This window comes from Streptomyces sp. NPDC029164 (assembly GCF_055563995.1).
The window spans coordinates 193,530-248,536 of sequence record NZ_JBVHWW010000003.1 but is presented as its reverse complement, the minus strand read 5'-3'; the positions used below and the strand labels follow the sequence as shown (position 1 = coordinate 248,536).

The window sequence follows — 55,007 nt, the reverse complement described above, 5'->3', positions numbered from 1 at the left end:
GGCTGACCGTCTCCCGCGGCCGGGTCCGCTGCCCGTCCGGCAGGGTGCCCGCCAGCCGGAACAGGTGGTCGCGTGCCTCGTGGTCCATGCACAGGGCGGCGCTGATCGCTTCGAGGATCTGTGGCGAGGGGCTTTGCTCGCGGCCTTGTTCCAGGCGGGCGTAGTAGTCGGAGTTCATGCCGGCGAGGACGGCGACCTCCTCCCGCCGCAGCCCGGCCACCCGGCGCGGGCCGTAGGAGGCCAGTCCCACGTCGTCGGGCCGCAGCCGTGCACGGTGCGCGCGAAGGAAGTCCCCGAGGGGGTTGCCTGTCATCACGCCAGGCTAGACCGGCCCCCCACCGCGTGCCTGGGTGCGCCGTACCCAGGCACGGCCCGTCCTGGTCCCTCCTTCCGCCGACGCCCAGACTCCGGAGGACGAGGCGGCCGAGAGCCGTCCACAAGGAGGCCGTCCGCTAAGGCCGTTCACGAGAAGGGACAGACATGAAGCAGACCGCCATCACCGGGACGAGGACCGTCGCCGTCACCGGTGCGAGCAGCGGCATCGGGGAGGCCACAGCACGCCGTCTGGCGGCGGACGGGCACCGGGTCCTGCTCGGCGCGCGCCGTACCGGCCGGCTGGAGCGACTGGTCGAGGAGATCACCGCGGCGGGCGGCACCGCCGCCTTCCGGACGCTGGACGTCACCGACGCCGCGGACATGCGCGCGTTCGTCGACGCGACGGTCCGCGAGTACGGCCGCATCGACGCCCTCGTGAACAACGCGGGCGTGATGCCCCTGTCGCCGCTGGCAGCGCTCAGGACCGAGGCGTGGGACCGCATGATCGACGTGAACGTGCGGGGCGTCCTGCACGGGATCGCCGCGGCCCTGCCCGTGATGCGCGCCCAGGGCGACGGGCACTTCGTCAACGTCGCCTCCATCGGCGCGTACGAGGTCTCCCCCACCGCCGCCGTCTACTGCGCCACCAAGTACGCCGTCCGCGCGATCTCCGAAGGCCTGCGCCAGGAGTCCGCGGGGGACATCCGGGTCACCCTCGTCTCCCCCGGCGTGACCGAGTCCGAACTCGCGGACGGCATCTCCGATCCGGAGGCGAGGGAGGCGATGAAGGCCTACCGCTCCGTGGCACTGCCGGCTTCTGCCATCGCGGACGCGATCGCCTACGCCATCTCCCAGCCACCCCAGGTCGACGTGAACGAGATCGTCGTCCGCCCGGTCGCGAGCGCCCGGTGACCCCCGCCGCGAGGGAGGGCGCCGAGGTCGTGCTCACGGCCTCCGCCCACGACAGCCTGGTCCGGAGACTGCGGAAACTGGAGGACAAGGAGGCTCTGCGCACCCTTCTCGTCCGCGGCTGGCGGGCGCTGGACCGCAAGGACTGGCAGACCTGGATCGACTGCTGGGCCGAGGACGCGGTGCTGGAGTTCGCGCCGTGGGGAGAGACCCGCGGGAGGGGGGCGATCCGGGCGAAGGTGGAGGAGGCGGAAGCGCCCTACCCGGGCATGCAACACCACATCCTCAACGTGCAGTTCGAGGTGGAGGAGGACCGGGCGAGCGGCATCGGCTACATGTGGTTCGTCGCGGCCACCACACCCGGAACGACCTCCGCGACGTACTCCATGGGCGGCGCGTACGCATGGGACTTCCGCCGCGGCCCGGACGGCTGGCTCCTGGTCCGCCAACGGCTCGACGTCCGGTGGACCGGCGGCGAGGACTCCCTCAAGGCCTTCGAACCGGAAACTCCGTTGCCCGCCGGGGAGCCGAGCGGTCATGCTCGCCCTCATGTCTGAGAGCACCGCACACGAGCAACAGACCGCCCCGCGCAAGGAGCGACGGGACGTCGGCGACCTCTTCTCGGGCGGGCGGCTCCTCGCGATCCCACGCAAGGCCGCCCGGCGCGAGCAGCTGCTCGTCCACCTCGCGGAGACCCTCTTCACGGTGGACCGTGAGTACACGGAGCCCGAGGTGAACGACGCGCTGCGCACCGTGCACGAGGACTGCTCGGCGCTGCGGCGGTATCTGATCACCTCGGGCCTGCTGACGCGGACCCGTGACGGACGCAGCTACCGGCGGTCGACGACCACCCGGTAGTGGGTCGTCAGCCGCCCGTCGTCGCCGATCAAGTGGAAGGCGACGGCGGGCGGTTCGTCGAGGTGGACGTGCTCGGAGGCGGCCGAGGGGTGTTCCCACGGGAGCCGCAGGGTGGAGACCACGCCCGGCGCCACCAGCACGGGCCGCCCCGCGAAGGTGGTGGTGGCCGCGGTGTGGGCGTGCCCGCACAGGAACGCGGTGAGGTGCGGGTGCCGTTCGGCGAGGGAGGCGAGCCGCTCCTCCCCGAACTGGCGGATCTCGTCGACGTACGGGGTGTGCAGCGGGACGGGCGGGTGGTGGAAGGCGACGAGGACCGGGGTCTCCGGCGGAGTGTCGGTCAGTACGCCGTCCAGCCAGGCCAGGGTGGACTCCTCCAGGAGACCGTGGTCGGCGCCGGGAACGGAGGAGTCGCACACGGCGAGCACGAAGCCCGGGCCGCGGAGCACCTGGTCGACCGGCGCCGCCGACGACGGGGCCTGCTCACCCAGCAGGCCCTGCCGGAAGGCGGTCCGGTCGTCGTGGTTGCCGGGGCAGACCACCAGCGGGTGCCGCGAGCGCAGCAGCGTGGCGGCCTCCTCGTACTCGGCCGGGGCGGCGTGGTCGGCTATGTCCCCGCTCACGAGCACGGCGTCCAGGTCGTGGGGCAGACCGTCGAGGTAGTCCATGACGGCGCGGGTGCGGTCGGCCGCCCGCGGACCGCCGTCGAGATGGATGTCGCTGAGGTGGGCGATCACGATCACGAGCGGTGTCTCCTTCGCCTCTGGTCGAGAGATGCGTTCGGCACACATTCAACAGGGCGGCCCGCGATGGTAATCAGGCGCTCTTGCGGGGGCGGGTGCGGCGTAGCTCCCAGCCGCCCGCCGTGAGGACGCGCGCACCCGCGGCGAGGGAGGCCACGGTGGCTCCGGTGGACGCGAGCGCACCGCCGGTGGGGGTGGCGCCCGTACCGCCGCCCGTACCGCCGACGGCGCCGCCCGAGACGCCGCCGGAGACGCCGCCTGAGCCACCCGTGGAGCCTCCGCCGGTGCTGCCGCCAGTACTGCTGTCCGCACCTCCGCCCGAGCCTCCGGCGTGCCTCCCGCCGTACTCGCCTCACGGACGTGCCGGAGGCGTCGCCCGTGCCTCCGGTGGACGGGCCGCCACCGGTCGCGGTGCCCGCGGCCGGCGGCAGCCGGACCCCGCCGTGGCACCGATGATGAGCGCCCCGGCGGGGTGGCGCGCCGACCGCCACTCCCTCCGGTTCCTGTCGGGTCAGGCCGACGGGCTCGCCCCCCTTCGTGATGCGCGCGGCCCCGGGCGTGGGAACACTGGGGCCATGACGAACAAGGCAGCCTTGGAGGGTGGCCCGGACGATCTCCCGGACCGGATCGTCCCGACCGCCCCGCCCGGAGAAGACCTGAAGGTTCCGCACCGCGGCGGATACGAGCACTTCAAGCCGACCTCACGGCAGCAGGACGGCCCGCAGGGGCCGCTCCCGGTCTACGAGTGGTGGGAACGCACCGAGATCGCCGAATGAACGCCGAATGACCGGCCGGGGGCGGGGCCCGACCCCGGTCTCATCCCCGGTAGGTCTCCAGCAGCCGAAGCCAGATCTCGCTGATGGTCGGGAAGGCCGGAACGGCGTGCCACAGCCGCTCGATCGGCACCTCCCCCGCGACCGCGATGGTGGCCGCGTGGACCAGCTCGGCCGCGCCCGGGCCGACGAAGGTGGCTCCGAGGAGGACCTCGCGGTCGAGGTCGACGACCATCCGGGCGCGGCCGCGGTAGCCGTCGGCGTACAGGCCGGCGCCGGAGACCTTGGACATGTCGTAGTCGACGGCGCGCACCCGGTGGCCCGCCCGCTCGGCCTCGGCCAGGGTCAGGCCGACCGCGGCGGCCTCCGGATCGGTGAAGACGGCCTGTGGGAGGGCGCGGGTGTCGGCGGCGGCCGTGTGGGCGCCCCAGGGGCCGGTGTCCGGCGGAGCGCCGGCCGCGCGGGCGGCGATCGCGGCGCCCGCGATCCGGCCCTGGTACTTGCCCTGGTGGGTGAGGAGCGCCCGGTGGTTGACGTCCCCGACCGCGTACAGCCAGTCGTGGCCCGGCACCCGGCAGCTGTCGTCGACGTCGATCCACTTCCCGGCGGGCAGACCCACGGTCTCCAGCCCGATGTCGTCGGTCCGCGGCGCCCGGCCCGTCGCCATCAGCAGTTCGTCGCCCTCCAGGCTCTCGCCGCCCTCCAGCACCACCCGGACGGGCCCCGTCGAGCCGTCCCGTACGACCGCCTCGACGGCCACGTCCGTACGGATCACCGCCCCGGCCTCGCGCAGCGCGTCGGCGACCAGCTCCCCCGCGAAGTCCTCCATGCGCGGCAGCAGCCCGGAGCCGCGCACCAGCATGGTGACCTGCGATCCGAGTCCCTGCCAGGCGGTGGCCATCTCGGCGGCCACCACCGAACCGCCCACGATCAGCAGCCGGCCGGGGACGCCCTGCGCCGAGGTCGCCTCGCGGCTGGTCCACGGGCGGGCGCCGGCGATGCCGGGCACGTCCGGGACGACGGCCCGGGTGCCGGTGGCGACGACCACGGCGTGCCGGGCTGACAGCACGTGATGCTCGCCCTCGGGGCTGGTGACGGCGACCTTGCGGACCCCGTAGAGGCGGCCGTGGCCCCGGTAGAGGTCGGCGCCGATGGAGTCGAGCCAGTCGATCTGGCCCTGGTCCTTCCAGTCACCGGTCCAGTAGTCGCGGTGCGCGAGCACCGCCGGCGTGTCCAGGGGACCTTCGGCGGCGTCCGCCAGCCCCGGCACCCGGCGCGCGTCGGCCCGGGCCAGCACCGGGCGCAGCAGCGCCTTGCTGGGCACGCAGGCCCAGTACGAGCACTCGCCGCCCACCAGTTCGCTCTCCACGAGAGCGGTGCTCAGCCCGGCGGCGCAGGTCCGGTCGACGATGTTCTCGCCGGCCGGTCCCCCGCCGAGGACCACGACGTCGTACTCCACGGCTTGCGACATAGACACCTTCCAAGGGTTCCAGAGGGTCCGCCAGGACCCACAGGAATCCCGGTCAGGGGCTCATAGCCCGCCACTGTACGTGTGGTCCGCGGGACTTGCCCGAGTTGCCGGGCAGCCTCGGCGTGGTGCGGCAACAGCCCGCCGAAGCCTTGATCCAGACCCTTCTGTGTCAAGGAGACCAAACCCGTGTCAGAGCGCGAACGCCTGCCCGACGCGGATACCCGCACTCTGCTTCGGCGGATCACCTGACCCTGGACGGCCTCACGGTCCGCCCGTGACGAACACCCGCACCCGCCCGGGCACGCCCCGCACGGCCTCAACGCACCGCCGGGGGTCGGAAGCGATGCCTCCGACCCCCGGTGCGGGACGTGTGAGACGTGTGGGACGCGGCGGATGCGCGTGGCACGGGGGGGCCGTCCGGCGGAGCCCCGGACCGCCCCCGCCTCCTCAGGCCTCCGACGTGCCGGGGCCTTCGGCGCCGGGGGCCTGCGCGCCGCCCTGCTGCGCGGCGATCTTGGCGCGGACCTCCTCCATGTCCAGCCCGCGGGCCTGCTGGATGAGGTCGGTCAGCGCCGCCTCCGGCAGGGCGCCGGGCTGGGCGAAGATGGCCACCTGGTCCCTGACGATCATCAGGGTCGGGATCGAGGTGATCTGGAAGGCACCCGCCAGCTCCTGCTGCGCCTCGGTGTCCACCTTGGCGAAGAGCAGGTCGGGGTGGGCCTCCGAGGCCCGCTCGTAGACCGGCGCGAACTGCAGGCACGGCCGGCACCAGCCCGCCCAGAAGTCGATCAGCACGAACGGGTTCTCGCTGACCGTCTGGTCGAAGTTTTCCTTGGTGAGCTCGACTGTAGCCACGGTGTCCAGACCTCCTGATGTGAGCCGACTGCTCCTAGAACGAACGACCCGCCCCGAGCATTCCGCCCCGCCCGGGACATCCCCTAGAAGGGGTGGGTGGCCGGGGTGCTGCGAGCCGTGATCCAGCGCAGTTCCGTGAAGGCGTCCAGGTTGGCCTCGCCGCCGAAGCGGGCACCGGTGCCGGAGGCGCCGACTCCGCCGAACGGGGCGACGGCCTCGTCATTGACCGTCTGGTCGTTGACGTGCGCGATCCCGGTGGGGATCCGCTCGGCCAGGTCGAGCCCGCGCGCCGCGTCCCGCGTCACGATCCCGAGGGAGAGGCCGTAGGGGCCCGCCGAGGCCAGTGCCACCGCCTCGTCCTCCGTCGCGAAGGAGCGTACGGGCGCCACCGGGCCGAAGACCTCCTCGGTATAGGCGGGGGTGTCCTCGCCGACGCCCGCCAGTACGGTCGGCCGGTAGAAGAGGTCCCGGTGGGTGCCGCCGGCGACGAGCTTGGCCCCCGCCTCGGTACTGGCCTCCACGAGGGCGTGTACGCGCTCCACCTGGGCGCGGTCGATCAGCGGGCCGAGGTGAACCTGCTCGCGGTACGGGTCCCCCACGGCCAGTTCCTCGGCGCGCGCGGCGAGCCGCTCGACGTACTCGTCGTAGAGCGAGGCGTGCACGAGGTGCCGCCCGGCGGTCATGCAGATCTGGCCCTGGTGGAAGAAGGTGCCCCAGGTGGCCTGGGCGACGGCGGCCTCGACGTCCGCGTCGCGCAGCACGACCAGAGCGGAGTTGCCGCCCAACTCCAGGTGCGCGCGCTTGAGGTGACGGCCCGCCAGCTCCCCGACGGCGCGGCCGGCCGCCGTCGATCCGGTGAAGGACACCACCCGGACCCGCGGGTCGGCGACCACGGCGGCGCCCGTCTCCGCGCCCCCGGGCAGGACGTGCAGCAGCCCGGCCGGCAGCCCGGCGGCGGCGAACACGGCGGCGAGGGCGAGGCCGCCGCAGACGGCGGTCCGCCGGTCCGGCTTGAGCAGCACAGCGTTGCCGAGCGCCAGGGCCGGCGCGACCGAGCGGATCGCCAGGATCAGCGGGGCGTTGAACGGGGCCACGACCCCGACCACCCCGGCCGGGACCCGCCGGGTGAAGGACAGCCGCGGCGCCTCGCTCGGCAGCACCTGCCCGACCGGGCGCGAGGCCAGCGCGGCGGCCTCGTGGCACTCCTGCGCGGCGACGTGCAGCTCGAAGCCGGCCTTGCCGGGTATCGAGCCCGATTCGCGGACCAGCCATTCCCGCAGCTCGTCGGCGTGCGCGGCGAACAGGTCCCCGGCGCGGCGCAGCACGGCCGCCCGCTCGAGGTGGGTGGCGCGCGCCCAGTCGTGCTGCGCGGCCCGGGCCCGTACGGCGGCCTCCGCCACGTCGGCGGGCGCGGCGAGGTCGAGGGTGGCGAGGGTGCGGCCGGTGGCGGGTTCGACGACCGGGGCGGCGCCGCCGGTGAAGGTGGGTCCGTCCTGCCAGAGCGTCGGGTCGAGGAGCGGCATGGCGCGGGGCCTCCGGGTGGGGATGGGCGGGGTGCCGGGCGGGGGGGCGGCAGCACGCGTCATCGTGCCAGACGGGAGGCTCCACTTCTGTTCAGTTATTGGGCAGTTGACGGCGGGCGCTGACCGGAAATGGTCGACGCCCTGGTGGGGCGGGTGCACCACCAGGGCCGTGCCCGGGCTGGCTCAGCGCTCCAGGACGAGCGCGATGCCCTGCCCGACGCCGATGCACAGCGCCGCCATGCCGGTGCCGGAGCCCGCCGCCGCCAGCTGGTGGGCGACCGAACCGGCCAGCCGGGCGCCCGAGGCACCGAGCGGGTGGCCGATCGCGATGGCGCCGCCACGCGGGTTGACCACGGCCGGGTCCAGCTCCGGCCAGGCCGCCAGGCAGCCCAACGCCTGCGCCGCGAAAGCCTCGTTGAGTTCGAGGACGGTGAGGTCGGTCAGCGCGCGGCCCGCCTTGCCGAGGGCCCGCTGCACCGCGTCCACCGGGCCCAGCCCGAACAGCTGGGGTTCGATCCCCGTCACGGCGGAGGCGCTGATCCGGGCGAGCGGCTCCCGGCCGGTGGCCGCCAGGCCCGCCTCGTCGGTCAACAGCAGGGCGGCGGCGCCGTCGTTGAGCGGGGAGGCGTTGCCGGCCGTGACCGTACCCCGGCCGTCCGTCCGGAAGGCCGGCTTCAGCCGGGCCAGCGCCTCGGGGGTGGAACCCTCGCGGATGCACTCGTCCCGTACGAGGTCCACGCCCTCGTACGGCACGACCTCGCCGTCGTACAGCCCGGCCGCCCAGGCGGCCGCGGCCTTGCGGTGGCTCTCCAGGGCGAAGGCGTCCTGCGCCTCGCGGGTGACGGCGTACTTGTCGGCGACGAGTTCGGCGCCCTCGCCGAGCGAGCCGGTCCACTCGGCGGGCATCCGCGGGTTGGTCATCCGCCACCCGAGCGTGGTGGACCACATCTGCTGGTGCCCGGCGGGGAAGGCCCGTTCGGGCTTCTGGACCACCCAGGGGGCGCGGCTCATCGACTCGACGCCGCCCGCGATGGCCACGGAGGCGTCGCCCAGCGCGATGGCGCGGGCGGCCTGGATCACGGCTTCGAGGCCGGACCCGCACAGCCGGTTGACGGTGACCCCGGGGACGCTCACCGGGAGGCCGGCCAGCAGGACGGCCATCCGGGCCACGTCGCGGTTGTCCTCGCCCGCGCCGTTGGCATCGCCGAAGACGACGTCGTCGATACGGGCCGGATCGAGGTCGGGCGTACGGTCCACCAGCGCGCGCACCACGTGCGCGGCCAGGTCGTCCGGGCGGACCCCGGCGAGGGCCCCGCCGAACTTGCCGATCGGGGTGCGGACGGCGTCGACGACGTAGACGTCGCGGACGGTGCGGATGCTCATGGGGTCTCTCCTGGGCGGATCCGTACGGGCGGTGGCGCACCGGCGCCGTGTGGGCACCGATGCCGGTGTGGGCACGACGCCGGTGTGGGCATCGCGACACGCCGCCGGGCACGCCCGGTGGGGCGCGCCCGCAGTCTCCGTCCGCACGTCACCGCCTGTCAACGGCCCCCGGCGACCCGTCGGCCCGGCCCGGACGGAACACGCCGCGGGAACGGGCCGCCGGAACGGGGCGCCGGATCGGGAGCGCCGGGTCGGGAGCGCCGGGTCGGAGCCACGGATCGGACGCCCGAGCGGGCACCGTCAGGTCGACTCGCGGTGCACGGCCTCGGCCGCCATCAGGTCGTGCCGCTCCGTGACCTCCGACGGCTCGCGCACCGCCTGGTCCACCAGCGAGGCCAGGTGGTCACCGGTCGGCATCTCAAGGCGCACCGTGCTCAGCCGGGGCCGCAGCAGCCGCCCGATCAGCAGGTCGTCGGCGCCGATGACGGCGACGTCCTGCGGGATGCGCAGCCCCTCGTCCTGGAGGGCACGCATCAGCAGCATCGCGTACTCGTCGTTGTACGCGAAGACCGCGTCCAGCCCGAGCCCGCGCCAGCGGGCCGCGAGCGCCGCCGCCGATTCCTCGGAGTACGCCATCGGGACGGGCTCGACCCGTACGTCCTCAGCGCCCGCCGTGCCCGCCGCACCCGCCGCACCCGCCGCACCCGCCGCGGAGCGTGCGCCCGCCAGCCGGGGCGCGGAGAACAGCTCCAGCCCCTCCTCCTCCGGGACGACCACCCCGATCCGCCGCCGGCCCCGCTCGACGAGATGCGCCGCGGCCCGGGCGCCCACCTCCCGCTGGTCCATGACCAGTGCGTGCGCCCCGGGTACGCCGACCGGGCCCACGGTGATCACCGCGCGGGCCCCGGCCCGCTTGAGGGTGGCGACGTTGTGCGCGGAGAGGGTGATCTCGCCGAGGGATATCACCGCCACCGGACGCAGTTCCGCCCACGCCCGCACGGCCTCGTCCCCGCTGAAACCGAGGCTGCCGTACTGGACCACGGTGTAGTCGAGCCGGCGCAGCGCCCACTGGAGTTCGTTGAGGAAGGCGCTGTAGAGCGGGCCGATCGGCACGTTCGGGGTGGGCAGCAGCACGATCCGGGTGTGCCCTGCGCGCAGGCTGCGGGCGGCCGCGTGCGGGACGTAGCCGAGTTCCTCGGCGGCCTGGCGGACCTTGCGGCGCGTCGGCTCGCTGATGCGCACGGCCTCCGCGTTGTTCAGCACGTACGAGACCGTCGCGCGCGAGACCCCGGCGAGGCGGGCCACGTCGGCGCTGGTCGGAACGGGGGGTGGCGGCGTGGACGATCCGGAGGCCGCGGCCGGCGGCTTCGGCGATTTCGATGACTGAGACATTGCCGTGGCATCTTTCCAGACCGATTGCGCCCAGGGGCTAGCGGATGGCCTGAAACGAATGCTACACAATGGTTACACGAGTCATTGACACGTGTAATCACGCGTCACATCCCTGTCGACGGACGTGACGACGGATGTGTCACCGCACGTGCGCACGCACGTGACCCGCCGTGCCGCCGCCCTGTCGCGCTCCGTCGCACCCCCGCCGTCGCGACAGGGCGGCGCGCACCCCTCACCGCACCCCTCACCGCACCCCTCACCCCATCCGGCCCCACCCCGGACCGCCCCCTCCCCCTCCCTTCCTCCACCCTCAACCGACCAGGAAGGCACCGTGGCCCTTTCGTCCCCCGGCACCGGTTCCACCGCCGCCACCACCGACGCCTCCACCGGGCCCGGCCCCGCACGCCGCGGGCTGCTCCCCCTGCTGCTCGTCGGCAACAGCGCCATGTACGCGCTCTACGTCGGCGTGGCCGGCGTCCTGCTCGCGCTCCAGGTCGAGGACATCGACCCGGCGAACAAGGTGGCGAACTTCGGCCTGATCGCAGGGGTCTCGGCGATCTTCGCCACGGTCTTCAACCCCGTCGCAGGCGCCCTGTCCGACCGCAGCGGACGGCGCAACCCCTGGATCCTCGGCGGCGGACTCGCCGCCGTCCCCGCGATGTTCCTGCTCGGCTTCGCCGACACGATCCTGCTGATCACGATCGCCTGGTGCCTCGGCCAGGCCGTCATGAACGTCTACCAGGCGGCCATCACCTCCGTGGTCCCCGACCGGGTGCCCCTGAGCGCCCGCGGCAAGGCCTCCGCGGCCGTGGGCCTCGGCCTGCCCTTCGGCTCCACCCTCGGTGCGCTGCTCGGCGCGGCCTTCTCCGATGACTACCGCACCGGTTACCTCGTGCTCGGCGCGCTCGTGGCGGGGGCCGCCGTCCTCTTCACCGCCTGCAGCCGCGAGGAACGCCTCCCGGCCCACGCCCCGCTGCCCGTCAAGGCCCAGCTCGCCGCCTTCGCGAGCGCGCTGCGCCACCACGACTTCCGGTGGGCGTTCATCGGACGGGCGCTGCTCGTCCTCGGGTACTTCGCGGTCACCGGGTACCAGCTCTACATCCTCCAGGACCACACGGTGCTGCCCGACGGCATGAAGCCGGAGGCCGCGGTGGCGGTGATGATGCCGCTGACCAGTGTGGCGATGGTCGCCTCCACGGTCCTCGGCGGATACCTCTCCGACCGGTTCGACCGCCGCAAGCTCTTCGTCGGCGCCTCCGCCCTGCTGTCGGCCGTCGCGCTCGTCATCCCGGCCGTGTCGACGAGCTGGACCGCGATGCTGGCCTTCTCCGTGGTCAACGGGCTGGCGTTCGGCTGCTACATGGCGGTGGACACCGCGCTCGTGACGATGGTGCTCCCCAAGGCCGAGGACGCGGCCCGCGACATGGGCGTGCTCAACATCGCCAACGCCGGCCCGCAGATCGTCGCGCCGTTCATCGCCTCGGTGATCGTCTCGCTCAGCGGCGGGTACACCGCGCTGTTCGTCGTCGCGGCCGTACTGGCGGTGGCGGGGGCGCTGGCCGTGAAGCCGATCCGCAGCGTGCGCTGACCGGGGACCCCGCACCACCGGTCCGTACCTTCGACCTGAACTCGCCGCACCCGGAAGACGGGTTCACACCCACGAGACCCGAGAGAGGCACCACCGTGCAGCTGCACACCCAGACCTGGGGCGAGGGCGACCGCATCGCCCTCCTGATCCACGGCATCATGGCCGACCACCGGACCTGGCGCCGGGTCGGCCCCGGCCTCGCCGACCGCGGCTACCGCGTCATCGCCGTGGACCTGCGGGGCCACGGGGCCAGCGGCCGCGGCGCGTACAGCCCGGAGCTCTACGCCGACGACGTGGTCGAGACGCTGCCGACCGGCGCCGAACTCGCCATCGGCCACTCCCTCGGCGGCCTGACCCTGTCGCTCGCGGTGGACCGGCTGAAGCCGCGGCGGGCGGTGTACTCCGACCCCGGCTGGCACCTGGCCGCCCCCGCGGAGGGCTTCGGCCCGGAGCTGCTGGCCCGGTTCAAGTCGGCGACCAGGGAAGAGATCCGGGCGATGAGTCCGCGCTGGGAGGACGTCGACGTCGACATCGAGCTGGCGACCCTGGCGCTGTGGGACGAGCAGACGGCCCTGAGCCTCACCCCGCTGCTCGGCGCCGACCTGATGCCGGCGACGCCGGTGGTCCCCTCGCTGGTCCAGCTCGCCGATCCGAGCCAGTTGATCTCGCCGGAGCGGGCAGAGCTGCTCAAGAGCCGTGGTTTCCAAGTGCGTTCGGTCGCCGGGGCCGGACACACCATCCACCGCGACGACTTCGACGGCTTCATGACCTCCCTGGAGGGGTGGATCTAGGAGCCTGGGCCGGCGTCGCGGCGTTTACGGCTGGTCGCGCACGGCGGGTCCCCGTTACCGTCTTCCTACCGGACGGTAACGGGGGGAGTGGTTCGCGATGTCGGATTCTTCAGGTGCTTCGGCGGCGGCCGGGGCAGCAGCCACGGCAGGGGTCACGGCGGGGGTCACCGCACAGGCCACAGCGCCCGCCGGTCTGGTCGAGATGGCCGCGGCCCTCGCCGAAGGCACTGTGTCTGCACGGCAGTTGACCGAGCGTGCGCTGCGCCGGATCGCGGCGGCGCAGCCGGAGCTGAACGCCTTCCGGTCCGTACGCGCAGACGCCGCGCTCGCCGAGGCGGACGCGGCGGACCGGCGGCTGGCCGCGGGCGAGCGGCTGCCCCTGCTGGGCGTACCGCTCGCGGTCAAGGACGACATGGACCTGGCCGGGGAGCCGACCGCCTTCGGCTGTGCCGGGGCCTTCGCCGCGAAGACGGCCGACAGCGAGGCGGTACGGAGGCTGCGCGCGGCCGGTGCGGTCATCGTCGGCAAGACCCAGACGCCGGAGCTCGGGCAGTGGCCCTTCACCGAGGGCGAGGCCTTCGGCGCGACCCGCAATCCGTGGAACCCCGCCTACTCGCCCGGCGGTTCCTCGGGCGGCTCGGCGGCGGCCGTCGCGGCGGGCCTGGTCCCGGCGGCGCTGGGCTCGGACGGTGCCGGTTCGGTCCGGATCCCCGCGGCCTGGACCCACCTGATCGGCGTGAAACCGCAGCGCGGGCGCATCTCCACGTGGCCCGAGCCGGAGTCCTTCCACGGGCTCACGGTCAACGGCGTACTGGCCCGTACCGTCGCCGACGCGGCGCTCCTGCTGGACGCCGCGAGCGGCCCGCACCCCGAGGACCTGCACCGCCCGGCCCGCATCTCGGCGGTCGGGGCGGCCCGGCGCACCCCGCGCCGGCTGCGGATCGCGCTCTCCTTCGGCATGCCCTTCACCGCAACCCCCAAGTCCCTGGACCCGCAGGTCCGTTCCGCGGTGGAGCGGCTGGCCGGGGCGCTGGAGGCGCTGGGCCACGAGGTGGTCCCGGAGGACCCGCGGTACGGCCCGATCGGCCTGACCTTCGTACCCCGCGCGACCAGCGGCGTACGGGACTGGGCGGCGCGGGTGCCGGACCCGGCGCTGCTGGACCCGCGTACGCACGAGGCGGTACGGACCGGCCGGATCCTGGGCGGGCTGGCCCTGCGTGTCTCCCGCCGGGCGGAGGCGGCGCTGGCGCGGCGGGTCGGCGAGATCTTCGGACGTTTCGACGTGGTGCTGACCCCTACGACGGCGACCCCGCCGCTGCGGATCGGAGCGCTGGCGGGTCTCGGCGCCATGGCCACGGACCGGGCGATGATCGCCGCCTGCCCGTACGCCTGGACGTGGAACGTCCTGGGCTGGCCGGGGGTGAACATCCCGGCGGGGTTCACGGGCGAGGGGCTGCCGGTGGGCGCCCAGTTGCTGGGTCCGGCGGACTCGGAGCCGCTGCTGCTGGCGCTGGCCGCGCAGGTGGAGGCGGCGCAGGACTGGGCGGCGCGGCGGCCGGATCCGGTGCGGGCCCGCGCGTAAGGGTCGGCGTATGAGGTGCGGTGTATGAGGTGCGGTGTATGAGGTGCGGTGTGTAGGGGCCGGCGCGTGCGGGTCGGCGCGTGTGGGGCCGCGGGGGCCGGAGTGCCGACGGTGAGCCTCCGTGACAGGCTGAATGGGGGGATCTCGCCGGTCCGGCCACCGCGCCGGCCCTGCACCCTAGGAGAGCGAAATGGCCAGTGACGCCAGCAGGCCGCAGGCAGGCCAAGGGCAACCGCGCCCCTGGCACGCGCCCACGTCCGGTACCACCCTCCTGGCGGGAGTGCTGATGGTCTTCGGAGGGGCGATGGCGTTCCTCGAAGGCATCGCTGCCGTCGCCAGCGACGACCTGTTCGTCGTGACGCGCCACTACGTGTTCGAGTTCAGCCTGACCGGCTGGGGCTGGATCCACCTCATCCTGGGCATCGCCCTCGTCGTCGCCGGGTGCGCCGTCCTCGCCGGAGCCCTGTGGGGGCGCTACTTCGGCATCGTGGTCGCCGGACTGGGCGCGATCGCCAACTTCCTCTGGATCCCGTACTACCCCTGGTGGGCGCTGATCCTGGTCGTCGTCAACCTCTTCATCGTCTGGGCGCTGTGCACGGGCTCGCACCGGGAATCGGACATGACCTGACCGGCCGACCCGGCCGACCCGGGTCACGGGTCCGGTCCCGGTAACCTCGGCGGGATGACGGCACTTTCGCATCACGGCAACGGCTACACCGACCAGCCCGGCCGCGACGGGGACACCGCGACCACCGAGGCCGACCCGCGCGCCATCGGCCCCGTACGCACCGAGTACGCACCCGACCCCGACGGCGACCCCGATCCCGGAGAGATCGTGTGGACCTGGGTCCCGTACGAGGAGAACGACGGCCGTGGGAAGGACCGCCCGGTACTGGTCGTCGCGCGGGAGGCGGGCGGGCGGACCCTGCTCGCCGTACAGCTGTCCAGCAAGCGGCACGACCACGACCGGGAGTGGGTGCCGATCGGGACCGGCCCGTGGGACAGCGCGGGCCGTGAGTCCTGGGTGGACGTCGACAGGGTGCTGCGGGTGCACGAGTCCGGCATGCGGCGCGAGGCCTGCGCACTGGACCGGGGACGCTTCCGGCTGGTCGTCGACGGGCTGCGCGAGCGCTACGGCTGGACGTAGGGCAGGGCGGCCGCGGCGCGGGCCGGCAGGCGCGGGACGACAGCCGCGGGCCGGCACGCGCGGGCCGGCCCCAGCGCGGGCGGGCGCGGACGGCCGCAGGCGCCCGGGCCCCGCCGCCCGCACGGCCGCGCCCGCGTCGTCCCACCCCACCCCACCCCACCCCACCCCGTTCCGTTCCGTGCCGTCCTCAGGCCCCGAAACCCGCGAAGGCCCGCTCGAACGCCTCCCGCGTCTCGGGCTTGCGGTCCAGCACCCCGAACACCACCCGTTCGAACACCCCCGCGAAGCGGCCCGCCAGCAGCCCCCGGAAGGCCTCGGCCACCTCCGCCGGGTCGTTCTGGAACACCCCGCAGCCCCACGCCCCCAGCACCAGCCGCCGGTAGCCGTGCAGGGCGGCAACTTCCAGCACGAGCTCCGCCCGCCGGACCAGCGCCCCCGGTATCTCGGCGACCCGCTGCGGCTCCTGGCGCCGGATCGTGCCCGCGTTCGGGGCGGGAGAGGTCAGGAAACCGACCCGGAACGGGGTCTCCAGCAGGTCGCCCCGGTCATCGCGGAAAACGGGCACCCCGGGCGAGTGAATCACCCGGTCGGTGTAGAAGGTGCTGCGCTCCGCGCGGTGGATCTCGTAGTACTCCGGGGCCTCCAGCAGGGTCTCGTACAGGGCCGAGGCGCGGCACAGCGCCTCTTCCTGGGCCTTGGCCCCGCGGACGTAGCCGCCCCCGGGATTGCGGGCCGAGGCGAAGTTCAGGGCCGCCACCGTGGCCTCGTCCGGCCCGGCCGCGGCGGCCGGGCCGCCCGTGGCGAGCCTGCGTGCCGCGACCGTGGTGCTCTCGCCCGTGACCTCGACGGCCGTCGGCTCGCCCCCTCGAACGACCCCTTCGTCTGGAATGACCCGGTTTGGTCCATATATCCTGGTTCCTGCCTTGGCCTCCGCCAGGGCGGCGGCCAGGGAGACCTGCCGTCCCGACCGCGTCCGGTAGCCACCGGCCGCCAGGATCTCCGCGTTCTCCCGCGCGATCTCGCGCAATCTGCTGCTCACGCCGCCATCCTCTGCACCCCGGCCACCGGCGGCAAAGGAATTTGTGCCCCAGGGAGGGGTAGGCACGGGTGATGTCACGGCCGACGACAGGAGACGAGGACCCGGTATGCCCCAGGACTCACCCCCTTACCCCCACGCGCCCGCCCCACCCCCCGACGCCTCCCTCAGCGAGACCCAGGCGGAGGAGCTGATCCACGGCATCTGTTTCAAGACCGGCCCGCCCCGCCTCATCGGCGCCGAGCTCGAATGGCTGGTCCTGGATGCCGAACGGCCCGAACAGCCCCTGCCCCCCGAGCGGCTGCGGGCCGCGCACGCCGCCGCCCGCGCGCTGCCCCTGAACTCGCGGCTGACCGTCGAACCCGGCGGCCAGCTCGAACTCAGTTCCGCCCCCGCCGCCTCCCTCAGCGGATGCGTGGACGGCCTGCAGGCCGACCTCACCGCCGTACGCGCCGCCCTGCTGGCCCGCGGACTGGTGCTGCGCGGCATCGGCCGCGATCCGCGGCGCCCGTACCGCCGGCTGCTGAACAGCCCGCGCTACGACGCCATGGAGGCCTATTTCGACCGCACCGGCCCGGCCGGGCGCGTGATGATGTGCGCCTCCGCCTCCGTGCAGGTCTGCGTGGACGCCGGGTACGAGGAGCCGGGCGTGCTCGGTCACGGCCGGCGCTGGCGCCTCGCCCACCTGCTGGGCGCGGTCCTGGTGGCCGCCTTCGCCAACTCCCCCGCGGACGAGGGCCGGTACGCCGGCTGGCGCTGCGCCCGCCAGGGGGTCTGGAGCGACATCGACAGCCGGCGCGCCCTGGCGCCGCCGCTGGACGCGGAGCCGCGGGCCGCGTGGACGCGGCAGGCGCTGGACACCGAGGTGATGTGCGTCCTGTCGTACGAGGGCGAGGCGTGGGAGATCCCGCGCGGCACGACCTTCCGCGACTGGCTGCGCACGGGCGGCGACCCCGGGCGGCCGGAGCGCTCCGGTCCCGCGGGCCGCACCGTACTGCGGGCGCCCACCGCCGAGGACCTGGAGTACCACCTGACCACGCTGTTCCCGCCGGTGCGGCCGCGCGGCCACCTGGAGCTGCGGATGATCGACGCGCAGCCCGGCGACGACGGCTGGCTGGTCCCGCTGGCGGTCGTGCACGCGCTGTTCGACGATCCGGAGGCGGCCGAGACCGCGTACCGCGCGACGAAGGCACTGTCCGACGCGCACGGCCCGCGGCCCTCGCCCCGCAATCCGCTGTGGCGGTCCGCCGCCCGGCACGGCCTGGCCGATCCGGAGCTGCGGACGGCCGCGACGGCCTGTTTCCTGGCCGCCGCCGAGGCGCTGCCCCGGCTGGGCGCGAGCGAGCACGTCCAGGAGACGGTCGGCGCGTTCACCGAGCGCTTCGTGCTGCGCGGCCGCTGCCCGGCCGACGACCCGTCCTCCCTGCTCACCGGGAAGGAGGCCCGCCGGTGACCACGTCATACCCGTCCCGGGAAGCCCTGCGGGAGCGTGCGGCCGCCGCCCTGACCGCCGCGCGCGTGCGGACGGCCGGGCTCACCGACGCCGTGAGCGACGCGGACCTGACCGCCCAGCACTCGCCGCTGATGTCCCCGCTCGTCTGGGACCTCGCGCACATCGGGAACCAGGAGGAGCTCTGGTTGCTGCGCAACGTCGCCGGCCGCGAGTCCATGCGCCCCGAGATCAACCCGCTCTACGACGCCTTCGAGCACCCCCGGGCCGAGCGGCCCAAACTGCCGCTGCTCGGGCCCGAGGAGGCCCGCCGGTACGCGGCCGAGGTGCGCGGCCGGGTCTTCGACCTGCTGGAGCGCACCCCGCTGGAGGGCAGTGCGCTCCTCGACGACGGCTTCGCCTTCGGGATGATCGCCCAGCACGAACAGCAGCACGACGAAACCATGCTGATCACCCATCAGCTGCGACAGGGCGCGCCCGTGCTGACCGCGCCGGAACCGGACGCCCCGTACGATCCGCCGCCCGGCACCGAAGTCCTCGTCCCCGGAGGCCCGTTCACCATGGGCACCTCCGCCGAGCCCTGGTCGCTGGACAACGAGCGGCCCGCGCACGTCCGGGACGTCGCGTCCTTCTGGATCGACACGGTGCCGGTGACCAACGCCGCCTACCTGGCCTTCATCGCGGACGGCGGCTACCGCGAGCCCCGCTGGTGGGCGGCGCCGGGCTGGCAGCAGATCCGCGAACACTCGATAGCGGCCCCGCTGTTCTGGCACCGGGAGGCGGGTCAGTGGCTGCGCCGCCGCTTCGGGGTGACCGAGCCGGTGCCCGAGGACGAGCCGGTGCTGCACGTCAGCTGGTACGAGGCGGACGCTTACGCCCGCTGGGCGGGGCGGCGGCTGCCGACGGAGGCGGAATGGGAGAAGGCGGCCCGCTTCGATCCGGCGACGGGCCGCTCGGCCCGCTACCCGTGGGGCGACGCGGACCCGACGCCGGCCCTGGCCAATCTGGGGCAGCGCCACCTGCGCCCGGCCCGCGCGGGCAGCTATCCGGCCGGGGCCTCCCCGCTCGGGGTGCGCCAGCTGATCGGCGACGTGTGGGAGTGGACCGCCTCCGATTTCCTGCCGTATCCCGGGTTCCGGGCCTTCCCGTACCGGGAGTACTCGGAGGTCTTCTTCGGTCCGGAGCACAAGGTGCTGCGGGGCGGTTCCTTCGCGGTGGACCCGGTGGCCTGCCGGGGCACCTTCCGCAATTGGGACCTTCCGGTGCGGCGGCAGATCTTCTCCGGCTTCCGGACCGCGAGGGACGTCTGATGTGCCGTCATCTCGCCTATCTGGGCCCGGTGGTGGAGCTCCGGCGGCTGCTGAGCGAGCCGGAGCACTCACTGGTGCGCCAGTCCTGGGAGCCGCGCCGGCAGCGCTCCGGCACGGTCAACGCCGACGGCTTCGGCATCGGCTGGTACGCGGAGGGCGACCCGGTGCCCGCCCGCTACCGGCGGTCCGGGCCGGTCTGGTCGGACCTGACCTTCACCGATCTCGCCCGGGTGGTGCGCAGCGGGGCCGTCCTGGCCGCCGTACGGGACGGCACGCTGCCCGGTGCCGACGGGGAGGCGGCGGCCGCGCCGTTCTCGGACGGGCCGTGGCTGTTCAGCCACAACGGCGCGGTACGGGGCTGGCCGGACACGGCGGCCCCGCTCGCGGCCGCACTGCCGCCCGAGGACCTGCTCCGGCTGGCCGCGCGCACGGATTCGGCGCTGGTCTGGGCGCTCGTCCTGCACCGGCTGCGGGCCGGCGACGACCTGGGCACCGCGCTCGCCGAGCCGGTCCGGGAGCTGGCCACGGCGGCTCCCGGCTCGCGGCTGAACCTGCTGGTGACGGACGGCACCGCGATCGCCGCCACGGCATGGGGGGATTCGCTCTGGTACCTGGCCGAAGCGGGCGCCCGGCGCACCGTGGTGGCCTCCGAGCCGTACGACGAAGACCCCCGGTGGTGCGAAGTGCCCGACCGGACCCTGCTGACCGCCACCCGCACGCGGGTCGAACTGACCCCGCTCAAGGAGAACTCCCCGTGACCAACTTCCAGTTGACCCGGACCCTCGACGAGCACGCGGCGGAGACCGCGCTGCGCACGGACGTACTGCACGGGCTCACCCACCTCCCCAAGGTGTTGCCGCCCAAGTGGTTCTACGACGCGCGGGGCAGTGAGCTCTTCGAGGAGATCACCCGGCTGCCCGAGTACTACCCGACCCGCGCCGAGCGGGAGATCCTGCTGGAGCGGGCCCGGGAGATCGCCTCCGAGAGCGGCGCCCGCACCCTGGTGGAGCTGGGCTCGGGCTCCTCGGAGAAGACCCGGCACCTGATCGAGGCGATGCCCGCGCTGGACACCTACGTACCGGTGGACGTGAGCGAGAGCGCCTTGCGGGGGGCGGCCGAGACGCTGCTCGCGGCGCATCCGGGGCTGCGGGTGCACGCGCTGCTGGCCGACTTCACGCGCGCACTGCAGCTGCCGGACTCCCCCGGTCCCCGGCTGGTGGTGTTCCTCGGCGGCACGATCGGGAACCTGCTGCCGCCGGAGCGTGCGGTGTTCCTGGCGTCCGTACGGGCGATGCTGTCGCCCGGGGACGCGCTGCTGATGGGCACGGACCTGGTGAAGGACGAGGCCGTGCTGGTGTCGGCGTACGACGATTCGCGGGGGGTGACGGCCGAGTTCAACAAGAACGTGCTGGCGGTCGTCAACCGGGAGCTGGACGCGGACTTCCACACCGCCGATTTCGCGCACGTGGCGGTGTGGAACAAGGAGCAGGAGTGGATCGAGATGAGACTGCGGGCCCGGGCGGAGCTGGTGGTGAAGATCCGGGCGCTGGATCTCGTGGTGCCGTTCGCGGCGGGCGAGGAGATCCTGACGGAGGTCTCGGCGAAGTTCCGTCAGGAGGGCGTACGGAAGGAGTTGGCGGCGGCGGGACTGGAGCTGACCCAGTGGTGGACGGACGCTGCGGGCCGGTTCGCGCTGTCCTTGTCGGTCGCCGACGGCGCGGCCGGCTGAGCCGGTATGCCGGGCAGGAGGGCCGGGGCTGAGGCTCCGAGCACGGCCTGCTGAGCGGCTGCCGCGAGGTCCCGCCGGTGCGCGTACCGGCCCGGCGGGATCCGCGGCAGCAGCCTGACCTCGGCCCGTATGCCGCGGGCCCGGGCGATCCGCCACAGCGAGGCGGTCAGCGGGTCGTCCCCGACGAAGGCGGGTGCCCCGGCCGGGGTCCCGTCGCCGTGCAGGTAGGCGAGCCGCACGGGCTGTACGGGGACCCGCCCGTCCAGCGCCGACTGGAAGGCGGCCCGGCGGAAGGTCCCCTGGGCGCGGCCGCACCACGTGGAGCCCTCGGGGAAGACGGTGACCCGGTCGCCGGCCAGCAGCGCGCCGGTGATGGTCTCGACGGTGGCGGGCAGGGCGCGGATCTTGTCGCGCTCGATGAACAGGGTTCCGGCGCCCCCGGCGAGGCGGCCGAGGACCGGCCAGTCGCGGATGTCACTCTTGGCCAGCATCCGGCAGGGCAGGGCGGCGGCGACGAGCGGGATGTCGAGCCACGAGATGTGGTTGGGGACGAGGAGGCGGCCGCCGCCCGGTCCGGGGCTGCCGTGCACGGTGATCCGGATGCCGAAGGCCCGTACCAGGGCGGCCGACCAGGCCCGTACGACCGTGTGCCGGGGGCCGGCCGGCAGCAGCCGGACCGGCGGGGCGCCCAGGATCCCCAGCAGGATCAGGGCGACGGCGGCGGTGAGCCGGAGCACCGCCCGCGGGATGCTCGCGGTGCTCCCCTCGTGGCCCGCACAGGCCTCGGGGGTGCAGGGCGAGTTGGGAAGCCAGACGCTCATGCGCCCGGGACGAGCGAGCGGAAGTGCTTCAGGTAGCGCGGGTTGGTGCGGCGCAGCGAGAGCAGCACGTACAGGTCGGCGCAGCCGAACTCGGCGTCGAGGGCGGGTTCGCCGCAGACCCAGGCGCCCAGGCGCAGGTAGCCGCGCAGCAGCGGGGGCAGCTCCATGCGGTCGGGGAAGGTGATGCCCTCGGGGTTCCAGGGGAGGTGCGGGGTGACCCGGTACTCCTCGGGGGCGAGGCTGCGGGTCAGGGCGGCCTCGCGGGTGGCGGCGGCCAGGACCCCTCCGTCGGCGAGCGGTATCGAGCAGCAGCCGGCGAGCCAGTTGTGCCCGGAGCGGTCCATGTAGTGGGCGAGGCCGGCCCAGATGAGGGCGATGACGGCGCCGTTGCGGTGGTCGGGGTGGACGCAGGAGCGGCCGACCTCGACCAGGTCGGGGCGGATGGGGGCGAGGGCGGAGAGGTCGAATTCACCCTCGGAGTAGAGGCGGCCGGCGACGGCGGCGCGCTCCGGGGGCAGCAGCCGGTAGGTGCCGACGACCTGCTCGGTCTCCTCCTCGATGACGAGGAGGTGGTCGCAGTACGCGTCGAAGGCGTCGGAGTCGAGGCCGGGCTCGGGCCCGTCCAGGCGGGCGCCGAGCTCGCCGGCGAAGACCTGGTGGCGCAGGCGCTGGGCGGCGCGCACCTCGGACTCGTCGCGGGCGAGGCGTACGGCGTAGTGGGGGCCGGCGGCCGGTGCGGCTCCCCGGGGCGCGGTAGGCGTGAGGGGGGCGGGACCGGTGGGGACGGTGAGGGTGGAGGGGGGCGTCAGGGGGGACGGGGACAGGGGTGCGATGGTCATGGCGGCTCCTGATCCGGGCGCGGAGGGCCAGGCCGGCAGGTGCGTGGCCTGGCTCCTTTACTTCTTCCGTGACCGGCTGGATTCGACATGACCGCTCAGCGGCCCTTGGATGTGCGGACGCTGAACTTGGCGGTGGACGCGGCGGTGGACCCGGCTGTGAACCCGACCGTGAACCCGGCGGTGGGCTCGGGGGCGGGCTCGGCAGTGGCCCGGCTCAGCGGTCGGAGCTGAGGACCCTGCCGATCTCCTCGGAGGCCGTCCGGGCCGCCTGCTTGGGGTCCCGGCCGGTGAGGACGGCCGTCATGAAGGGCTTGATCGGGTTCTTCGCCTCGACCTCGGCCCAGCGGGCGGAGGTGGGGGTGGCCCGGCCCTGGGCGGCGCCGGGGGCCATGTTGGTGGCGCCCTCGTTGCCCTCGACCACGTGCGCGAGGGTGGTCTTGTTCGGTACGTAGCTCATCGTGCGGGCGAGTTCGGTCTGCCACTTCTCGCTGACCAGGGCCGTGATCACGTCGACGGCGTGCTTCCGCCGTCCGGTCCGCTCGGGGATGATCAGGTCGGAACCGCCGGTGAAGACGGCGCCCGCCTTGTCGGAGGTCTTGCCAGGGATCGGGAAGAAGCCCAGCTTGCCCTTCAGGGCGGGGTTGGCCGCCTCGATCTCGGCGGCCTGGCCGGGCGGGGCGATGATCTGCGCGATCTGACCGCGCGCGAAGGCCTGCGACTGCGGGGGCGTCTCCTCGTCGGCGTCCTTGGGGCCGTCGCCGAGGGCCTGGAGCTGCCGGTAGAAGTCCATGCCGGCCAGGGCCTTCTCGTCGTCGAGGGTGCCGACCCATCTGCCGCCGGTCTCGACGGCGAGTTCGCCGCCCTCGTCCCAGATGAAGCCGGCGAGGACGTACCAGTTCTGGCCCGCGAGGTAGATGCCCTGCTGATCGCCCTTGTCGAGCTTCTGGGTGGCCTGGATCCACTCCTGGCGGTTCTTGGGCGGGGTCTTGATCCCGGCGTTCGCGAAGAGGTCCTTCTGGTAGATGACCACCCGGTTGGCGGCGTACCAGGGGACGCCGTACTGGGCGCCGTTGATGCTGCCCGGTTCGGCGAGGCCCTTGAGCCAGTCCTTGCTGCCCCACTCGCGCAGGCCTTCGAGGGTGAGCTCGGAGAGGCCGCCCTTCTCGATGTACTGGGCGACCTGGGTGTTGCCGACCTCGATGACGTCGGCGCTCTCCTTGCTCGTGCCGTCGAGCACGGCGTTCACCTTGTCGCCGATGCCCGTCCACTCCTGGATCCTGACGTCCAGGTCGACGCCGGGGTGTTCGTGCTCGAACGACGAGGTGAACTTGTCGATGAAGTCCTCCGAGGCGCTGCCCTTCATCAGCCAGAGCGTCACCTTCTGCGGTCCTGAGGCCGAATCGGCCGGCTGGCCGCAGCCCGTGAGGGCGGTCGCGGCCGCGAGGGCGGTACACAGGGCGGGGAAGCGCATCTTCAAGAGGGTCACCTTCTGGGGGCTCGATCTCAGATGGCTCGAAATTGGCATAGACCAATAGGCCGGTCAAGGGTCTTTCACTCTGGATTGTTCGCGCAAAGCTCGCGGAGCCGGACTTACTGGGGCACCGTAGAACCAGGCAAAAGCCACCCACTGTCGGGAGACCTCCATGTCCAATCACACGTACCGGGTGACCGAGATCGTCGGCACCTCCCACGAGGGCATCGATCAGGCCATCCGCAACGGGATCGCCAGGGCGGGCCAGACCGTGCGGAACCTGGACTGGTTTGAGGTGGTCCAGGTACGCGGCCACATCGAGAACGGGGAGATCGCCCACTACCAGGTGGGCCTCAAGGTCGGCTTCCGCCTCGACGGCGAGGACTGAGCCCCCCGCCGGGCGCCTCGGCCCGACCCGGCCCGCCGGCCGCGGTCAGGTCCGGCCCGCGCCCGCGGTCAGGTCCGGCCCTCGACCTCCTGCGCCGCTTCGAGCTCCGGCGCGTCCGCCGCCCAGTCGGCCCGCACCACCCGGAAACCGGCGGCCCGCGCCGCCTGGCAGACGAGCTCGTCGTCGTCCACGAGCATGCGCACCTCCCCGCCGCGCGCGATCCGGCCCAGCACCTCCAGCTTGGTCGTGCGGGCCGGCCGCCGGTCCTGGTTCCCGCGCATCCACAGCCGCCCCTCGGGCAGCCCGTGGCGGGCGAGCCAGTCGAGCGTGTCGGCCCGGCACCGCTCGGGACGCCCGGTCAGGTAGACCACCTCGCAGTCGGCCGCGCTCTCCACCGCGAGCGCCACCCCGCGCGCGAGCGGCGGATCGGCCGGGGCCGCACCGAAGAAGCCGGTCCAGTCGCGGGGGCGCCGCTCCAGGAAGTGCTGGCGATGGCCGGTGTCCGCCAGCGTGTTGTCGATGTCGAAGACGGCCAGCGGCCGAGGGGTGCTCTTCTCGCTCATCCGGCCAGCCTAGGGCCGGGCACGGACACGGCGCCGCCCCGGCAGAACGGGTGGGGGAATCCTGCCGGCCCCCGGACGTTGACACCCGTGTGATCCGAAAACTCTCGATACTCGACCGGTCCCGCACCCGCGAGGGCCACCCCGCCCCGCAGGCCCTGCGCGACACCGTGGACCTGGCCCGGACGGCCGAGGAGCTCGGCTACCACCGCTTCTGGGTGTCCGAGCACCACAGCGTGCCCGGCGTCGCCGGATCGGCTCCGGCCGTGCTGGCCGCGGCCGTCGCCGGCGCGACGCACCGGATCCGCGTCGGCACGGGCGGGGTGATGCTGCCCAACCACCAGCCGCTGGTGGTCGCGGAGCAGTTCGGGGTGCTGGAGTCGCTCTTCCCCGGCCGGATCGACATGGGGCTCGGCCGCTCGGTCGGCTTCACCAACGGGATCCGGCGCGCGCTGGGCCGGGACACCGGGGACGCGGACCGCTTCGAGGAGCAGCTGGCCGAGCTGCTGGGCTGGCTCGACGGCACCCAGCAGGCGCATCCCGAGGTGCACGCCCGCCCCGCCGAAGGGCTGCGCATACCGGCGTACGTCCTGGCCACCGGCGAGGGCGCCGGGATCGCCGCACGGGCCGGGCTGCCGCTGGTGGTGGGCGACCTGCGGTCCCGTGGCCGGGTGAGCGAGATCGTGGAGGCGTACCGCAAGGAGTTCCGCCCCTCCGCCCCGGGCGCGGAGCCGTACGTGGTGGTCTCCGGGACGGTGGCGGTCGCCGCCACGGCCGAGGAGGCTCGCCGCATCCTGCTCCCGGAGGCCTGGTCCGTCGCGTACTCCCGCACCCGGGGCAGCTTCCCGCCGCTGCGCCCGGCGGAGGAGATCGAGGCCATGGAGATGCCCCCGAAGCAACGGGAGGTGTACGAGGGCGCCCTCACCGGCCACATCCACGGCACCGAGGACCAGGTGGCGGCGCAGCTCTCGGAGGTCGCCGCCCTGACCGGCGCGGACGAACTCCTGGTCACCACCTCCACGTTCGACCGAACGGCGCTGCTGGACTCGTACGCACGCCTGGCCCGGATCACCGGGCTCCAGGGGCCGGACAGACCGTGACGGCCCCCGATGGGGTGGTGGGCAAAGCCCGTTACCCGCCGGCTGTCGGGGTGGGGCAACCGGCCAGGCACGTCAGGGTTTCGCGGGCGATCTGGGCGATTTCCCCCGTGGGGACGACGAGGACGGGCACGGTGGCGCCGGGCGGGCTGATGAGGGTCGGCTGCGGCGGATTGGCCGGGTCGAGGCCGCCGGCGAGGCCCAGGACCCCGAGCCCGGCCGCCACGGCTTCCCGTATTTCGGGCTGGTCCTCGCCGATCTCGCCGGTGAAGACGAGCGCGTCGATGCGGTCGAGGGAGGCCGCGACTCCCGCGACTCCCCTGCGCACGCCCAGGGTGAACACGTCCAGGGCGAGGGCAGCGTCCCCGTCACCGTCGGCGCGGGCCCGGACGAGGTCCCGGGTGTCCCCCGAGGTGCCCGAGACACCGAGGAGGCCCGACTCGCGGGCCAGGATCCGGCCCAGGCGCCGGGGTCCGACGCCCGTCTGCGTCTGCAGCCACAGGAGCATGCCCGGGTCGACGCTGCCGCTGCGGCTGCTCATCGGGAGGCCCTCCAGCGGGGTCATCCCCATGGTGGTGTCGACGCTCGTGCCGTCGCGGACGGCGCACGCGGAGCAGCCGCCGCCCAGATGGGTCAGGACCACCTGGAGGTCCGTTTCCGGGCGGCCCAGCAACTCGGCGGTGCGCCGCAGGGCGTAGGCGTAGGAGAGACCGTGGAAGCCGTAGCGGCGCAGGCCGTGGCGGCGGGTCCATGACAGGGGAAGGGCGTAGGTACGGGCGGACTCCGGCAGGCCGTTGTGGAAGGCGGTGTCCGGGCAGGCCACGTGCGGGAGGTCCGGCAGTACCCGGCGGGCGGCGTCCAGTGCGGCCAGGGCGGGCGGCATGTGGAGCGGGGCGAGGGCGGCGACCGCCTCCAGACGGGTGCGTACGGAGGTGTCCACCACGACGGGGCCACGGAGGTCGGGGCCGCCGTGGACGACGCGGTGCCCACAGGCGGCCACCGGCGGGCTGTCGGCGAGGAATTCCTCCATCGCGGCAGCGGTGCCGCTGCCCGGCGGCTCCTCGAAGTCGCGGACGGCGAGGGCGTGCTCGTGCGCGTCGACCACGGCGAGGTGGAAGCTGGCGGAGCCCGCGTCGACGACCAGGACCGGGCCTGTCGTGCCGGTCGTGGCGGTCGCGCCTGTCGCCCCGGCCGCGCCCGCGCCGCCGTTCATGCGGTCCACTTCCATTGGGTGATCTCCGCCGGGTCCGTGCCCGTGCGGCGCAGTTCCCGCCGGAGGTGGTCGCGGTGGCGCGCGTAGTCCTCGGCGAGTTGCCGGGACCTCCCGGAGTGCGCCCCCAGGTGCGCCAGGACGGCGACGGCGAGGTCGTGCCGGGAAGTCCTGTTGAGGGCGAGCAGGTCGTAGGGGGTGGTCGTGGTGCCCTCCTCGACGTATCCGCGGACGTGGAAGCGGTCGGGGTGGGGGCGCCCGTGGAGCAGTTGGTGCACTGCCGAGGGGTAGCCGTGGAAGTCGAAGACGACCGGGGTCGTGTCGCCGAAAAGCGAGCGGAAGTCCTCGTCCGGCATCCCGTTGGGGTGGCGGTCCGGCGGGGCGAGCGCGCAGAGGTCGACGACGTTGACGAAGCGGATCCTCGCCTCCGGCAGGTCGCACCGCAGCAGATCGGCGGCGGCCAGCGACTCGACGGTGGGGATGCCTCCGGCGCAGGCGAGTACGACCTCCGGGTCCTCGCCGCCGTGGGTGCCGGCCCACTGCCAGACGCTCGCGCCCGCCCGGCAGTGGGCGCGGGCGGCGGCGAGGTCGAGCCACTGGGCCGCGTCGTGTTTCCCCGCGACCACGGCGTTGATCTTCCCGGTCTCGTCCAGCAGCCGTTCCATCGTGACCAGCAGGGTGTTGGCGTCGGGCGGCAGATAGACACCGGTGACGGTGCTCTTCCGGTTCAGCAGGTTGTTGATGAACCCCGGGCCCTGGTGGCTGTATCCGTTGTGCTCCTGGCGCCAGCCCTCGCTGCTCAGCAGGTAGGTGAGGCTGCTCACCGGGGCGCGCCAGGGAACTTCGCGGGAGGTCTTCAGCCACTTCGCGTGCTGGTTGGCCATGCTGTCCACGATGGCGGCGAAGGCCTCGTAGGTCGGGAAGAGGCCGTGGCGACCGGTGAGCAGGTAGCCCTGGAGCCAGCCCTGGCAGTTGTGCTCGGACAGCATCTCCATCACCCGGCCGGACCGCGTGAGGTCCTCCTCGTACTCCTCGACGGGCCAGACGTACGCGCGCCCGCTGGCAGCGAGGACGGCGTCGAGCTTGTTGGAGGCCAGTTCGTCCGGCGAGACGATGCGGAAGTCCCGGCGTACGGCCGTGCTGCGCATGAGTTCGGCCAGCCAGTCGCCGAGGACACGCGTCGGGCTCGCGGTGGCGGTGCCCGGGCCCTTGGAGACGTCGACGGCGTACGGTTCCAACGGCGGCAGTTCGAGCGGGCGGCGCAGGGTTCCGCCGTTCGCGGCCGGCTGGGCTCCGATGCGGGAGTCCCCCTCCGGGACGCCCGCGAGGACCTCCGGCGTGGGTCGGCCGTTCGCGTCGAACAGCTCGTGCGGGCGGTAGGAACGCAGCCAGGTGTCCAGGGCCCGCAGCTGCTCCGGATCCTCGCGCACGTCGGGCAGGGGCACCTGGTGGGCGTGGAAGGTTCCCTCGATCGGCTTCCCCTCCACCTCGGCGGGGGCGCCCCGGCCCTTGAGGCTGCGCAGCACGATCATGGGCCAGGCGGGGCGAACCGGCCGGTCACCGCCGCGTGCCCGGTGCTGGAGGTCGCGGATCGTGCGGTGTGCGTCGAGGACGGCGACGGCGAGGGGGTCGCCGTCCGGGTCATCGGAGACGTCCACGATGTGCGGGTCCCAGCCGTAGCCCCGGAAGAGGGAGGTCAGTTCCTCGTCCGACATCGTCGCGAAGACCGTCGGCGAGGAGATCTTGAAGCCGTTGAGGTGGAGGAACGGCAGGACCGCTCCGCTGGTCACGGGGTCCAGGTACTTGGTCGAGTGCCAGGCGCCGGCGGTGGGACCGGTCTCCGCCTCACCGTCTCCGACGACGCAGGCGACGATCCGGTCGGGGGCGTCCAGGGCGGCGCCGAACGCGGTGGCGAGGGCGTAGCCGAGTTCACCTCCCTCGTGGAGGGTGCCGGGCACGGCTGGGGAGAGGTGGCTCGGGAAGCCGTCGGGAGCGCAGTAGCGGCGTGCCAGCTCGCGCAGACCGGCCGCGGTCCTGGCCAGGGCGGGGTCGTGGTCCTCGTGGGCGCCTTCGAGCCACAGGTTGGCGTGCAGGGCGGGTGCGCCGTGACCGGGGCCGGTGACCAGCAGGACGTCGGCGTCGCGTTCGCGGACCAGGGTGTTGAGGGCCGCGTAGACGGCGGTGATGCCGGGACAGGTCCCCCAGTGGCCGAGGAGTCTCGGCTTGATGTGCTGGGGCCGCAGGGGCTCCTTCAGCAGGACGTTGTCGCGGAGGAAGATCAGGGCCGCTGCCACGTAGTCGGCGGCCCTGGTGTAGGGAGTCCGGGGTGTGTGACCGGGCTGTATGAGGGAGGCCACGGGGCTGCTCCGTATCGGTCGACGACGGGCTGCACGCTTGGGCGCCTGCCCCGGCTCCCCCGTTTGAACCCGGCAGGGGAGCCGCTCGGCACCGGCATCTGCGGGGCGGCGCCGGGTGCGCGGGCAGGTCAGGCGTCGACGCGGTGCTTGGCGAGCCGGGAGACGGCCTCCGGGTCGTGGTGGTCGAAGAACTGCGACGCTCCCGTGTCCAGGGTGGTGACGGCGGCCATTTGTTCGTCGGTGAGTTCGAAGTCGAAGATGTCGATGTTCTCCGCCATGCGCTCGGCACGGACGGACTTGGGGATCGCGACGACGTCGCGCTGGATCAGCCAGCGCAGGACGACCTGGGCGACGGACTTGCCGTGCTCGGCGCCGATCCCGCTCAGCAGCGGCTGGGTGAACAGGCCGTTCTTCCCCTCGGCGAAGCCGCCCCAGGACTGGATCTGCACCCCGTGCTCGCGCATGAGTGCCTGGTATGCGGCGCGCTGGAAGAACGGGTGGGTCTCGATCTGGTTGACGGCGGGGGCGGTCTCGTTGTTGACGATGAGGTCGATCAGCCGGTCGGGGTAGAAGTTGGCCACACCGATCGCCCGGGCCAGGCCCTCACGGTTGACGGCTTCCATGGCGCGCCACTGGCCGTAGACGTCGCCGTAGGGCTGATGCATCAGGTACAGGTCGAGGTGGTCCAGGCCCAGCTTCTCCAGGGACGTCTCGAAGGCACGTCGGGCGTTGTCCTGGGCCGGTGCGTCCTGGACCCACAGCTTGGTCGTGACGAACAGCTCCTCGCGCGGGAGGCCGCTGTTCTTGATCGCTCGGCCGACGGCTGCCTCGTTGCCGTAGGCGGCAGCCGTGTCCAGCAGACGGTAGCCGGCGGCGAGGGCTTGCGTGACGGCCTGCTCGGTCTGCTCCGGCGGGATCTGGTAGACGCCGAAGCCGAGGATCGGCATCTCGACGCCGTTGTTCAGGATGACGCTCTGCATGGGTGTCATCCATGCCCGGAATACGCCGGACCGCGTCGTACGTCACCCCCATGGCAGGGCTGTCGGGGTGGAAGCCGGGGACGGCGGAGTAGCTGCGCCCGCTTGAGCAGGAGGTGTCGGTGGTGGTCCAGTCGGCGGGCGCCAGGTGGATGCGCAGGCGTTGACCTGGGTGCCGACGAGCTCGGAGCGTGCGGCTCGGGCGGGTGCTGCGGCCCCGGGTCGTCGCCCCACCGGGGGCGGCGGTGCGAGCGGTTCCGGGACCTCGGCGGTGACCGAGAGCGGCGAATCGTCAGGGGGCGGGGGGCGGGGGGCGGCGTGATCGGCCATCGCCTGGGCGGGGCGGCACGGAGGGTGAGGACGGCGTCCGCGCCGGTGACGGACAGCAGTCGCATGGGACCAGTCGCGCGTGCGGGTCACTGTTCACCAGCGGGTCTCCTGTCGTCGCTGCCCGGTGAGGCTGTGGCCGTCCGGGGCACGCCGGCGAGGGCTGCGGCCCGCGCTGTGGGCTGGGGGGTGAGGCCGAGCCATTCGCAGAACAGGACGGTGGCGTCGTCCTGGAGCCGGCCGTCGTGGTGCTCGAGGACGGCGTGGATGAGTCGGCGCAGTGTTTCGGGGACGGGCAGGCCGTCGGCGTGGTGGCGGATCAGGAAGTCGATGAACCGGTCGAGTCCGAACTCCTCGTCTCCGGTTCGGCGGGCCTCGGTGATGCCGTCGGTGTAGAGCACGATCCGGTCACCCGGCTCCAGCTGGTGGCCGCACAGACGGGCGGGGAGACCGAGGGCGGTACCCATGGGATGGCAGGGCGGGCAGTCCAGCAGGGTGCTCCAGCGGCCGCCACGGATGATCACCGGCGGGGGATGGCCCCGGTTGACCCACCTCAGGGCCCCGGTGCGGGTGTCGAGCTCGGCGAGGACACCGGTGACGTAGCGGGTCTGTCCGTACTGCTCGAGCAACACCTCCTCGATCCTCTCGCTGGTCTCCACCAGCCCAGCGCCCCCACGGCGTGCGTTGCGGCAGGCGCCCATGGCCAGGTTGGCGGTCAGTCCGGCGGCGGTGTCGTGTCCCATCGCGTCGAAGAGCGACAGGTGCACGACATGCCCGGCGGTCGCGTAGTCGTAGGCGTCACCACTGATGCGGTAGGCCGGCTCCATCGCCGCCGAGATCATCACGCGCCCGTCCGCGTACGCGGGCGGGGGCATCAGGTGCCACTGCATCTCCGCCGCGATGTTCAGCCGCTGGGTGCGCGTGAGCCGGGCATGGAAGTCACTGCTGCGCCGCTTGCTGTCGATGATCAAGGCAACCAGCGCCGCCAGCAGCTTCATGTCCTCCAGGGCTCGCGCGTCGTCGAGGGCGGTGGTGATCCGCAGGACGCCCAGACGATCGGTGCCGTCGACCAGGGGCACCCACCAGTAGCCCTCACCCTCCTTCGGGTCGGCGCCGGCAAGGATCTGCCCGTACTGGAACGCGCGCCCCGCCACGGTTCCCTCGATCTTCAGCTCGCTCTCCTCACCGACCACCGCGCCGGTGTCGATGTCCTCGCCGGACAGGAGGCGCAAGACGTCGCCCTGGAGGTCCACCACGTAGATCAGCACCTGCGTGAAGCCGACCTCCGCCGCATGTTCGGCCGTCTTCGCCGACAGGAGCTCCAGGGGCATCAGGTGGCTCGCCGACAGCAGGCCGCCCAGCATGAGCCGCCCACGTGCGTCGCGGTCCTGGTCGTTCACGGCAGCACCCCTGACCTCGGCCCCGGCCGGCACGCTGCCGAAGCCGATGCACAGGTGCCCGTATCTCCACTCTCCTCCTGGCGTTGCCCGAACGGACAGAAACGGCCGCACCAAAGCCTCACGGCCTGCCGACGGGTTCGTCCGGTCGAGGTGACCCGGGCCACTGCCACGGCGAGGTTCGTGATGACGGCCGGGCGGTGGGTGCAGGCTCGGCGGACGTCCTCGTGCGGCTCGCTGGAGGCAGTCCATGCCCGGTGCTCGGCCAGGTGGCCGCAAGAGCGGCTCCGCCTTCGTGGTCGCGGGGGTGGCCGGCTGTCTGGTCGGGCTGGTCGGCGGCGGTTTCCGGTGGTGCCTGGAGCAGGCCGACAGGCTGCGCGGTTCGGTCGTCGAGGCTGCCGCAGGTCTCGGTGCGGCGGGCTGGCTGGTCCCGGTCGTCCTCACCGCGGTGGGTGCGGCGGTGGCGTGCCTGATCGCCCAGCGGGTCCCGCACGCGGCGGGCAGCGGGATCCAGCACGTGGAGGCGGTGTGGCGCCAGGAGGCCGAGGGACGTCCGCTGCCGCTGCTGCCGGCGAAGTTCATCGGCGGTCTCATCGCGATCGGCTCGGGCCTGGTCCTCGGGCGGGAGGGCCCCATCGTCCACATGGGGGCTGCGATCGGGGCCCTGGCCGGTCAGCGCACCCGCTTGGATGCCGAGGACGCCCGCCTGCTGCACACAGCGCTCGGCGGGGCGGGTCTGGCGGCCGCGTTCACCGCCCCGCTGGGCGGACTGCTGTTCGTCTGCGAGGAAGTGACCCGTACCATCAGGCCCCGCCTGGTGCTGCTGACGCTCGTCGGCACCGTCACGGCGGTGGTCTGCTGCCGGCTCATCGTGGGCTGGGGGCCCGAGTTCCCGGTGCCCGGCCTCGCCGCCCCAGCCGTGTGGATGCTGCCGGTCTTCCTGCTCTTCGGCATGACGGCCGGCGGGCTGGGCGCCGCCTACAGCGCTCTCGTCGTACGGACGCTGGAGGCATGCGACCGGCTGCCCCGGGTACCGCTCCCTGTCCGGGCGGCTGTCATCGGGGCCGTGGTCGGGGCCCTGATGGCTGTCGATCCCCTCCTTGCCGGCGGTGGAGACCCGCTGAGCGGGCGACTGGTGGCGGGCGGCAGCATGACGGTGGCGGCGCTGGTGGCCTACCTCGCCGTCCGGTTCGTGGCGGGCCCGCTCAGCTACGCGGCCGCGACCCCCGGTGGACTGTTCGCCCCGCTGCTGGCCCTGGGGGCCCTGTGGGGAGCCCTCGTCCACGCGCTCGCCTCCCCACTCCTGCCGGTCCAGGCGGCGGGCCCGGCCTCGTTCGCGGTGGTGGGGATGGCCGCACTGTTCACAGGGGTCATACGGGCACCGCTCACAGGCGTCGTCCTCGTCGTGGAGATGACGGGTTCCACCGCGCTGCTGGCCCCGCTGCTGATCGCGTGTTTCGGCGCGGCCGTGACCGCGGACCGGCTGCGGAGCGAACCCCTCTACGACAGGCTCCGGCGCCGGATGACGAAATACCCCTGAGGAGGCCGGGGCGGCCGGGCGGCCGGGGGGCCGGGCCGCGCCGCCCCCGCGGATCAGGTGTGGAGGCGGCTGTTGGGGCCGTCCTGGTCGACGGCGCTCTCGTCGTTGAACCAGTAGTCGCCCGCGGCCAGGTAGCGGAACGAGTGGACGCTCTCCATGGGCAGCGCGACCGTGACCGCCCGCTTGCCGTCCTTGCGCGCCTTGAGGGTGTGGACGCCGGGCTGCCAGTCGTTGAAGTCACCGACCACGCTGACCGGACCCGGCGGGATGTCCCCGGGGAGGATGAAGGTGACGTCGGTGCGGTCGTCGTGCAGCGTGTGCTCCAGCATGAGGCGGGCTCCTGACGGCGTCAGCGGATGGGTACGCCGCCCATCGTCGGTGCCGTACCCCTCGTCCGCATCCCGACCCGGGCACCCCCGCCCCGGCATCACCCGCCCGCCACACCCGGTGACGTAAATGATGCGATATGTCACTAACCGTGTCAGCTTTGCCGGGAGGAATCCGCAGACCCGACGCGTCATAGAGGAGTCGCCGTCATGGACGGTACGCAGGACAAGCGCCAGGAGCCGGGCAAGGGCAGCGAGCCGGAGCACCCGCGCCGCCCGGGACAGGACCCAGTCCACCCCGGTACCGGCCGGGAGGGTGCCCGGGGCAAGAGCCCGGAAGAGCTCAAGCGGCGCCGCGAGGACGAGACGAGCCGCGAACGCCGCGAGGACGAGGTCCGCGACGAAGAACTCTGACCGTCCACGCCGTCACACCCCACGCACGCAGGACCCGGCCGGGGCCGTCGTCACACCCGGCCGGGTCCTGTCGCGTGTCCCGCCGCTCGCGGAGCGCTTCGAGGAGGTGGCGTCCATCGCGGCCACCACCGGCCCGGCGCTGTCTGCACCGGGGCGCCGGGGCGCCGGACGGGACGCGGACCGCCCGAGTGCCTGCCGCTGCGGAGCCCCGGGACTATCGTCCTCTTATGGGCGATATTCATCCCAGGGACGGGTGAGCGACCGTGCGGCACACGGGCAGGACAGACCGGACGGACTGGACGCCAGGCCATGGTCTGGGGCGGCTGGACGGGCCCTTGGCCGACCTCGTGGAGGAGACGGGCGCCTCCGTGGGCATGGTGTACCTGCTGGGGTTGGGTGAGCGGGTCCTGCGGCTCGGGCTCGTGGCGGGGGCGCCCCCGCCCATCACCGCCCCGTGGGCGCGGATCTCCCTCGACGAGGCCATCCCCGTGTCCGACGCGGTCCGCGAGCGACGGCTCGTCTGGCTGGGCGGCGGCCAGGAAGAGGTCGCCCGCCGGTACCCGCGGCTCGGGTTGGTGCTCCCGTACGAGTTCCTCCTCGCCGCGGCTCCGCTCGCCGACGGCGACGACGAGGTGCGGGGCGGCCTCGTCCTGCTGTGGCCGGTCTGGCATCCGCCACAGCTCAGCGAGCAGGAGCGGGAGGCGCTCAAGACCTTCGCCGGCCGGGCGGGGCAGCGCCTGCGGCAGGCTGCGGCGGACGGCGTGGAGGCCGGTGATGAGTGGCCGCCCGAGGGTGAACCGCGCTTCGTCCCCGCACGGGTGCGCCGCCAGGAGGACCCGGCACGGGCGGCGGCCGCCCTCGACTTCACCGAACGGATGCCCCTGGGCTGCTGCGCACTGGACCTCGACGGCCAGATCACGTTCATCAACGCCGCAGGTGCCGACCTGGTCGGCACCGAAGCGTCACAGCTCCTGGGCAGGCGGCCCTGGGAGGTGCTGCCGTGGCTGCGCGATCCCGTCGTCGAGGACCGCTACCGGGCCGCCGTGGTGGCCCGCCGGCCCACGGGCTTCACCGCGGTGCGCCCGCCCGACGTACGCCTGTTCTTCCGGCTCTATCCGGACGCGCGCGGCATCAGCCTGCACATCTTCCCCGCCACGACGGTCGCCTCCGGGACGGCCGACCCCGCCGCCTTCGCCCCCTCCCCGTCCACGGCGCTGTCTCCGCACCCGGCCCAGGAGCCGGTGGGGGCCCTGGGGCTTTACCACCTGACCCACCTGGCCGCCGCCCTGGCCGAGGCCGTCGGCGTTCGCGACGTGGTGGAGCGGCTGGCCGATCAGATCGTTCCGGCATTCGGCCCGCAAGGCCTGGTCCTCATGGCGGTGGAGGAAGGGCGGCTGCGGATCGTCGGCCACCGCGGCTACCGGCGCGGGTCCATCAGAGGGTTCGACGGCGCGCCGCTGACGTCGAGCGTCACCAACGCGCAGGTGCTCACCACCGGCGACCCGGTCTTCTTCTCCAGCTACGAGGAGTTCCGCCGCGCCCACCCAGCCGCGCCCCGTCCCGAGGGACGCAACGCGTGGGCGTTCCTGCCGCTGACCGCCTCCGGTCACTCAGTGGGCTCGCTGATCCTCTCGTACGACCAGCCCCGTCCCTTCCCGCCCGCCGAACGGGCCCTGCTGACCTCGCTGGCCGGGCTGATCGCCCAAGCGCTGGACCGGGCCCGCCTCTACGACGCCAAGCACGCCCTGGCCCACACCCTGCAGACCGGACTCCTCCCCCACACCCTGCCGGACGTCCCGGATCTGGAGGTCGCCGCCCGCTACCGGCCGGCCGGGCACGGCATGGACATCGGCGGCGACTTCTACGACCTGATCCGACCCACCCCGTCGACGGTCCTCGCCGCCATCGGCGACGTCCAGGGCCACAACGTGAACGCCGCCGCGCTGATGGGACAGGTCCGCACCGCCGTCCACGCCCACGGCACCGCCGGCACACCGCCCTCGGAACTCCTCGCCCGGACCAACCGGCTGCTGACCGACCTCGACCCGGGCCTGTTCACCAGCTGCCTGATCGCCCGGATCGATCTCGCACACGGGCGGGCCCTCCTCGCCAGCGCCGGCCATCCGCCACCCCTGCTGCGGTACCCGGGGGAAGCCACCGAGGTACTGGCGGTGCCGCCCGGGCTGCTGCTCGGCATCGAGCCGTCCGCCGAGTACCCCACGCGCGAGATCCCCTTCCCGCCGGGCGCGCTTCTGGTCCTCTACACCGACGGCCTGGTCGAAACACCCGGGGCCGACATCGAAGCGGACACCCTGGGCCTTGCCCGGCACCTCGACCAGTCCGGAGGAGAAGACCTGGACGAGGTGGCCGATACCCTGCTTCGGCACGCCCGGCGGACCGCGCCCCGCACCGACGACATCGCCATGCTCCTCATGAGGGCGGCCCGGCGCCCCCAGGCGTGAGTCGCCCCCGCCCCGGCGCAGTTGGCATGGCGCGACGGAGTGGGGGGGCAGGCGGCCGGCGCTGACGCCGCCGCCCGGCCGGCGAGGCTCTAAACTGGGGCGAATGCACCAGTTCACCGATCCCCAGGCCGCTCGCGACCCCTTCGTACGGGTCCGGGGCGCCCGGGAGCACAATCTGCGCGGCGTCGACGTGGACATCCCGCGCGACGCGCTGACCGTGTTCACCGGGGTATCCGGGTCCGGCAAGAGCTCGCTCGCCTTCGGCACGCTCTACGCCGAGGCCCAGCGCCGGTACTTCGAGTCGGTGGCCCCCTACGCCCGCCGGCTCATCCACCAGATCGGCGCCCCGAAGGTGGACTCCGTCACCGGGCTGCCGCCGGCCGTCTCGCTGGAGCAGCGCCGCTCCTCCCCCGGCTCGCGCTCCTCCGTCGGCACGGTGACCCTGCTGTCCAACTCCCTGCGGATGCTGTACTCCCGGGCCGGGACCTATCCCCCGGGAGCGCCGCGGATGGATTCCGACGCCTTCTCACCCAACACCGCGGCCGGCGCCTGCCCTTCATGTCAGGGGCTCGGCCGGATCCACCGCACCAGCGAGGAACTGCTCGTTCCCGACCAGGAGCTGTCGATCCGTCAGGGTGCCATCGCCGCCTGGCCCGGCGCCTGGCAGGGCAAGAACCTGCGGGACATCCTGGAGACGCTCGGCCACGATGTGGACCGGCCGTGGCGGGAGCTGCCCGCGAAGGACCGCGAGTGGATCCTGTTCACCGAGGAGCAGCCGGTGGTGACCGTGCACCCGGTGCGGGAGGCCGATCGGATCCAACGGCCCTACCAGGGGACGTACATGAGTGCCCGCCGCTACGTCATGCGGACCTTCGCCGACAGCAAGAGCACCACGCTGCGGGCGCGCGCCGAGCGATTCCTCGCCGATTCGCCGTGTCCGGTGTGCGAGGGGCGGCGGCTGCGCCCGGAGGCGCTGGCCGTGACCTTCGCGGGGTACGGCATCGCCGAGCTGGCCGCGATGCCGCTGACCGGCCTGGACGGCGTACTCGCCGCCGCCACCCTGGACGGGGAGGCCGCCCGGGTGCTCGCCGAGGACCTGCGTTCCCGGATCGGGCCGATCACGGAGCTGGGGCTGGGATACCTGAGCCTGGACCGGAGCGCGCCGAGCCTCTCCGCGGGCGAGCTGCAGCGGCTGCGGCTGGCGACGCAGCTGCGGTCGGGGCTGTTCGGGGTGGTGTACGTGCTGGACGAGCCGTCGGCGGGACTGCACCCGGCCGACACCGAGGCACTGCTCGGCGTACTGGACCGGCTGAAGGAGGCCGGGAACACCGTCTTCGTCGTGGAGCACCAGCTGGACGTGGTGCGGCACGCGGACTGGCTGGTGGACGTGGGTCCGCTGGCCGGGGAGCGCGGCGGGCAGGTCCTCCACAGCGGGCCGCCGGCGGCCTTGGCGGGTGTGGCGGGGTCGGCGACGGCCCGGCACCTGTTCGCGGCGCGGGAGCCCGCCGGGGCGGCCCGTCCGGTGCGTACGGAGACCGGCGCGGTGCGCCTGACCGGGGTGGACCGGCACAACCTGCGGGGCCTGGACGCGCGCTTCCCGCTGGGGGTGTTCACGGCCGTGACGGGAGTGTCGGGTTCGGGGAAGTCCACGCTGGTGGGGCAGGCGCTGGCCCGGGAAGTCGAAGAGCGGCTCGCGGAGCCGGACTTTCCCGTACGGCGGCTCGTGGAGGTGGACCAGAAGCCGATCGGCCGGACCCCGCGGTCCAACCTGGCCACGTACACGGGCCTGTTCGACGTCGTGCGGCGGCTGTTCACGGCGGCGCCGGTAGCGAAGGCCCGCGGCTGGAAGGCGGGCCGGTTCTCCTTCAACGTGGCGGGCGGCCGGTGCGAGACCTGCCAGGGCGAGGGCTTCGTCTCGGTGGAGCTGCTGTTCCTGCCGAGTACGTACGCCCCGTGCCCCGAGTGCGCCGGCGCGCGGTACAACGCCGAGACCCTGGAGGTCCGCTACGCGGGCCTGAACATCGCGGAGGTGCTCGCGTTGACGGTGGAGTCCGCGGCCGGGTTCTTCGCGGAGGTACCGGCGACGGCGCGGAGTCTGCGCGCGCTGGAGGAGATCGGGCTGGGCTACCTGCGGCTGGGGCAGCCGGCCACCGAGCTGTCGGGCGGCGAGGCACAGCGGATCAAGCTGGCCACGGAGCTGCAGCGGCTGCGCCGGGACCACACGCTGTACCTGTTGGACGAACCGACGACGGGGCTGCATCCGGCCGATGTACGGGTGCTGCTGCGGCAGTTGCACGGGCTGGTGGACGCCGGGCACTCGGTGGTGGTCGTGGAGCACGACATGGAGGTGGTGGCGGGCGCGGACTGGGTGATCGACATGGGTCCGGGCGGCGGCACGGCGGGCGGCCGGGTCGTCGCGGAGGGCACCCCGGCGCAGGTGGCGGCGGGCGGGGGCCGCACGGCGGCGTACCTGGCGCGGGCGCTCGGCGGGTAGGAGCGCCGGTCAGTCGGCGGTGGCCGAGACGCGCAGCCTGTTGTGGTCCGAGACCGCCGTGTCGAGGGGCAGGGCGTCGGCGCTCGCGGCCCGGAAGTGCGGGGCGCTGAAGAAGAGGTAGTCGAGCTTCTTCGCCCCGAAGGTCGTCTCGCCCGAACGGCACGCGGAGGTGGTGGCGGGCGGGCAGACGGCGGGGTCGAAGAACTCCGGGTCGCTCTCGTCGGCCTCGGTGAAGTCCCCGTGGGCACCGTCCCCGCGTTCCGGCAGATAGAAGCGGGACAGCGTGGCGGTGCGCGGGGAGTGGTTGAAGTCCCCGCCGAGGACGACGGCGAATCCGTCCTCCAGCCACCGGCGGGCCTGCTCGGCCAGCCGGTCGGCCTCGGGCACGGCGAGGGTGCCGTCGTCCCAGTAGAGGTGGACCGAGCAGGACCAGGTGGGCCGGTCCGCCAGGGAGGCCAGGGCGCAGGGCACGGTGATCGGTTCGCGTTCGCCGCCCACCGTCAGGTCGAGGTCGGCCGTGTCCGAGACCGGGCCGCGGACGAGGACGGCGTTCCCGTACGCGTGGCCCTCGCAGATGGCGGCGTTCCCGGCCGGCAGAGTGGCGGAATGGAGACCGCCGTAGCCGAGCGGGCCGAGGCGGTCGAGGAGCGCGCGGTACTGGTGCTCGCACACCTCCTGGAGGAAGAGCTGGTCGGCACCCCAGCCCCCGGGGTCGGCCTCGGCGGCCACTTCCGCGATCCGGCGGTCCGCGTCGTACGGGGGGCCGGAGCACATGTTGCCGCAGATGTTGTAGCTGGTCAGCCGGACCGTGCCGGCGGCAGCGGAGGCAGCGTGGGCCGTGTGGGCCGTGTGGGCCGTGTGGGTCTCGGTGGCCGGGGCGGGGGCCGCGGCCGCGGTCGGTCCGGGCGCGACGAGCAGGCAGAAGGCGGCGGTGGTGAGGGTGACGGCGAGGACGGCCAGGGCGGCAGGGGTTCGGCGCACACCCGTGATGCTGCCCGCGGGCGCCGCCGCTACCCCAACACCGGCTGCCCGTAAGGCGGATGCCGCCCACGGAGGTCCCATGCGGACTACCGGGGCCCCAACACCTACGCGTCCCCCGGCAGTAGGTGCTGCGGCAGTTCGCGGAAGCTCCACTGGCCCCGGCGGCGGGTGAACATCCAGACGAGGTCGTACCGGTCGGGCCAGGTCGCGGGGATGCCGGGGACCTGGTGGGCGCCGAGGGCCCGGATCAGGCGCGGGACGCCGTTGTGTTCCCAGCAGACGAGTACGGGCATGGTCGCGGCCAACACGGCCCGGACGAGGGCAAGTTCGGCGCCGACGGCGAACTCGCCGCGGACGGGGGTGCGCAACGCGGTGGCCAGCGCCGCCACGGTCTGCCTGCACCGCGCGGGGGCGCGGTCCTTGCCGCCGGCCGCGAAGACCGCGGCGGGGCGGGGCAGCGAGGAGCCCTTGGCCGGCGGGAACAGGCGCGGGAGCTGTTCGGCCCGGCGCCAGCCGCGGCCGGCCAGCGAGCCGGGGTCGTCCTCGCCCTCCTCGTCCCAGCCGGAGTCACCGGCGTACGGCTTCTCCGCGTGCCGGATCACCATGATCAGGGCGTCCTTGGGTCCGGCCTGGGGGCCGGGGGCGGGGGTGCGGATGTCTTCCCCGCCGGAGCAGCCGGCCGCGGTCAGCGGGGCGAGGGCGGCGGCCAGTACGGCTCGGCGACGCGGTCCGGACCCGGCGGGGGCTTCTGGCATGGGGCCACTGTCCCCCATGGCCCGGGTGCCGCCGGGGCGCGGCGCGGGGTGGGCCGCGCCGGTCAGCCGATCGGCGCAGGGCCGGACGACGCGGGCCCGGCGCTCCCGCCGGGCCGCGGGGCCGAACGCCGCGTACGGCCCGTACGGGCGCCCGGCCGGCAGACCGGGCGGCCGATCGGGCCGGGACGGGGACCCGGTCCGACGGCACCCGGGCGGGAGCGCCCGTACGGGGGCTGGTGACGCGGCCGCGGGGCCAGGCCCTGCGCCGCGTGAGGGGACGGGGCGGTGCGGGCAACGGTCAGCGGGGGCCCTTGCGCACCGCCCGCAGCCACTCCTTGTTCATCGCGGCGATCGACGGCAGCGGGATGCCCTTCGGGCAGGCCGTGGCGCATTCCCCGGTCAGGGTGCAGCCGCCGAAGCCCTCCTCGTCCATCCGGGCCACCATGTCCAGCACCCGGGTCTCCCGCTCCGGCGAGCCCTGCGGGAGCACGTTCAGGTGGTTCACCTTGGCGGAGGTGAAGAGCATCGCGGAGCCGTTGGGGCAGGCCGCCACGCACGCGCCGCAGCCGATGCACTCGGCGTGCTCGAAGGCGAAGTCGGCGTCGGGCTTGGGCACGGCGGTGGCGTGCGCCTCGGGGGCGGCGCCGGTGGGGGCGGTGATGTAGCCGCCGGCCTGGATGATGCGGTCGAACGCGCCGCGGTCGACGACGAGGTCCTTGACCACCGGGAAGGCCGCGGCCCGCCAGGGCTCGACGTCGATGGTGTCGCCGTCGGTGAAGGACCGCATGTGCAGTTGGCAGGTGGTGGTGCGCTCGGGGCCGTGGGCGTCGCCGTTGATGACGAGGCTGCACGCGCCGCAGATGCCCTCGCGGCAGTCGTGGTCGAAGGCGACCGGGTCCTCACCGCGCAGGATGAGGTCCTCGTTGAGGGTGTCGAGCATCTCCAGGAAGGACATGTCCTCGGAGATCCCGTCGACCTCGTACGAGGCCATGTGGCCGGGGGCGTCGGCGCCGCGCTGGCGCCAGACGCGCAGGGTGAGCTTCATGCGTAGCTCCGCTGGGTGGGGTGGACGTACTCGAAGACGAGGTCTTCCTTGTGCAGGACGGGGGCGGCGCCGGTGCCCTGGTACTCCCAGGCGGCGGCGTAGCCGAACTCCTCGTCGCGGCGGGCGGCCTCGCCGTCCGGGGTCTGGGACTCCTCGCGGAAGTGGCCTCCGCAGGATTCGGCGCGGTGGAGGGCGTCGAGGCACATCAGCTCGGCGAGTTCCAGGTAGTCGACGATGCGGTTGGCCTTCTCCAGCGACTGGTTGAACTCCTCGCCGTTGCCGGGGACCTTGACGCGCTGCCAGAACTCCTCGCGGATCTCCGGGAGCCGGGCGAGGGCCTTGCGCAGCCCTTCCTCGGTGCGGGACATGCCGCAGTACTCCCACATGAGCTCGCCGATCTCGCGGTGGAAGGAGTCCGGGGTGCGGTCGCCGTCCACGGCGAGCAGCTTGGCGAGGCAGTCGCGGACCTCCCGTACGGCCGCGGCGGCCTCGGGGTGGGTGTCGTCGACGGCGTCCTGGTGCGGGTGGCGGGCCAGGTAGTCGTTGATGGTGGAGGGGAGCACGAAGTAGCCGTCGCCGAGGCCCTGCATCAGTGCGGAGGCGCCGAGGCGGTTGGCGCCGTGGTCGGAGAAGTTGGCCTCGCCGATCGCGAACAGGCCGGGGACGGTGGTCTGGAGGTCGTAGTCGACCCACAGTCCGCCCATCGTGTAGTGCACGGCGGGGTAGATCCGCATGGGGACCTCGTACGGGTTCTCCGCGGTGATCCGCTCGTACATCTCGAAGAGGTTGCCGTACTTCTCGGCGACCTTGTCGCGGCCCATGCGGCGGATGGCGTCGGCGAAGTCGAGGTAGACGCCCTGGCCGCCGGGGCCGACGCCGCGCCCCTCGTCGCAGACGTTCTTGGCGGCTCGGGAGGCGATGTCGCGGGGCACGAGGTTGCCGAAGGAGGGGTAGATCCGCTCCAGGTAGTAGTCGCGCTCCGCTTCGGGGATCTCGGCGGCGGGGCGGGTGTCGCCCTTGGCCTGCGGGACCCAGATGCGGCCGTCGTTGCGCAGGGACTCGCTCATCAGCGTGAGCTTGGACTGGTGGTCGCCGGTGCGCGGGATGCAGGTGGGGTGGATCTGGGTGAAGCAGGGGTTGGCGAAGTACGCGCCGCGCCGGTGCGCCCGCCAGACGGCGGTCGCGTTGGAGTTCATGGCGTTGGTGGAGAGGTAGAAGACGTTGCCGTAGCCGCCGCTGGCCAGGACCACCGCGTCCGCGTAGTGGGTGGAGATCTCGCCGGTGATCAGGTCGCGGGCCACGATGCCGCGGGCCACGCCGTCGACGACGATCAGATCGAGCATCTCGGTGCGGGCGTGCATCTCGACGTTGCCCGCGGCGATCTGCCGGGAGAGGGCCTGGTAGGCGCCGAGGAGGAGCTGCTGGCCCGTCTGGCCGCGGGCGTAGAAGGTGCGGGACACCTGGACGCCGCCGAAGGAGCGGGTGTCGAGGAGGCCGCCGTACTCGCGGGCGAAGGGGACGCCCTGGGCCACGCACTGGTCGATGATCTCGACGGAGATCTGGGCGAGGCGGTGCACGTTGGACTCGCGGGCGCGGAAGTCGCCGCCCTTGACGGTGTCGTAGAAGAGGCGGTGCACGGAGTCGCCGTCGTTGCGGTAGTTCTTGGCGGCGTTGATGCCGCCTTGGGCGGCGATGGAGTGGGCCCGGCGCGGGGAGTCGGAGAAGCAGAACTGGACGACGTGGTAGCCCTGTTCGGCGAGGGTGGCGCCGGCCGCTCCACCCGCGAGGCCCGTGCCGACGACGATGACGGTGTGCTTTCGGCGGTTGGCCGGGTTGACCAGTTTGGCCTCGAAACGGCGGCGGTCCCAGCGGTCGGCGATCGGGCCTTCGGGGGCCTTGGTGTCGGCGACGGGCTCGCCTTCGGTGTAGTGGGCGTAGTCGTTGCTCATGGTCAGCTCACCACTCCGGTCATGACGGCGACGGGCACGGAGACGAAGCCCGCGAAGAGGACGAGGGCCAGGGCGTTGGCCAGGGACTTCAGCGTCCGGTCGCGCCGGGCGTTGCCGGCGCCGAGGGTCTGGGCGGCGCTCCAGAATCCGTGCCGGACGTGCAGGCCGACGGCGGCCATGGCCACGATGTAGATGGTGTTCCCGTACCAGGTGGAGAAGGTCGCGAGGACGTTCTCGTACGGGTGGCCCGCCCAGGCGCGCTCGTTGACGGTGAGCGTGGTGAGGTCGAGCAGGTGCCAGACGATGAAGAGGCCGAGGATGATGCCGCCCCAGCGCATGGTGCGGGTGGCGTAGCTCGTGCGGCGGCGCTTGTGGGCGTACTTCACCGGGCGGGCCTTGATGTCGCGGCGGCTGAGCTGGTACGCGGACACGGCGTGCGCGACGACCGCGGCGAGGAGCGCCACGCGGACGATCCACAGGGCCCACTCGTGGTGGAGGAAGGGCGAGCCGAGGGTGCGCAGCCAGTGGGCGTAGCCGTTGAACTCGTCCGCGCCGAAGAAGATCTTGAGGTTGCCGAGCATGTGCACGACGAGGTAGCCGAGCATGATCAGGCCGGAGACGGCCATCACGGACTTCTTGCCGACGGAGGAGTCCCAGAGTGTGCGCGTGGTGGACGGCCGTCGACCCGTCCGCGTTGCCAGAGCCATGCCTCGACGGTAGGGACCGAAGTCCCGAAAGGTCCAAGACATGAAGGAGCTCAATTCGATAGGGATTGGCTATGAGACGGGTTACGCTGGGCTGATGCAGTTCCAGCAGCTCCTCTACTTCGTGGCAGTCGCCGAGACCCGGCACTTCACCCGGGCCGCGGAACGGGTGCACGTGGCCCAGCCCTCGCTCTCCCAGCAGATCAAGGCGCTCGAACGGGAACTGGGGGCCGAGCTCTTCAGCCGGGCGCGGGGCAACATCGCGCTCACCGACGCGGGCGAGACGCTGCTGCCGCTGGCCCGGCGGATCCTGGCGGACGCGGACACCGCGCGGCTGGAGGTACAGGAACTGGCGCAGCTGCGGCGCGGGCGGGTCCGGCTGGGTGCCACCCCGAGCGTGTGCACGGGCCTGCTGCCGGACGTGCTGCGCGCCTTCCACGCCGCGCATCCGGGGATCGAGCTGCTGATCGAGGAGAGCGGCTCGCTGGACCTCGTACGGGAACTCGCGCGCGGGGCCCTGGACCTCGCGCTGATCGCGCTGCCGCTGCCGCCCTCGGCTCCGGCCCTGACCACGGTGGAACTGCTGACGGAGGACCTGGTGGTGGTCTCGTCGACGGAGCGGCCGGCTCCGGGCGGGGGCGGCGAGCTGACCATCCGGGCCCTGCGCGACGAGCCGATGGTGATGTTCCGGCACGGCTACGACCTGCGGGAGCTGACGGTGACGGCCTGCCGCGCGGAGGGCTTCGAGCCGGTCTTCACCGTGGAGGGCGGCGAGATGGACGCGGTCCTGGGCTTCGTACGGGCGGGGCTCGGCATCGCGGTGGTCCCGGCGATGGTGGTGGACCGCGCCGGCCCCGGGCTGCGGGCGACCCCGCTGGCCGGGTCCCCGCTGCGCCGCACGGTCGCCCTGGCCCACCGCACCGACGTGGCTCCCCCGCGTGCGGCCCGCGAGCTGAAGCGGATGCTGGTGGGCTGACCGCGCGGGGGCCGGGGCCACGGCCGGGGTTCGACCAGAGCATGGCCGGACCACGGCCGAGCTATGTCCGGGGTATGGGCAAAGCCTTGTCGAGCCCTTCGGCGAGCATCCCGAAGGCCTGATCGGCATCGGCCACGGCGGCCGGGTGGGCCTCGTCGGCGCTCTGCCCTGCCTCGATCCGCCGCCAGTTCACCCGGCCCAACTCGTGGCGGACCGCCACCAGATGCATCGCCGCCAGGCGGGCGGCGAGCGGGGACACCGCCTCGACCTCCAACCCGGCCGCGAGCAGCTCCACCTCGCGGTCGGTGTAGCGGCCCAGCCGGCTCTGCAGGCTGGCGGTGCTGTAGATCAACTGCTGGAAGGCCATCACGTTCGGGTGGTCGCACAGCCCGGTGATCGGATCCCGCTCAGCCAGGGCCGCCAGGAAGTGCTCGTGCACCGCGCCCACCGGCGTGCGGTCCGGGGGGCGCTCGCGCACGATTCGCGCCACCTCGTCCTGATGGTCGGCGAACCGGTCGAGCAGCAGGTCCTCCTTGCTCGGGAAGTACCGGAAGAGCGTGGGCTTGGAGACCTCGGCCGCCGCGGCGACGTCCGCCACCGACACGGCGTCGAAGCCCCGTTCCAGGAAGAGCTCCAGCGCCGTCGCCGCCAGTCGGTGACGCGTACGGAGCTTCTTGTTCTCGCGCAGACCCGTCGTGTTCTCCATGCGCAGAGCATAACACAGATCCGTGACCGAGTTAATTTTGTAACTGGGTTGCTTTTTCTGTCGGGAGCCGCTTTCCTTGAGACATCGACGAGGAGAGGACATCCCATGGCCGACGTACTGATCGCCGGATCCGGTCCCACCGGACTGACGCTCGCCTGCGACCTCGCACTGCGCGGATTCGCCGTGCGCGTCATCGACCGGCGCACCGCACCGCACCGCGAGGCCCGGGGCAAGGGGCTGCTGCCGGGCAGCCTCGACGTCTTCCGGGAGCTCGGCGTGCTCGACACCCTGGCCGCCATCGGCAGCAGAAGTGTGGTCCTGCGCAAGTACTTCGACGGGGAACACATCAACGACACCCCCACCACCGCAGGCCTGCTGATCGGGCAGTGGCAGATCGAAGCGGCCCTGCGTGACCGGCTCGCCGGGCTGGGAGTGCGGGTCGAGTACGGATCGGAGCTCGCCGGAATCGCCCAGGACGAGTCCGGGGTGCGCGCGGAGCTGGCCGACGGCACCGTGATCGGGGCCCGCCATCTCGCCGGGTGCGACGGCGGGCACAGCACCACCCGCAAGCTGCTCGGCATCCCCTTCGAGGGGAGCGGTCAGGAGGAGCCCGCGATGGTCATCGGGGACGTCCGCGCACCCGGACTCAGCCGGGACGTCTGGCACCAGTGGTTCGGCTCGGACGGCACCGGAATACTGCTCTGCCCCATGCCGGGGACGGACAGCTTCCAGCTGCAGGCCTCGCCGGAGCGGGACGAGCACGGTGAAATGCTGCCGCCCTCGCTGGAGAGCTTCCAGCGGATCTTCGACCGGCACGCCGGCATGCCGGGGATCCGGCTCGCGGATCCCACCTGGCTCTCCTTCTGGCGGGTCAACGTCCGGATGGCCACGCGGATGCGGGAGGGCCGGGCCTTCCTCGCCGGGGATGCCGCGCACGTGCAGCCCATAGCCGGCGGGCTGGGCATGAACACCGGCATCCAGGACGCGGCCGCCCTCGGACGGACACTGGCCGCCGCGCTCACCAACGCCGGCGGTGAAGAGGTCCTCGACGCGTACGAGGCGGAGCGGCTGCCGGTGGCCGCCGACGTCCTGGCCGACACGGCGGAGCGGTACCAGCGGGTCCTGCAGGCCGTCCGGACCCCCGGCCGCGGGACGGAGGTCGGCCTGAGCAGGAGCGAGCCGCCCGCCGGAGCCTGAGGCGGCCCGGGGCGGCCCCGGGCCTGGACTCCCGACCCCAGGTGCGGACCCGCGGCCGTTGGCCCGGACGACCGCGCCGGGAATCCGGGGCCGGGCTCCGGGACCACCCGGACCTTCCGGAGGTCCGTGGAGGAGACGTCAGGAAGGTGTGGGCACCGCGTCCGAGAGGGAGAGGGCATGGATGCGGTCGGGGGCGCCGGGGCGGGCATAGTACCAGCCCTGGGCGGTGTCGCAGCCGAGGGCGCGCAGCTGGGCGGCCTGGGCTCCGGTCTCCACGCCCTCGACCGTGACGGCGAGGTCGAGGCTGTGGGCGAGGGCGACGATCCCCTCCACGATCTTGACGTCGACAGGGTTGGCGGGCTGCTGCTGCATCCCCTGGGTGAAGGAGCGGTCGAGCTTGAGGACGCTGACCGGCAGGCGGCGCAGATTGGCGAGGTTCGAGTAGCCGGTGCCGAAGTCGTCGAGGGCGATGTCCACGCCCAGGGCGGCGAGCCGGCGCAGCGGCTCCAGGAGTTCGTCGTCGGCTCCTATCAGGGCCGATTCGGTGACCTCCAGGCACAGGGCGCCCGGGGCGAGGCCGGACTTCTCCAGCACCGCGACGGTGTCGGCGACGAGGCCCGGGTGGTGCAGCTGGGTCGGCGAGAGGTTGACGTTGACCCGCAGGGCCGAGCCGCCGTTCTGGCACTGCCAGATCCGGGCCTGGCGGACGGACTCCTCCAGCACCCAGCGGCCGAGCGGCACGATCAGCCCGGTGCGTTCGGCGAGCGGGATGAAGCGGTCCGGCCCGAGCACCCCGTACTGCGGGTGCGACCAGCGCACCAGGGCCTCGGCCCCGCGCACGCTGCCGTCGCGCATGTGGACCAGCGGCTGGTACTCGATGAAGAACTCGCCGCGTTCCAGCGCCGCCGGCAGGGCGTTGGTCAGGCCGTGGCGGGTGATCGCGCGGGCGTCGGCCTCGGCGTCGGCGAATTCGAAGCGGTTGCCGCCGGCCGCCTTGGCCCGGTACATCGTGATGTCGGCGCTGCGCAGCACCTCCGCCGGGGTGCGTTCCTTGGCCGGGCCCTCGACGATCCCGATGCTGCCGCGGACCGTCAGCTCCCGGCCCTCCAGGCGGATCGGCGTGGACAGGGCGGAGAGGATGCGGACGGCGAGGTCGGTCACCTTCTGCTCGGTGTCGGGGCCGGTGGTCAGGGCGACGAACTCGTCGCCGCCGAGCCGGGCGACGACCTCGCCGGGGCCGGTCGCGCAGCTCTGCAGCCGGTCGGCGACCTCCACCAGCAACCGGTCTCCCGCCGAGTGCCCGAGGCTGTCGTTGACCGTCTTGAAGCCGTCGAGGTCCAGGTAGCACAGGCCGTAGCGACTGCCGCCGGCGCCGCTGAGGGCCTTCTCAAGCCGCTCGAAGAACAGCGTCCGGTTGGGCAGTCCGGTGAGCGCGTCGTGGGTGGCCTCGTAGCGCAGGCGCAGGTTCAGCAGCCGGCGTTCGGTGGTGTCCTCCATCAGCGCCAGCTGGTACTGCGGCTTCCCGTCGGCGTCGCGCAGCAGCGACACCGTGAGGTTGGTCCACAGGACGGTGCCGTCGTGCCGGTAGTACGGCTTCTCCACGCGGTAGCTCTCGCGCTCGCCGCGCACCAGTTCCCCGTACATCCGCCAGACGTGCGGGGTGTCGTCGGGGTGGCCCCACTCGCTGACGTTGCGGCTGCGGACGTGGCCCTCCAGGCCGCCGAACATCTGCAGGAGCGTGTCGTTGACCTCCAGCACGTTCCCGTCGAGGTCGGCGATGCCGATGCCGACGGCCGCGCCCTCGAAGACGGCCCGGAAGCGCTCCTCGCTCGCGTGCAGGGCCTGCTGGGCATCGGTGCGGGCGGTCAGCGCGGAGCGGGCGATGGCCTCCTGCTCCCGGAGGGTGCGCTCGCGCAGGGCCCGGGCGTATCCCGCCGCCATGGCGTGCTGGAGCCGGGCGCAGCGCGCGTGGTACTCCGCGGTGGCCTCCACGCCGGAGCCTTCGAGTCCGTCCGGTCCGCAGTAGAGCACCAGGTACGACTCGATCACGCCGAGGGTGCCGGCCAGGGCCTCGGGGTCGGTGCAGTGCACGGCGACGAGTTCCGCCCCGACGCGGTGGGCGACGGCGGCGTCGAAGGGCCGGGCGTGCAGGGCCTCGGTGAGCGTCCGGGTGAGCGGCACCAGGTGCCGCTCGAACTCGGGGCGGGTCAGCGAGGTCGCCGTGACCGGGAAGATCGCCCGGCCCCAGATGGTGGCGAAGCGGGCGATCCGGTCCTCGATGCCGCCGTGCGGCGTCGCGGAGGCACCGGCGGCCGGTGCCGCGGCCGCCATTGCGGCCGGTGTGGCGGCGGGCGCCGCGACAGCGTCCGGTGCGCCCGCGGTCTGTGCCGGAAGTCTCACGCCTTGCGTCCCACTCCGCCGAAGCCCGAAAAGGCATAGGGGTCTTCCGGTGTCTCGTCCTCCGCCTCGCCGCCGGGTCCGTCCGGCCGCCAGTCGGGCATGGAGACCAGCCCGGGCTCCAGGAGCTCGAAGCCGTCGAAGAACCGGCCGATCTGCTCGCCGGTGCGCATGACGAGCGGGTTGCGGATGTCCCGGTAGACGTCGACGATGCCGCCCGCGTCCGCCTCCGTGAGCGGGATCCCCTCGTACGAGGCGTGGGTGAGGATCAGCAGGCTGCCGGGGGCCAGCGCGTCGCGCAGTGCGGCGACGGCGGCGTACGGGTCGTCCGCGTCCTCCAGGAAGTGCAGGACGGCGACGAGCAGCAGGGCCACCGGGCGGTCGAGGTCGATCAGCCGGCCGACCTCGGGGGCGGCCAGGATCTCCTTCGGCTTGCGCAGGTCGGCGGCGACGATGCCGGTGCGGTCGTCGTCGCCGAGGACGGCGCGGCTGTGCACGACGGCCACCGGGTCGTGGTCGACGTAGACCACGCGGGCCTCGGGGCTGGCGGCCTGGGCCACCTCGTGGACATTGCCGAAGGTGGGGATGCCGGAGCCGATGTCGAGGAACTGCGTGACGCCCTCGGCGACGGCGTGCCGGACGGCGCGGCGCATGAATGCCCGGTTCGCCTGCATGATCTTGGGCAGTCCCGGCATGAATTCCATGGCGCGGCGGGCCGCCTGGCGGTCGACCTCGAAATTGTGGGAGCCGCCCAGGTAGTAATCGTAGATGCGGGACACGCTCGGCACCGATATGTCGATGCCTGGCGGGGCCCAGGCCGGGCGCTCCATCGGGGTCTCCAAGCGTTGTTCCTACGGTGGTCCGTCCGAGGTCGGACTCCTGTCCGAGCCGAATGTACTGATCATTGCCCAACAGGGCGAGCAAAAGCGGAAATTGGCGATCCGTTCTTCGTCACACACCAAAGGCGCCCGGCGTGCGCCGCGGGGTGAATGACCGGTACCGACAAATCCCTTTTGGGAATTGACCGGTGCGTGATCGGGATCGCCCCAGGACCGGCCTGCAACTGGCTCAAACCTCTCGGGTCGCGGCTCCACCCGTTCAGGCGAACCGGGGACCGAGCCTCGCGTGCGCGGGCGCGCGCGGGCCCATGCTCCCCGGGTGAACAGAGCCTGTGCCCAGCGCCTGCTGGCGGTCCCGGTCCTGCTGTGGGCGGCCTTGGCCGCCACGCCGGCCGTGGCTGATAGCTGCGCCTACGCGACCACCTGCTCCGGGGACGGCGCGACCGCCATCGCGGTGGTCGCGGTGGCCGGCGGCAGCGGCCGCGGAGGCGGCCCGGGTGGCGGACATCACGGCGACGACCCCGGCTCCGGCCACGGAAGGGACCGTGGCGGGGACCACGGCGGGGGCCGTCACGGCGGTCCCCCCTGCCCGCCGCCACCGCCTCCGCCACCGTGCCCGCCGAAGCCACCGCCGCCCCCTCCACCACCACCGCCACCGCCGCCCACGCCGCCGCCCCCTCCACCACCACCGCCCAAGCCCACGCCCGCCCCGCCCCCGAAGCCCACACCAGCGCCTCCGCCGCCCAAGCCGGCGCCCCCACCCGTACCCAAGCCCGTCCTGCCCCCACCACCACCGCCGAAACCGGCGCCCCCACCGCCCCGCGCGGTCACCGTGCCCGCACCGCCCCCACCCGCCCCTGTGGTGACACCGCCGCCGAAGGTGGTGGCCCGCCCCGCGTACCACGCGCCGGCCCGCAAACCGGCCGAACACCACATCTCGCCGGTGACCTTCACCCTGCTGACCGCGGCTCCCGCGGTGCTCGCGATCGTCGCGCTGCGCCCGCGCTGACCCGCCCCATCTGAAACCGATCGGGAGTCATCTTGTCGGAATGGCTCGTCCTGTCCCTCGCGATGGCCGCGGCCTGTGCCGTGGTGTTGTCCATCGCCTTCTTCAACCACCGCAGGATCGGCGAGGACGACGATCCGAACGAAACCCCGGACGTCATCGAGTACATGACGATGATGATCGGCGTGATCTACGCGATCGTGCTGGGCCTGGCGATCGCCGGTGTCTGGGAGGGCCGCGGCGCCGCCCAGGAGTACGTGCGCCAGGAGGCGCAGGCCCTGCACGAGATCAGTGTCCGCTCCGAGGTCTACCCGGCCGAGGTGCGCAAGAAGATCCGGTCCGACGTCGACGCCTACGTGACGTACGTGGTGGACACCGAGTGGAAGGAGATGGCCGACCACGGCGACCTCACGGACCGCGGCGGGGAGCTGCTGGAACGTATCCGCCGGGACGTCACCGACTACGAGCCGCAGACCGACCACGAGGGGCAGGCGTACCAGCCGCTGGTCGACCAGGTCGCGGTGGCGGACGACGCCCGCAGCGCGCGCGGCCAGAGCGCCGGGGCCACCATGCCGGGGGTGGTCTGGTTCGGGCTGATCGCGGGCGCCCTGGTGACGGTGGGTCTGATCTTCACGCTGCAGATCAGGCGGTCGTTCCGGGAACTTCTGCTGGCCGGCCTGTTCAGTGCGCTCATCGCGTTCCTGCTGTTCCTGATCTGGGATTTCGACGCGCCCTTCGGGCGGGGCATCGCGGCCACCGCCGAGCCCTTCCTCGCGCAGTTCCCGTACCTGGACCTCGGCGGCTGACGACCGCCCGGCGAACCGGCCCGGCAAACCGGGGGCGGGCCTCCCGTCCCCGGTTCGGCCTACGGCCATGCCCCATTCGCCCGTTCCTGATCGCGGGCCACCGCACCCGGACCTAGCGTGGCGGACATCGAGGCGCACGACCCCCCACGTGCGGAAACCGTTCCGCGGCTGCTCCTCGGGGATCCGGAGACTCAAGCATGGGTGCGATACGCAGCTCCGCCATCGTCCTGCTCAGCGCCGGCGCCACGGGCGCCGTACTCGCGCTCGGCGCCCTCGGCGCGTCCGCCGCGACCTCGGCGGGGACGGGGGCCCGCCAGGTCACCTCGTTCGGCTTCACGATCACCCCTTCCACCGTGGCCCCAGGCGGCCAGACGGTGCTCGCGGTCAGTGGCTGCAATTCCGCCTACTCCACCGCCTCCTCCGGTGTCTTCGACACCGTGAGCATCGCGCGCGGGCAGACCGCGCGGGTCACCGTGGACCGGGACGCCCGGCGCGGGGCCGTCTATTCCGTCTCCTTCACCTGCAACGGGGAGACCGGCTCGGCCGACCTGACCATCGCCGGCGGCACGACCCGGCCGACCACCAGTTCCACGCGGACCGCCACCGCCACCGTCATCGCCCCCAGGACCACCACTCCCACGAACGCAACGGCCGCCGGTTCCGCCCGCGGTGTACGAGGCGGGCTCGGCGGCAGTGTCGCCGGCATGGATCCGGTGGAGTTCGGCGCGGGCGCCGGCCTCTTCCTCACCGCCGCGGGCGGTGCCGCGTACGCACTGCGCCGCAGGGGCTCCGGCCGAGGCCGAGGCCACTGAAGAACCCGCCCGACCGGAAGGGCCTCCGGTCAGGCCCGGCTGCGGAGCGGACGGCGGCGGCGCAACACGTGGGCCCCCGCGCCGAGCGCCGCGGCGCCGACGAGGCCCGCGCCGATGACGGTCTCGGCGGCGGACGGGCCGAAGGATCCGCCGATGCCGCCCTGCGAGGGGTTGCCTTCGAGGATCGTGAAGCGGTGCGTGGCGACCAGGCTGCTGTCGTTGCACCGGACCGACAGCGTGTGGTGGCCGGGCGAGGCGTGGTTGAAGATCCGGACGTTCGCGAAGCCGATCGACCCGGCGGACAGGTTGGCCGGCGGAAAGTTCCCGTGCGAGGAGACGGTACCGCCGTGTCCGCAGCCCGACGCGCTCACCTGCATCGTGGCTCCCTGGTGCACGGAGTACGGGTTGACCGAGATGTTGCTGGGACCGCCGTTCCCGCCCTGACCACCACCGGGGTTCTGGTTCGCGGAGGCGAACGGGACACTGAGGCCGATCGCGGCGCAGGCTGCCGCCGTCACGGTAAGAGCGCGCAAGACACGCATGGTGGAACCTCCAGCGGGAAGCGCCCCGGAGCGTCGGCCCCGGATGATCGACGAGAACGCCTCCCACGTCGAACCCTCCGATCGCCCCGCAAGCTCCGCATTTCCGGCTTTGGGCCGCCCGGTTGAGCGACACGCCGAAGCGCGGACGGAGCGGCTGACGGATCCGCAGGTCACGACCCGTCAGGCGTTTATGTGACGATTACCTGGATGGACGCACCCCTTCCGGCCCCCTCCGGGGCCGCGGCCACCCGTTCGCGCCTCCCCCCTCGCCGTCCCGCCCGGTCGCCCTTAGCGTGCGTGAAGTAGGGCGTACAGGGGGCGGGACAGGAACGCGGGTCGGGACCCCCGCGTCGGGAAGGGAGAACGATGGGCGAGGACGAGACCGGGCAGTCACGCAAACGCTCACCGTGGGGCGTACTCGCCCTGGTCATGCTCACCGGCCTCGCCATGGTGCGGAACGGGGTGGACATCGACGGCGGACCGCCCCAGCCCACCGCGGCCTCGGCCGTCGCGGTGACGGCCGACCAGCTGCCGGCGAACCCGCCGGTGGCGCCCGCGGGCATGGAGGTGCTGGAGCACTCGTCGGTGCAGCGCATCCGGATCCCCACGATCAACGTGGACGCGCCGGTGATGACGGTCGGGCTGGACGCGGAGGGCTGGATCGACGCCCCGCCGCCGCAGGACCGCAATCTCGCCGGCTGGTACCTGAACGGCATCTCGCCGGGCCAGCGCGGCTCGGCGGTGATCGTGGGGCACGTGG

At 73.3% G+C, this 55,007-nt stretch carries 51 protein-coding genes (2 of these 51 cut by a window edge); 25 read left to right on the top strand and 26 right to left on the bottom strand.

Annotation, left to right across the window (positions count from 1 at the left end; translation table 11 throughout):
- Positions 1-313: the start of a helix-turn-helix transcriptional regulator gene (locus tag ACZ4VT_RS05235; RefSeq protein ID WP_467946758.1), read on the bottom strand. The gene continues 548 nt to the left of window position 1, outside the view; the window shows 313 of its 861 coding nt (coding positions 1-313); the start codon lies at positions 311-313; its stop codon lies off the left edge, out of view.
- Positions 314-480: 167 nt separating this feature from the next.
- On the opposite strand from ACZ4VT_RS05235, the gene ACZ4VT_RS05230 reads away from it, so the two are divergent.
- Genes ACZ4VT_RS05230 through ACZ4VT_RS05220 form a run of 3 tightly spaced genes read left to right on the top strand, consistent with a single transcriptional unit; the run spans position 481 to position 2,082 of the window.
- On the top strand, positions 481-1,227 hold the full coding sequence (locus ACZ4VT_RS05230; protein WP_467946756.1) for an SDR family oxidoreductase: 747 nt from the start codon (positions 481-483) through the stop codon (positions 1,225-1,227).
- Complete coding sequence (locus ACZ4VT_RS05225; RefSeq protein WP_467946755.1) at positions 1,224-1,781, top strand: nuclear transport factor 2 family protein; 558 nt, start codon at positions 1,224-1,226, stop codon at positions 1,779-1,781. Before ACZ4VT_RS05230 ends, ACZ4VT_RS05225 begins: the two co-directional genes overlap by 4 nt.
- On the top strand, positions 1,774-2,082 hold the full coding sequence (locus ACZ4VT_RS05220; RefSeq protein ID WP_467946753.1) for a DUF2087 domain-containing protein: 309 nt from the start codon (positions 1,774-1,776) through the stop codon (positions 2,080-2,082). Before ACZ4VT_RS05225 ends, ACZ4VT_RS05220 begins: the two co-directional genes overlap by 8 nt.
- On the opposite strand, the gene ACZ4VT_RS05215 is transcribed toward ACZ4VT_RS05220, so the two are convergent.
- A complete protein-coding gene (locus ACZ4VT_RS05215) occupies positions 2,055-2,822 on the bottom strand; it encodes a metallophosphoesterase (RefSeq protein WP_467946751.1) in 768 nt (255 codons plus the stop codon). The two genes, ACZ4VT_RS05220 and ACZ4VT_RS05215, sit on opposite strands and share 28 nt — an antisense overlap.
- A 575-nt stretch (positions 2,823-3,397) precedes the next feature.
- On the opposite strand from ACZ4VT_RS05215, the gene ACZ4VT_RS05210 reads away from it, so the two are divergent.
- Positions 3,398-3,598, top strand: a complete 201-nt coding sequence (locus tag ACZ4VT_RS05210; protein WP_467946750.1) for a DUF5988 family protein — start codon at positions 3,398-3,400, stop codon at positions 3,596-3,598.
- Positions 3,599-3,638: 40 nt separating this feature from the next.
- Here the strand turns inward: ACZ4VT_RS05210 and ACZ4VT_RS05205 are convergent, their stop codons facing one another.
- The 5 genes from ACZ4VT_RS05205 to ACZ4VT_RS05185 form a co-directional block, all read right to left on the bottom strand.
- The gene (locus ACZ4VT_RS05205) at positions 3,639-5,066 is read right to left on the bottom strand and encodes a dihydrolipoyl dehydrogenase family protein (protein WP_467946849.1); all 1,428 of its coding nucleotides are present in this window, start codon (positions 5,064-5,066) and stop codon (positions 3,639-3,641) included.
- A 447-nt stretch (positions 5,067-5,513) separates the two neighbouring features.
- On the bottom strand, positions 5,514-5,921 hold the full coding sequence (locus ACZ4VT_RS05200; protein ID WP_467946748.1) for a thioredoxin family protein: 408 nt from the start codon (positions 5,919-5,921) through the stop codon (positions 5,514-5,516).
- Between the two features lie 83 nt (positions 5,922-6,004).
- Positions 6,005-7,444, bottom strand: coding sequence for an aldehyde dehydrogenase family protein (locus ACZ4VT_RS05195; RefSeq protein ID WP_467946746.1), 1,440 nt, complete (start codon positions 7,442-7,444; stop codon positions 6,005-6,007).
- A gap of 183 nt (positions 7,445-7,627) precedes the next feature.
- Positions 7,628-8,827 (bottom strand): thiolase family protein, encoded by a 1,200-nt coding sequence (locus tag ACZ4VT_RS05190; RefSeq protein WP_467946744.1) that lies wholly within the window; start codon positions 8,825-8,827, stop codon positions 7,628-7,630.
- A gap of 300 nt (positions 8,828-9,127) precedes the next feature.
- Positions 9,128-10,219: a LacI family DNA-binding transcriptional regulator gene (locus ACZ4VT_RS05185; RefSeq protein ID WP_467946742.1), complete on the bottom strand. Its 1,092-nt coding sequence runs from the start codon at positions 10,217-10,219 to the stop codon at positions 9,128-9,130.
- Positions 10,220-10,550: 331 nt separating this feature from the next.
- On the opposite strand from ACZ4VT_RS05185, the gene ACZ4VT_RS05180 reads away from it, so the two are divergent.
- The 5 genes from ACZ4VT_RS05180 (at position 10,551) to ACZ4VT_RS05160 (ending at position 15,327) form a co-directional block, all read left to right on the top strand.
- Positions 10,551-11,807 carry an MFS transporter gene (locus tag ACZ4VT_RS05180; RefSeq protein WP_467946741.1) on the top strand — a complete coding sequence of 419 codons (1,257 nt, stop codon included), beginning with the start codon at positions 10,551-10,553 and terminating at the stop codon, positions 11,805-11,807.
- A gap of 95 nt (positions 11,808-11,902) precedes the next feature.
- A complete protein-coding gene (locus ACZ4VT_RS05175) occupies positions 11,903-12,598 on the top strand; it encodes an alpha/beta fold hydrolase (protein ID WP_467946739.1) in 696 nt (231 codons plus the stop codon).
- 97 nt (positions 12,599-12,695) lie between these two features.
- Positions 12,696-14,180: an amidase gene (locus ACZ4VT_RS05170; RefSeq protein ID WP_467946737.1), complete on the top strand. Its 1,485-nt coding sequence runs from the start codon at positions 12,696-12,698 to the stop codon at positions 14,178-14,180.
- Positions 14,181-14,370: 190 nt separating this feature from the next.
- On the top strand, positions 14,371-14,808 hold the full coding sequence (locus ACZ4VT_RS05165) for a DUF7144 family membrane protein (RefSeq protein WP_467946735.1): 438 nt from the start codon (positions 14,371-14,373) through the stop codon (positions 14,806-14,808).
- 54 nt (positions 14,809-14,862) lie between these two features.
- Positions 14,863-15,327: a type II toxin-antitoxin system PemK/MazF family toxin gene (locus tag ACZ4VT_RS05160; protein WP_467946733.1), complete on the top strand. Its 465-nt coding sequence runs from the start codon at positions 14,863-14,865 to the stop codon at positions 15,325-15,327.
- A gap of 187 nt (positions 15,328-15,514) precedes the next feature.
- Here the strand turns inward: ACZ4VT_RS05160 and ACZ4VT_RS05155 are convergent, their stop codons facing one another.
- Positions 15,515-16,366: a TIGR02452 family protein gene (locus ACZ4VT_RS05155; protein WP_467946731.1), complete on the bottom strand. Its 852-nt coding sequence runs from the start codon at positions 16,364-16,366 to the stop codon at positions 15,515-15,517.
- A 106-nt stretch (positions 16,367-16,472) separates the two neighbouring features.
- Here ACZ4VT_RS05155 and egtA point away from each other — a divergent pair, with 106 nt between their 5' ends.
- The 4 genes from egtA to egtD are packed head-to-tail and all read left to right on the top strand — an operon-like array spanning position 16,473 to position 20,852.
- Positions 16,473-17,816 carry an ergothioneine biosynthesis glutamate--cysteine ligase EgtA gene (gene egtA / locus ACZ4VT_RS05150; protein WP_467946729.1) on the top strand — a complete coding sequence of 448 codons (1,344 nt, stop codon included), beginning with the start codon at positions 16,473-16,475 and terminating at the stop codon, positions 17,814-17,816.
- Complete coding sequence (gene egtB / locus ACZ4VT_RS05145) at positions 17,813-19,123, top strand: ergothioneine biosynthesis protein EgtB (protein WP_467946727.1); 1,311 nt, start codon at positions 17,813-17,815, stop codon at positions 19,121-19,123. Before egtA ends, egtB begins: the two co-directional genes overlap by 4 nt.
- Positions 19,123-19,881: an ergothioneine biosynthesis protein EgtC gene (gene egtC / locus ACZ4VT_RS05140; RefSeq protein ID WP_467946725.1), complete on the top strand. Its 759-nt coding sequence runs from the start codon at positions 19,123-19,125 to the stop codon at positions 19,879-19,881. The genes egtB and egtC overlap by 1 nt, the downstream gene beginning before the upstream one ends.
- Complete coding sequence (egtD, locus tag ACZ4VT_RS05135; RefSeq protein WP_467946723.1) at positions 19,878-20,852, top strand: L-histidine N(alpha)-methyltransferase; 975 nt, start codon at positions 19,878-19,880, stop codon at positions 20,850-20,852. The genes egtC and egtD overlap by 4 nt, the downstream gene beginning before the upstream one ends.
- Here egtD and ACZ4VT_RS05130 read toward each other — a convergent pair.
- The 3 genes from ACZ4VT_RS05130 to ACZ4VT_RS05120 form a co-directional block, all read right to left on the bottom strand.
- Entirely contained in the window at positions 20,735-21,673 is a 939-nt protein-coding gene (locus ACZ4VT_RS05130) for a lysophospholipid acyltransferase family protein (RefSeq protein WP_467946721.1), read from the bottom strand. The genes egtD and ACZ4VT_RS05130 overlap by 118 nt on opposite strands.
- Positions 21,670-22,512, bottom strand: coding sequence for a GNAT family N-acetyltransferase (locus tag ACZ4VT_RS05125; RefSeq protein ID WP_362802440.1), 843 nt, complete (start codon positions 22,510-22,512; stop codon positions 21,670-21,672). Before ACZ4VT_RS05125 ends, ACZ4VT_RS05130 begins: the two co-directional genes overlap by 4 nt.
- Positions 22,513-22,726: 214 nt before the next feature.
- A complete protein-coding gene (locus tag ACZ4VT_RS05120) occupies positions 22,727-23,989 on the bottom strand; it encodes an extracellular solute-binding protein (protein ID WP_467946719.1) in 1,263 nt (420 codons plus the stop codon).
- Positions 23,990-24,155: 166 nt separating this feature from the next.
- On the opposite strand from ACZ4VT_RS05120, the gene ACZ4VT_RS05115 reads away from it, so the two are divergent.
- Positions 24,156-24,371, top strand: a complete 216-nt coding sequence (locus ACZ4VT_RS05115) for a dodecin (RefSeq protein ID WP_030012846.1) — start codon at positions 24,156-24,158, stop codon at positions 24,369-24,371.
- Positions 24,372-24,439: 68 nt separating this feature from the next.
- On the opposite strand, the gene ACZ4VT_RS05110 is transcribed toward ACZ4VT_RS05115, so the two are convergent.
- Positions 24,440-24,934 carry a phosphatase domain-containing protein gene (locus tag ACZ4VT_RS05110; RefSeq protein ID WP_467946717.1) on the bottom strand — a complete coding sequence of 165 codons (495 nt, stop codon included), beginning with the start codon at positions 24,932-24,934 and terminating at the stop codon, positions 24,440-24,442.
- An 89-nt stretch (positions 24,935-25,023) separates the two neighbouring features.
- Between ACZ4VT_RS05110 and ACZ4VT_RS05105 the strand changes: the two genes are divergently transcribed.
- Positions 25,024-26,031 carry an MsnO8 family LLM class oxidoreductase gene (locus ACZ4VT_RS05105; RefSeq protein WP_467946715.1) on the top strand — a complete coding sequence of 336 codons (1,008 nt, stop codon included), beginning with the start codon at positions 25,024-25,026 and terminating at the stop codon, positions 26,029-26,031.
- A 31-nt stretch (positions 26,032-26,062) separates the two neighbouring features.
- Here the strand turns inward: ACZ4VT_RS05105 and ACZ4VT_RS05100 are convergent, their stop codons facing one another.
- From ACZ4VT_RS05100 to ACZ4VT_RS05085, 4 genes are all read right to left on the bottom strand, one after another.
- Complete coding sequence (locus ACZ4VT_RS05100; protein ID WP_467946713.1) at positions 26,063-27,256, bottom strand: acetate/propionate family kinase; 1,194 nt, start codon at positions 27,254-27,256, stop codon at positions 26,063-26,065.
- A complete protein-coding gene (locus ACZ4VT_RS05095) occupies positions 27,238-29,595 on the bottom strand; it encodes a phosphoketolase family protein (protein WP_467946712.1) in 2,358 nt (785 codons plus the stop codon). The genes ACZ4VT_RS05100 and ACZ4VT_RS05095 overlap by 19 nt, the downstream gene beginning before the upstream one ends.
- 128 nt (positions 29,596-29,723) lie before the next feature.
- Positions 29,724-30,575 carry an aldo/keto reductase gene (locus tag ACZ4VT_RS05090; protein WP_467946710.1) on the bottom strand — a complete coding sequence of 284 codons (852 nt, stop codon included), beginning with the start codon at positions 30,573-30,575 and terminating at the stop codon, positions 29,724-29,726.
- Positions 30,576-30,988: 413 nt separating this feature from the next.
- On the bottom strand, positions 30,989-32,263 hold the full coding sequence (locus tag ACZ4VT_RS05085) for a PP2C family protein-serine/threonine phosphatase (protein WP_467946847.1): 1,275 nt from the start codon (positions 32,261-32,263) through the stop codon (positions 30,989-30,991).
- 283 nt (positions 32,264-32,546) lie between these two features.
- Here ACZ4VT_RS05085 and ACZ4VT_RS05080 point away from each other — a divergent pair, with 283 nt between their 5' ends.
- The gene (locus tag ACZ4VT_RS05080) at positions 32,547-33,836 is read left to right on the top strand and encodes a ClC family H(+)/Cl(-) exchange transporter (RefSeq protein ID WP_467946709.1); all 1,290 of its coding nucleotides are present in this window, start codon (positions 32,547-32,549) and stop codon (positions 33,834-33,836) included.
- Between the two features lie 53 nt (positions 33,837-33,889).
- On the opposite strand, the gene ACZ4VT_RS05075 is transcribed toward ACZ4VT_RS05080, so the two are convergent.
- Positions 33,890-34,165, bottom strand: coding sequence for an isoamylase early set domain-containing protein (locus ACZ4VT_RS05075; protein ID WP_467946707.1), 276 nt, complete (start codon positions 34,163-34,165; stop codon positions 33,890-33,892).
- Between the two features lie 207 nt (positions 34,166-34,372).
- Here ACZ4VT_RS05075 and ACZ4VT_RS05070 point away from each other — a divergent pair, with 207 nt between their 5' ends.
- From ACZ4VT_RS05070 to ACZ4VT_RS05060, 3 genes are all read left to right on the top strand, one after another.
- Positions 34,373-34,576 (top strand): hypothetical protein, encoded by a 204-nt coding sequence (locus ACZ4VT_RS05070; RefSeq protein WP_467946705.1) that lies wholly within the window; start codon positions 34,373-34,375, stop codon positions 34,574-34,576.
- 374 nt (positions 34,577-34,950) lie between these two features.
- A complete protein-coding gene (locus ACZ4VT_RS05065; RefSeq protein ID WP_467946845.1) occupies positions 34,951-37,038 on the top strand; it encodes a SpoIIE family protein phosphatase in 2,088 nt (695 codons plus the stop codon).
- A 103-nt stretch (positions 37,039-37,141) separates the two neighbouring features.
- Positions 37,142-39,532 (top strand): excinuclease ABC subunit UvrA, encoded by a 2,391-nt coding sequence (locus tag ACZ4VT_RS05060; protein WP_467946704.1) that lies wholly within the window; start codon positions 37,142-37,144, stop codon positions 39,530-39,532.
- Between the two features lie 9 nt (positions 39,533-39,541).
- Here the strand turns inward: ACZ4VT_RS05060 and ACZ4VT_RS05055 are convergent, their stop codons facing one another.
- From ACZ4VT_RS05055 to ACZ4VT_RS05035, 5 genes are all read right to left on the bottom strand, one after another.
- Positions 39,542-40,513, bottom strand: coding sequence for an endonuclease/exonuclease/phosphatase family protein (locus ACZ4VT_RS05055; RefSeq protein ID WP_467946702.1), 972 nt, complete (start codon positions 40,511-40,513; stop codon positions 39,542-39,544).
- Positions 40,514-40,617: 104 nt separating this feature from the next.
- Positions 40,618-41,268, bottom strand: coding sequence for a hypothetical protein (locus tag ACZ4VT_RS05050; RefSeq protein ID WP_467946700.1), 651 nt, complete (start codon positions 41,266-41,268; stop codon positions 40,618-40,620).
- A gap of 298 nt (positions 41,269-41,566) precedes the next feature.
- Positions 41,567-42,313: a succinate dehydrogenase/fumarate reductase iron-sulfur subunit gene (locus ACZ4VT_RS05045; RefSeq protein ID WP_467946698.1), complete on the bottom strand. Its 747-nt coding sequence runs from the start codon at positions 42,311-42,313 to the stop codon at positions 41,567-41,569.
- The gene (locus tag ACZ4VT_RS05040) at positions 42,310-44,262 is read right to left on the bottom strand and encodes a fumarate reductase/succinate dehydrogenase flavoprotein subunit (RefSeq protein ID WP_467946696.1); all 1,953 of its coding nucleotides are present in this window, start codon (positions 44,260-44,262) and stop codon (positions 42,310-42,312) included. Before ACZ4VT_RS05040 ends, ACZ4VT_RS05045 begins: the two co-directional genes overlap by 4 nt.
- Positions 44,263-44,264: 2 nt before the next feature.
- The gene (locus ACZ4VT_RS05035; RefSeq protein WP_467946694.1) at positions 44,265-44,969 is read right to left on the bottom strand and encodes a succinate dehydrogenase; all 705 of its coding nucleotides are present in this window, start codon (positions 44,967-44,969) and stop codon (positions 44,265-44,267) included.
- Between the two features lie 94 nt (positions 44,970-45,063).
- Between ACZ4VT_RS05035 and ACZ4VT_RS05030 the strand changes: the two genes are divergently transcribed.
- Positions 45,064-45,942 carry a LysR family transcriptional regulator gene (locus ACZ4VT_RS05030; protein ID WP_385815578.1) on the top strand — a complete coding sequence of 293 codons (879 nt, stop codon included), beginning with the start codon at positions 45,064-45,066 and terminating at the stop codon, positions 45,940-45,942.
- Between the two features lie 61 nt (positions 45,943-46,003).
- Here the strand turns inward: ACZ4VT_RS05030 and ACZ4VT_RS05025 are convergent, their stop codons facing one another.
- Positions 46,004-46,648: a TetR/AcrR family transcriptional regulator gene (locus ACZ4VT_RS05025; protein WP_467946692.1), complete on the bottom strand. Its 645-nt coding sequence runs from the start codon at positions 46,646-46,648 to the stop codon at positions 46,004-46,006.
- A gap of 105 nt (positions 46,649-46,753) precedes the next feature.
- Between ACZ4VT_RS05025 and ACZ4VT_RS05020 the strand changes: the two genes are divergently transcribed.
- A complete protein-coding gene (locus ACZ4VT_RS05020) occupies positions 46,754-47,845 on the top strand; it encodes an FAD-dependent monooxygenase (protein WP_467946690.1) in 1,092 nt (363 codons plus the stop codon).
- Between the two features lie 138 nt (positions 47,846-47,983).
- On the opposite strand, the gene ACZ4VT_RS05015 is transcribed toward ACZ4VT_RS05020, so the two are convergent.
- Positions 47,984-50,176, bottom strand: a complete 2,193-nt coding sequence (locus ACZ4VT_RS05015) for a putative bifunctional diguanylate cyclase/phosphodiesterase (RefSeq protein ID WP_467946843.1) — start codon at positions 50,174-50,176, stop codon at positions 47,984-47,986.
- 65 nt (positions 50,177-50,241) lie between these two features.
- Positions 50,242-51,072 (bottom strand): SAM-dependent methyltransferase, encoded by an 831-nt coding sequence (locus ACZ4VT_RS05010; RefSeq protein WP_467946841.1) that lies wholly within the window; start codon positions 51,070-51,072, stop codon positions 50,242-50,244.
- Positions 51,073-51,943: 871 nt separating this feature from the next.
- Here ACZ4VT_RS05010 and ACZ4VT_RS05005 point away from each other — a divergent pair.
- From ACZ4VT_RS05005 to ACZ4VT_RS04995, 3 genes are all read left to right on the top strand, one after another.
- A complete protein-coding gene (locus ACZ4VT_RS05005) occupies positions 51,944-52,090 on the top strand; it encodes a hypothetical protein (RefSeq protein WP_467946688.1) in 147 nt (48 codons plus the stop codon).
- 32 nt (positions 52,091-52,122) lie between these two features.
- A complete protein-coding gene (locus tag ACZ4VT_RS05000) occupies positions 52,123-52,893 on the top strand; it encodes a bestrophin-like domain (RefSeq protein ID WP_362813210.1) in 771 nt (256 codons plus the stop codon).
- 197 nt (positions 52,894-53,090) lie between these two features.
- Positions 53,091-53,705, top strand: a complete 615-nt coding sequence (locus ACZ4VT_RS04995) for a hypothetical protein (protein WP_467946686.1) — start codon at positions 53,091-53,093, stop codon at positions 53,703-53,705.
- A gap of 29 nt (positions 53,706-53,734) precedes the next feature.
- Here ACZ4VT_RS04995 and ACZ4VT_RS04990 read toward each other — a convergent pair whose 3' ends face one another.
- A complete protein-coding gene (locus ACZ4VT_RS04990) occupies positions 53,735-54,247 on the bottom strand; it encodes a hypothetical protein (protein ID WP_467946684.1) in 513 nt (170 codons plus the stop codon).
- Between the two features lie 366 nt (positions 54,248-54,613).
- Between ACZ4VT_RS04990 and ACZ4VT_RS04985 the strand changes: the two genes are divergently transcribed.
- Positions 54,614-55,007, top strand: partial view of a class F sortase gene (locus ACZ4VT_RS04985; protein WP_351300244.1) — the 5' portion only. Its footprint extends 269 nt past the window's final position; only the first 394 of its 663 coding nucleotides appear in the window; it begins with the start codon at positions 54,614-54,616; its stop codon lies beyond the right edge, outside the window.

Coding starts and splice junctions, on each gene's coding strand:
- ACZ4VT_RS05050 (WP_467946700.1), bottom strand. CDS start 41,268: ATGCCAGAAGCCCCCGCCGGGTCCGGACCGCGTCGCCGAGCCGTACTG.
- egtC (WP_467946725.1), top strand. CDS start 19,123: ATGTGCCGTCATCTCGCCTATCTGGGCCCGGTGGTGGAGCTCCGGCGG.
- ACZ4VT_RS05090 (WP_467946710.1), bottom strand. CDS start 30,575: ATGCAGAGCGTCATCCTGAACAACGGCGTCGAGATGCCGATCCTCGGC.
- ACZ4VT_RS05165 (WP_467946735.1), top strand. CDS start 14,371: ATGGCCAGTGACGCCAGCAGGCCGCAGGCAGGCCAAGGGCAACCGCGC.
- ACZ4VT_RS05170 (WP_467946737.1), top strand. CDS start 12,696: ATGTCGGATTCTTCAGGTGCTTCGGCGGCGGCCGGGGCAGCAGCCACG.
- ACZ4VT_RS05065 (WP_467946845.1), top strand. CDS start 34,951: ATGGTGTACCTGCTGGGGTTGGGTGAGCGGGTCCTGCGGCTCGGGCTC.
- ACZ4VT_RS05080 (WP_467946709.1), top strand. CDS start 32,547: ATGCCCGGTGCTCGGCCAGGTGGCCGCAAGAGCGGCTCCGCCTTCGTG.
- ACZ4VT_RS05030 (WP_385815578.1), top strand. CDS start 45,064: ATGCAGTTCCAGCAGCTCCTCTACTTCGTGGCAGTCGCCGAGACCCGG.
- ACZ4VT_RS05230 (WP_467946756.1), top strand. CDS start 481: ATGAAGCAGACCGCCATCACCGGGACGAGGACCGTCGCCGTCACCGGT.
- ACZ4VT_RS05210 (WP_467946750.1), top strand. CDS start 3,398: ATGACGAACAAGGCAGCCTTGGAGGGTGGCCCGGACGATCTCCCGGAC.
- ACZ4VT_RS05075 (WP_467946707.1), bottom strand. CDS start 34,165: ATGCTGGAGCACACGCTGCACGACGACCGCACCGACGTCACCTTCATC.
- ACZ4VT_RS05110 (WP_467946717.1), bottom strand. CDS start 24,934: ATGAGCGAGAAGAGCACCCCTCGGCCGCTGGCCGTCTTCGACATCGAC.
- ACZ4VT_RS05045 (WP_467946698.1), bottom strand. CDS start 42,313: ATGAAGCTCACCCTGCGCGTCTGGCGCCAGCGCGGCGCCGACGCCCCC.
- ACZ4VT_RS05015 (WP_467946843.1), bottom strand. CDS start 50,176: ATGGCGGCCGCGGCACCGGCCGCCGGTGCCTCCGCGACGCCGCACGGC.
- ACZ4VT_RS05085 (WP_467946847.1), bottom strand. CDS start 32,263: ATGCTGGGCGGCCTGCTGTCGGCGAGCCACCTGATGCCCCTGGAGCTC.
- ACZ4VT_RS05010 (WP_467946841.1), bottom strand. CDS start 51,072: ATGGAGCGCCCGGCCTGGGCCCCGCCAGGCATCGACATATCGGTGCCG.
- ACZ4VT_RS05160 (WP_467946733.1), top strand. CDS start 14,863: ATGACGGCACTTTCGCATCACGGCAACGGCTACACCGACCAGCCCGGC.
- ACZ4VT_RS05130 (WP_467946721.1), bottom strand. CDS start 21,673: ATGAGCGTCTGGCTTCCCAACTCGCCCTGCACCCCCGAGGCCTGTGCG.
- ACZ4VT_RS05220 (WP_467946753.1), top strand. CDS start 1,774: ATGTCTGAGAGCACCGCACACGAGCAACAGACCGCCCCGCGCAAGGAG.
- egtA (WP_467946729.1), top strand. CDS start 16,473: ATGCCCCAGGACTCACCCCCTTACCCCCACGCGCCCGCCCCACCCCCC.
- ACZ4VT_RS05125 (WP_362802440.1), bottom strand. CDS start 22,512: ATGACCATCGCACCCCTGTCCCCGTCCCCCCTGACGCCCCCCTCCACC.
- ACZ4VT_RS05100 (WP_467946713.1), bottom strand. CDS start 27,256: ATGGAAGTGGACCGCATGAACGGCGGCGCGGGCGCGGCCGGGGCGACA.
- ACZ4VT_RS05040 (WP_467946696.1), bottom strand. CDS start 44,262: ATGAGCAACGACTACGCCCACTACACCGAAGGCGAGCCCGTCGCCGAC.
- ACZ4VT_RS05185 (WP_467946742.1), bottom strand. CDS start 10,219: ATGTCTCAGTCATCGAAATCGCCGAAGCCGCCGGCCGCGGCCTCCGGA.
- ACZ4VT_RS05115 (WP_030012846.1), top strand. CDS start 24,156: ATGTCCAATCACACGTACCGGGTGACCGAGATCGTCGGCACCTCCCAC.
- ACZ4VT_RS05060 (WP_467946704.1), top strand. CDS start 37,142: ATGCACCAGTTCACCGATCCCCAGGCCGCTCGCGACCCCTTCGTACGG.
- ACZ4VT_RS04990 (WP_467946684.1), bottom strand. CDS start 54,247: ATGCGTGTCTTGCGCGCTCTTACCGTGACGGCGGCAGCCTGCGCCGCG.
- ACZ4VT_RS05035 (WP_467946694.1), bottom strand. CDS start 44,969: ATGGCTCTGGCAACGCGGACGGGTCGACGGCCGTCCACCACGCGCACA.
- ACZ4VT_RS05020 (WP_467946690.1), top strand. CDS start 46,754: ATGGCCGACGTACTGATCGCCGGATCCGGTCCCACCGGACTGACGCTC.
- ACZ4VT_RS05025 (WP_467946692.1), bottom strand. CDS start 46,648: ATGGAGAACACGACGGGTCTGCGCGAGAACAAGAAGCTCCGTACGCGT.
- ACZ4VT_RS04995 (WP_467946686.1), top strand. CDS start 53,091: ATGGGTGCGATACGCAGCTCCGCCATCGTCCTGCTCAGCGCCGGCGCC.
- ACZ4VT_RS05190 (WP_467946744.1), bottom strand. CDS start 8,827: ATGAGCATCCGCACCGTCCGCGACGTCTACGTCGTCGACGCCGTCCGC.
- ACZ4VT_RS05195 (WP_467946746.1), bottom strand. CDS start 7,444: ATGCCGCTCCTCGACCCGACGCTCTGGCAGGACGGACCCACCTTCACC.
- ACZ4VT_RS05205 (WP_467946849.1), bottom strand. CDS start 5,066: ATGTCGCAAGCCGTGGAGTACGACGTCGTGGTCCTCGGCGGGGGACCG.
- ACZ4VT_RS05070 (WP_467946705.1), top strand. CDS start 34,373: ATGGACGGTACGCAGGACAAGCGCCAGGAGCCGGGCAAGGGCAGCGAG.